Source organism: Pseudomonas sp. P4_C4, assembly GCF_056402055.1.
Genome location: NZ_JBFUID010000044.1, coordinates 1 through 52,814 on the forward strand (window position 1 = coordinate 1; position 52,814 = coordinate 52,814).

Consider the following 52,814-nt stretch of genomic DNA (forward strand, 5'->3'; position numbering starts at 1 on the left):
GCGCCGACGGCACCCTCACTTCGGTCACCGTGCATATCCTCGGCACCAACGATGCCGCCGTGCTGTCCGCCGRCATCGCCAACCTCACCGAGACCAATGCCGCCGTCGACATTTCCACCGCCGGCACCCTGACCATCAGCGACGTCGACAGCGCCGCAACCTTCGTCGCGCAAACCAACACCGTCGGCAGCTACGGCCAGTTCTCCATCGGCACCGGCGGTGCCTGGACCTACGTCGCCAACTCCGCCCACAACGAGTTCTCCGCTGGCACCACCTACACCGACGCCTTCGCGGTGAGCAGCGCCGACGGCACCCTCACCTCGGTCACCGTCCACATCGCCGGCAGCAACGACACGCCGGTAATGACGGCTGGTGGGTCGCTGTCATACACAGAAAACCAGGCAGCGACGACGATCAACTCGGCGCTAACGGTCACCGATGTCGACAGTAGCAACCTAACGGGCGCTACGGTATCGATCACCGGTAACTTCGCCACGGGTCAGGACGTACTCGCGTTCACCAACCAGAACGGCATTACCGGCAGCTACAACGCTGGCACTGGCGTGCTGACACTGACCGGAGCCGCTACGGTGGCGCAGTATCAGACCGCGCTGCGCTCGGTGACCTACTCCAACAGTAGCGACAACCCCTCAACAACGGCGCGCACGATTAGCTTCCAGGTGGATGATGGGGCTGCGGCCAACCATGCCAGTAATATCGCAACAACGACCGTCACGGTGTCGGCAGTCAACGACGCACCGACGACTTCCGGCCTGGCCATAACCGAGACGTCGATCAGCTTCGTCGCGACCGACCCGGACAATGCGACGCTGTCGCTGCAGAGTCCGTTTGCCGCAGCGTTCGGCAACCCCTCGATCACGAGCGGCGCCAGCACGAATCTGTCCCCCGCGGAACAGGGCTCCGTGGTGTCGGGTACCTTGCAGGTGAAAGATGGCAGTGTCTCGGCGAGCGTAGTGGAGCTCTATCTCGGTACAAGCGCGGGCAACAATTTCTCGGCGGGCAGCTCCGACACAGCGATCTACGGCTTCGGTGGCACGGACAATCTGTCCGGCGGTGCCGGTGCCGACTGGATTTTTGGCGGCGCGGGCAACGACGTGATCGTCGGCTCGGCGAATGACCGCCTGCTCGACGGCGGCACCGGAACCGATACCCTCAATGTCGGTAGTGTCTTCGTCAACACGAGCGACAGCCAGATCGCGAATATTGAAAACGTACAGATAACCACAGCTTCAGGAACGCTGATCCTGAACGTCCAAACCGAAAGTTTCACCATCTTTGGTACTTCGGGTGCCGATCAAATCGTCACGGGCAGCGGGAATGACACGATCTTTGGCACTGACAACGACACACTGCTCGATGGTGGCAGCGGTTCCGACACCCTGGGTACGGGTGCCCTCTTCACGAGCACAAGCGACGGGCAGATTACGGGTATCGAGAATGTATTGATCGGAACGGCAGCGACCCTGAACCTCTCCAACCAGACCGAAGGCTTCACCATTACCGGTTCTTCAGGCGCCGACACCATCACTGGTGGCGCTGGTGCAGACAGTATCAGCGCGGCGGGTGGCAACGACATCGTCAACGGTGCGCAGAACGACACGCTGCTCGACGGCGGAACCAACACCGATACGCTCAACGTCAGCGCGAACTTCACCAGCACCAGCAACGCCCAGATCGCCAATATCGAAAACGTGACGCTGACGACTTCCGGGCTGACGCTCAACCTTGGCAACCAGACCGAAGCCTTCAATATCAATGGTTCATCCGGCGTCGATAACATCAGCGGCGGCAGCGGGGCCGACACCATCAACGGCCAGGCGGGCAACGATACGCTGACCGGGAATGGTGGGGCTGACCAATTCCGGTTGCGCACCAACGGTGGCACGGACACGATCACCGACTACACGGACAACACCGACAAAATTGGCTTCCTGGGGGGGGCCGTGACGGGCGGTGTCGGCTTCACAACCGCTGGCAGTTCGGCCGGCACGACGCTTCTCGCCGGCGACTTTCAAACCCGGAACTCTATCAGCAACATCAATAACCCGGACGACAATAAAGTTGTTGTCATTCTAAGCGCGCAAACGACGAACGACATCACGACAACCAACCCTGCGGATGCAACGAACACATACGCAATCGTATTCAACTCGACGACCGGCAAGGGCGAAATCTGGTTTGACACAAACTGGAACGATGCGGGGGGCCGGGTACAAGTGGCGACGCTGAGCAATGTCACATCGTTGGCGGGGGTCACTGCAATCACGGCCTCTGACATCGTTGTCTACGACAGTACCCTCGGCCCCGCCGGTGTTGCTGGCAGCCCGATCAACCTGGGCCTGGCCGATGCGGTGACTCGCGCGGACGTTGCGACGGTGAGCATTTCCGGTTTTCCCGCAGGCTGGACCCTGAACCAGGGCGCCCACAATGACGACGGCAGCTGGACAGTGGACAAAAACAGCCTGGACACGCTGACGGTCACAACAGCAGCAGATTTCACGGGTGCCATGGTCTTGCCGGTCACGATGACCTGGACCAATGTCGATGGCACGGTGGATAGCGAAGTGATTCGCGACAACATCGAAGCCTACGCCCCCGGCTCGCCGATCTTCGCATTGTCGGCGGACGACAACCTGACCGGCTCCAGCGCCGCCGACCTGTTCGTGTTCGCCCAGCCGATCGGCAACAACGTGATTCACAGCTTCGACGCGGCGGCGGACAAAATTGACTTGATCGGCTTCACGGGCGTCAACGATTTTGCCGATGTGAGTGTCGCCAACGATGCGAACGGCAATGCCGTGCTCAGCATCAGCGCCGACCAGACGATCACGGTCAAAGGTGTGGATGCGGCGGCGTTGAGCGGGGCCAACCTGCTGTTCGATGTGGACCCGGTCACGACCAATACGGGCACCATCACCATTGCCGACGGCGCGATCATGCCGTTCGGTGGCAGCATCGACAACAGCGGCACCATAGCGCTCGGCTCCACCGGCAGCGGGACCGATCTCGAGATTCTGTTCCGTGGCGCGACGTTGACCGGTGGCGGGCAAGTGGTGCTGTCCGACAGCGCGCAGAACGTGATCTTTGGTGGCAGCGCGGACACGGTGCTCACCAATGCCGACAACACCATCTCGGGTGCCGGCCAGTTGGGAGCGGGGCAGATGACGCTGGTCAACTCGGGCCTGATCCTTGCCAGCGGCGTCAATGCGCTGGTGATCGATACCGGTAGCAGCGTCGTCGCCAACACGGGTGTGCTGCAAGCCAGCGGCAGCGGCGGATTGGTGATTGAAAGTGCGCTCGTCAACAGCGGCAGCCTGTGGGCGAACGATGGCAACATCACCGTCCACGCAGATGCCAGTGGCGCGGGAAGCGCGACTATCAGCGGTTCGGCGATCCTGGAATTCGGTGCAGCCTCCGATCAGCATGTGACGTTCGACAGCGGCGCGGCAGGCACGCTCAAGCTCGATGTGTCGGCGGCGTTCAGCGGCAGCGTCAGCGGTTTTGCCGCAGGTGACAAGCTGGACTTTGGCGATATTGCGTTCGGCGCCAATACGCAGATCACCTATGCAGCGAATGACGCAGGCACCGGCGGCCTGCTGATCGTGAACGACGGCGCGCACGCGACGCAGGTCGCGCTCAATGGCCAATACGCGGCGGCGGGATTGCAGGCGAACGCCGAGGGCAGCGGCAGCGAGCTGGCCTACGATGCAGCGGCGGCAAACCACACGATGCTGGGCGGCCAGGCCAACGACATTCTGATCGGCGGTGCAGGTGACGATTTGTTCTTCGGCGGGCTGGGCAACGACACGCTCAACGGCGGCCTCGGCAACGATACCTTCGTGTTTGCTGCGGCAGGTTTCGGCAACGACTCGATCCAGGGCTTCGATATCGATCCGGTCGGAGGGCAGGACTTGCTCAATATCGCGGGGCTGGGGATCAGCAGCGAGACGTTCGCTGCCAACGTGAGCATTGCGGCTGACGGGGCGGACACGGTGATCGGGATCGGAGTGGACACTATTCGCCTTGTCGGAGTTAACAGTGCAGGAATCGATCAGGCGGACTTTATCCTGACGGCATGATGCTTTTCCTGCTGGCCGCACGTTGCTTCGCGGTTTCAGCGGGAACTTCAGGGTACTGGCCAGGTCAATTGGGGCCCTGTATCGGAGATACCGAGCAGCGCTGAGGCCTGTTTTATGGCAGTGCCGTCCGAGATCAGTCGAGTCCGCCCCCCGATGCCAACCAAGAGTTTTCTACCGGGTCTCATCCTGGCGTTCTGCGCCGTCGCGTCGCTTTGTTCGGTTGCTGCCGAGCGAAGAGCGCCCGCGCAAAGTAACAGCGCATCGACCACCCTGATCGAAACCGCCTCGCGGCAGTATGAAAATGGCCAGTTGGACCAGGCCGCTGCCACGCTGGAGCGTGCCCTGCATATCCAGCCGAACAATCCCGCGACGTTGCATTACCTCGGTGTGTTGCGTCTTCAGCAGGGGCAGTACCAGCAGGCGGAAACCTTGGCGGCGCGCTCGAATATGCGGGTTGGTCGCAACGTCGAGTTACGCAACCGCAACTTCCAATTGATCCAGGCGGCGCAGCAGGCCCAGTCTTCGAATACCCCACCCACTGCCAAAGAGGACCTGGTTGCAGTACAGAAGGGGCTGGAAGCGGAAACCCAAAGGCACCGCGAAGCAGACATGGCCGTTGCTGAACAATCCACCGCGGACAATGGGCGCGACGCTGGCAACTTCGCTCGCGCAAAGGCAGATTGGACATCGGATTCACCGATGGCTGGCAGACCTCGACCCGAAGGAGAAGGGCAAGTGGCTTCCGTCCCGCCGGCGCCCGCGTACGAAGAGGTTGAGATTCCCCGCGGCCATTTGCCGCCTCCGGGTAAATGCCGGATCTGGTTCCCTGATCGCCCGCCGGGGCATCAGCCCCCACCCGGCAAATGCAAGAAGCTGCGATATCGGGTTCCGTCAGGGGCCTACCTGGTGCACGGTTGAGTTTCCGAGTGCCCACTTCTGGCCGTTATCGACCTGGTGCAAAAGCCGGTTATCCCTGGCAACGCAGCCGGCCCGATGCGCGCGGCTATCGGTTCAGCAGCGGCGCCAGCAATGCACACATGCCGCGCCAGTGTGAACCTTCCCAGTAAACCCGTTGGCAGGCGCCGCAGCGCAGGAAGTGCGAATAGAGGGCGCCAATGCGTGGCGGTACCAGCGGCCGAGCCAGTTCCGGGCTGATCTCGTGCAGCGGCAGGTTGCAATGCAGGCACAGGCTGAATGGCCGCGCGCTGCGCGCCAGGTCGAGGCGCTCGTACAATTCGCGCAGCTGCAGCGACGGTTTCAGGGCATGCACGTAACAGCCGTGGCTGATGATCCGCCGCTTGAGCAGTTCGCGGTCACGGGTTAGCACGATGCGTCCTTGCTGCGCAGCGATCTCGGCGATCTCGCCATCCTCGAAACCATTGTCGTAGAGAGTGTCGAAGCCACTCATGCGCAGCAGGCTGGCCAGCCCGCCAAGGTGCACATCAGCGACGAAGCGCAGCACCCGTAAAGGTTGCGCACGAACCTTGAGCAGCGGGCTGATGTCCAGTGCTTCGAACTTGGGATACACCGCCAGCCGGTCACTGTCGAGGATCACCCGCTCGAAGCCTGCCGACTCGCCGTTGAGCAGCACCAGCTCGACCTCGGTGTGCGGTACTCCGAGCGCCTCGATCATGTGCTTGACCGTCGCCCCTTGCGCGCACTCGCAGGTGAAGGATTGCCGCCGCCGTTCGGCCGGCAGGAAATCGTTGAGTTCATCAAAGAAGCGGAAAGTTGCACTGGTCATGCTCAACAGTATGGCAGGGCTGCGGGATGTGCGAGTCTGGTCCGGACACCACCCATCTCGCTTGGGAGTGATCGACTTACCTGCTTATCACGATTTAGCCACTACAAAGCTTGTAACAGGGCGCCCGAAATCATTCCCGAAAAAGTCGTCTCTACCGGACCGGTCAGGACGACAGATCCCACGCCATCCCATTGAACCGTTACAGTTCCGCCATCACATTCAACCTCAACGCAATTGTCTAACAAGCCGCGACGAATTCCGTTTACAGCAGCGCCACAAGAGCAGGAACCTGAACCAAGCGGAATCGCTCCCCAGCGCTCCCAAATGCGCAAACGAATGTGCTTTCGGTCAATGATCTGGACGAAATGCACGTTCGTCCTGAGGGGGAAAAGGGAGTTGGTTTCTATGATCGGTCCGATTGTCGCTATGTCCACAGCTGTAAGATCATCCACAAAATAGGTGCAGTGCGGATTTCCCATGCTGCAAGCTGTTGGGCTACCCGCAAGTGGCAAACCTACAGTATCCATTTCCACAACCAGAGGAATATCCGTCCAGTCGAAAAGTGGTACCCCCATGTCGACGGAAATTGCGCCGGTTGAGGTCCGTTCGCAAGTGAGCAGGCCCCGGTTGGTTCGAAGCGTTATCGACGCAGTATTTGATTCGCGCATCAACATATCCGCGGCACCCCGTGTCGCGCTGCCACAAACGTCCAGCGTGGAGCCATCTGCATTCCAAAACATCAAGCGCGCATCWGCATCATCGTCATCGAGCACCACCGCAAGTTGATTGAACCCGACTCCCCGGGTCCGGTCACCCATTCGCCGGGCCATGCTGTCTGTCATGGGATTGGACGAGTTGCGCGAATCCACGATAACGAAGTCATCGCCATTGGCGTGCATTTTATGAAACCTCAGCGGCATGAATTGACCCTGGCGATGAGAAAAGGGATGAGTTGATGTTTAAAGTCGATCTATCCCCATACGCATGGTTTTTGCAAGCTGTGTGGAAGCTCAAGACGGGGAGGTGCCTGGCAGACAATTGCGTTGCGCAGTCAATCTTTAGGAACAAGCAGTCCGCTCTTGGCCGTTATTTGCCTGTCACGACCGCAGCCGATTGCTGCGAGAGGTCGACGGGCTCACCGGCATTGCCCCACAAGCCCTCAAACCTGAAATGGCTCTTGGATTTCTGTGTCTGCCGCTCAACTCAAAAATTATCGATTTTTTGAAATCACACCACTCATGTATTGATTTAAATCGCGCAGATCTTCAATCCTCCATGAGTACGGCGATAGCTTTACACCATTCTCTCGCAAAGTTTTTGGAATCAAGTCTCCATTTGGACGAAGTATTATCGATGATACAATCACGCCCGGATAATCATTTAATCGTTTTTTGAAAACGGATGTTGTTAGATCAGGTGTAGGAGGATTGCTTTTGTTAGCCAATGGTCCTGTTGCTTTGAGATCTATTCCGTGGCACATGGTGCATCGCTGTAAATAGAGATTTTTTCCATTAACATTATCCGCGAAGGATAGTGATGTTTGAATTAGCGATAAAATTCCTAGCGAAGCGATGAATAATATTTTCATTGTTTTTATCTTCCTTGATGGATCAGCGTCGATTGGACGCGATTTGGTGCGCGGGAAAGATATCAGCCATCGTATCGGCACACACAGTCATTTCTGATGCCCATTGAATCAACTCGTTTTCCGATCGCGCCAGGTAGCCGGGTAGTTGCTTTGAATCAATACCTGCTGGTTGGGCGTACCAGGACCAGGCTTTACGCCCAACAGGACATTCGAGTAACCCAGTCTACACGTCAGTGTTTTCAGGTTCCTCCAGCCAGTCCTCGAAGCGCTCCGTCTTACCGGGTTGTACCGGATCATCCATTACCAGCATGGTCATTTCCTTCCATGGTCACACCGTTCGACGGTGCTTTCATCCTGAGATAGCACGAGGGAAATCGAGCCCTGCCATTAAAGTGGGGCGGCAAGGTAGTGACGGGGAGCGTTGAAGTCAATATGCCAGCAAAGGCCCCGTCAATCGCTCACTCAGTCGTCGGGGCCGGGGCTTTACTGCCCAAGCGGATCAGCTCATTGGAGAAACACAGCCCGACGATGATCAGTGCCGCCCCCGCGAACAGGCTTTCGCGCGGTACTTCATGGAGCACCACAAACGCCAGCAGCGCGGCGAACAGCGGCTCGGTCAGTTCCAGCGCCTGCACTTGGGATGGCTTGAGATATTCGATGGCCTTGGTGGTGCAAAAGAAGCCGAGGATGGTCGGCAGCGCGGCCAGCGCCAGCAGTGCGGCGATCGCCAATGGCGACAGCTCGCCGATCACAAAACCATCGGCCGCAGCCGGCATCAGCAGGTACAGGCTGCCAAAAAACAGCAATTGCCGGGTGAGGTGCAGCCCCCCGGACACGCCCATCTGCTTCATGGCAACCGAAAAGGCCCCATAACCGCAGCCGGCCATGGAGGCAAGCGCAGCGCCTTGCAGGGTAAAGCCCTGTTGCAGGTCGGCGCCAAAGATCACCGCGATCCCGGCGATGGCCAGTGCGGCGCCCACGGTCGCGTTCGCGGTGATGGCATCCTTGAGGAAAATGCGCCCCAGGATGATCGAGGAAATCGAGGCACTGGCCATCAGCACCACCACTACACCTGCCGCAGCGTAATGCCGATAGGCGGACGTTTCGAAGTGAAACAGCACGAAGATGCCAAGGAAGGCGCAGATTGCCGCCTGAGTCCATTTGGCCGTAGACGCCGGGCGCTTGAGGAAAAGCAATAGGATCGAAAGTAGCAGGCAACCCAGCAGGGTCTTGATGACGGCCACACTGCTGGCAGTGAAGCCATTACTCATGAGTACTTTGCTAAGCACACCGATCGTCGCGTTCAGTGCCGCGGCGCAGAGTGCAAACATGACGCCTTTGCTGAAACTGGATTGCATTGATGACGGTCCCTGTCGTTGCTTTGTCGTTAGATAGAATGCCAGCCCATATCGACGGCGCCAAGTTCGAGGATACAAAGATCCCGCCAAACTCCGCATGGCGCCTTTGCGACTGTCAGTCTTGTGACTCGTCCTGAACAAGGGGCAAGCCCAGGCACTTACAGTGGCAAGGTATTGCAGTGCTTGATCTCCTTGAGCGAAAACCCGGTGTACATTTCCTTGATATTGCCGAGCGTACGTATGCGATGCATGGCGAGTTCATGGAATGCCTCCATGTCTTTGACGACTACCTGCAAGAGGTAGTCGTATTTCCCCGACACTTTGTGACAGGCAATAATGTTGGGCAGCGCCAGAACGCCCGCTTCGAAATGCTCCATGGCGTCCTCGGAGTGACTATCGAGGGTGACGCTGATGAAAGCAAAAAGTCCCAGCCCCATGGTCTTTGGGTTCAAGTGCGCGTGATACCCGACAATCACCTCCTCTTCCAGGCGCTTCAGGCGCTTCCAGCAGGCTGGCGCTGACAGGTAGACACGAGCGGCGATCTCGGCGTTCGTCAGGCGACCATTCATTTGCAGAATTTCCAGAATTGAACGATCAACCTTATCCATTTCCGCCATGTGTTCTCTCCCTTTAACAATGAGTACGCGGTAGGGCGATTGGCCCCATCCCGCAGGTCCTTGATCAAGCATCCATTTCTAGAAACGACAAATATTAGAAAGAAAATTACCTAAAGAACATATTTTAGATAATTAACGTCTGAAAAATAATCAAATACAGATCCGTTTCGAAAGCTAATTTTCAAGGCGCTGAAATACAATTTCTTGTCATTTCCGACACCCAAGCCACTGGCTCTGACAATAAAAACAAGTAACAACGGAGGCAATATTGAGCATTTTCAGAACAAAAGACCTGGACGCAATGATTGCTGCTGCCCGAGCTCCTGCCGGGTTGAAAAAAGTGCTGGGGCCGATGGATCTGGTCCTGATTGGTATCGGTGCAATCGTGGGGACAGGCATCTTTGTATTGACCGGAACCGGCGCATTGACTGCGGGACCGGCCCTCATGGTTTCATTCCTGTTAGCGGCGTTGGCCTGTGCATTTGCAGCGCTCTGTTATGCTGAGTTCGCCTCATCTGTACCGGTAGCAGGCTCGATTTACACCTACAGCTACGCGACGCTGGGAGAGTTGGTGGCCTGGATGATCGGCTGGGATCTGATGCTCGAATACGGACTGGCCAGTTCGGCTGTGTCTGTTGGGTGGTCGGGTTACTTCCAGTCCCTGCTGAGCGGATTTGGGCTGAATCTTCCGGTTGTGCTTACGGCGGCTCCAGGCTCTTTGCCCGGTGTGGAAACCTGGTTCAACCTACCCGCGCTGGTGATTATGCTGGCAATTACCTGGATGCTTTCCATGGGCATCAAGGAATCTGCGCGCGTAAACAACGTGATGGTGATCATCAAGATCGCCGTGGTGCTGCTCTTCATCGCCGTTGGTGTGCGACATGTTCAACCGGCTAACTGGCAACCTTTCGCGCCCTTCGGTGGCCAAGGCATTTTGAGTGCTTCGGCCCTGGTTTTTTTTGCTTTTATTGGTTTCGATGCGGTTTCCTCTGCCGCCGAAGAAGTGAAAAACCCGGCGCGTGACCTCCCCATCGGCATTATCGGTTCCTTGGCCGTTTGTGCGGTGTTGTACGTTGCCGTTTCAATGATCATGACCGGTATCGTGCCCTATGCCCAATTCCTTGGCGTTGATCATCCGGTCTCATTGGCGTTGCAACATGCCGGTGAAAGCTGGGTTGCCGGGTTCGTTGATTTAGGCGCAATCATTGGCATGACGACGGTCATTCTGGTTATGGCGTACGGTCAAACCAGGATCATCTACGCGATGTCGCGCGACGGACTGCTTCCCCAGCGCCTTTCCAGGGTTCATCCACGATTCGGCACACCATTTTTCGCCACCTGGATGGTCGGAATAGTCTTCGGGCTGATCTCGGCTCTGATTCCGCTGAACGTCCTCGCCGAGCTGATCAATATCGGTACGTTGGCCGCATTCAGTCTGATCTCGGTGGCAGTGATCGTATTGCGCAAGACCCGACCCGATCTCCCTCGCGCATTCAGATGCCCGGGCGTGCCCGTTGTTCCGTTGCTCGCCATCGCGTTCTGCGTAACCTTGATGACCTTCCTCAAGCAGACGACCTGGCTGGTATTTGGGGCGTGGTTGGCAATTGGCCTGGTGATCTACTTCGCCTATGCGAGGCGCCGCTCGTTGTTGCATTAATCCGGCATTTCGTCAGGTCTCTCTGGAGTGTCAATCAACCTCCAATAGTTTTCAGGTGCGAAACTGCATTCCAGTTGCGCACCTGATTGCATTCGCCTGTCAATCCTCACCTCATTTATCCTGCTTTTTGTCAAAGCGAGCAGAACTTGCTATCAGGACCCGCTGTGAGGATTGCAACACTTCTTGAATGGGGCCTGTTTGCTCTATAACCGAAAAGGATAGTCACGATATTCTATTGCAGCTATACGTGATCCCGCTCTCGGCCAGGAATCGGAATACAAACTGTCCGCCATGGGGCCAGGCTGTGTGAAAACGTCTGAGATTGTCTAATCTTCTGAGCGTCTAGATCGTATCGGGGGCGATCATGAAGCGATTCATTGAAGGTGAGGCCCGGACGCAAGTCACGTTGCTGCCGGAGTGCCTGGACGATTACGTAGCCGAAGAAAATCCAGTGCGAGTGGTCGACGTTTTCGTCGATGAACTCGACCTGGGTGCACTTGGGTTTGAGGGTGTGCCCTGCAGATCCGATTGGACCATGATCCAGGGAAGATGAGGGTTCGCCGACAGACTGTTGAGCATTCTTTCGGAACGCTCAAATATTGGATGGGAGCTACCCACTTCCTGACTAAAACCCTACCGAGGGTAAGTACCGAGATGAGCCTTCATGTGCTCGCCTACAACCTCAAACGAATGATGAGCATCTTCGGCATCGCAGGGCTGCTTGAGGCGATCAGGGCGTAAATCCAACTGCTTGCTCACCCGTTAGTGGCCGCTGATTCCACAGGCAACCCTCGCGACTCTCAGCCTTCAATGCAGTCAGCGTGTTTTCACACAGCCTGGACCCAAAGCGGCCTGTCGTAGCTGGCACACAAACGCCACTGCCTCCTGAACAGCGACGTTGTCTTGAGTCGTTACTCGGCCTGGTAATCGGCAACGAGCTTGTCCAAAAATACGAATAGCTTCTGGTTCATCGCATCGTAATCGTTAGCCCGCAACGCGGCTGGTTGCTGAACAAAACGCCGGTCAGTGAGCGTTATCAGTTCCGCCTCCGATGCCTGGATCAGCAGTTCCACGACGTCTTTGGTGAGCTCCATATGGCATTGAAAGCCGTACACCAGTTGGTGGTATTCAACGATTTGACGCGGGCAACCCTTGCTGTACGCAATGATCTTGGCGTCCAGGGTGAGCCCTGGCATGTCATTGTGCCAATGGCCGACTTCCAGGGTTTCCCCGAAGTGCGAAAACTTCGGATTAGCCAAACCCTCTTGGGTTAAATAAATCGGGAATTTGCCAATTTCCTTTTCAGGGCTGTGGTTGAACGTGGCGCCGAGTGCTTCCCCGATCAATTGCGACCCCAGGCAGGATGGCCGCGCTGTTTCGTCGGCTCGATCAGATGTGACAAAACCCGGTCTGGCGCTGGGCTTTTCTACTTTGTGCAGGGCTCGGATGGAATGAGGACGACTAAATCCGTATCACCTATGTCGACACCCGCTTGTGAAAGCAAGGTAGTAACTTGTCCGCGGTGATGCGTCTGATGGTTGAAGAAATGCATGACCAAACCATAAAAGCTCCTGTCAGCGGGTACTCCCTTCATGTTTGTGTAATTGAGGGTGTGATCTAAATCCGAATCTGTAATGGAGCGAGCCCATGCGACAATTATCTGATCGAGCGACACTCTATGTGCCGAAAGCTCCCGGATATTTGAGTACAGTAACTGGTCGAGGCTTTCAGGGGCGGGAAGCTGCCGAATCGGCTCCAGAGCCAAGTGGTTAGCTGGGTGCCTGGCGAATCGCTTTAGCCAGATAGTGTCCCCGGCCACCAAGTGGTTCAACGTCCCGAGAATAGAACCAAAGAATGCTTTCCTATCCACTGAGAGCTCTTCATGTGGCAAGCTTCTGGATGCCTCATAAATCTTTGCGTTCATCCACTCGTTATAGGTCGCCATCAGGCAAATATGGTTGGGGCGGCTCATCGTGTTCATCCTTTGAGTGAATACTTGATAAGCGATCCACGCTCATCCTGAAACCCAGTCTAGTGCTGGGCTTTGTTGTTTCTGAGGTGATGCAACAGGGAAAGGGACCACTTTTGCTTGGTAAGCGCCCGGTAAAGTCATCTGACTTTCACCTGACAACCAACCTGATAGAGAAACAATCGAACGCGCTTATCGGGAAAGCTCACATACCATTACAGCCATCCCAATTTCAGCCAGGTCAGTTTTGAAAGGGATTTCACCGACCTTTTGGAAACCGAATCCCTCATAGAAGCGCCGGGCGCTTGAATTGGTCTTGAGTACGTCAAGCCAGAGCAAGCGTTCTCCGCGCTCTATCGCTCGGTTGCAAATGAAATGCAGAAGCTGTTTCCCATACCCTCGTCCTGCTTCAGATTTGAGGAAGTAAATCTTTTGAAGCTCCGCGCCCACTGTGCCAGTTAGAGGCGCAGGCGTTGACCAGTTAACTTTGGAAAAACCTACGACCCTACCGCTTTCGTCTGAGACTATAAGCCACAAATGGCGAGCGGATGATTCGAGTGATTTTCTGAGCGTGCAGTATGAGAAGTCTTGATTGAGGAAGCCCTGCATGCCGGCGAGAGACCAGATGGCCGAAAAATGCTCTCGGTAGGTCTCACAGCCGACTTCACGTAGAACATTGAGGTCGGCTTTAGTCGCTTCACGAATGTTGATCATATTCTTCCCCGGTCTATTCGCATGAAGAGTTTGATGGGAGCTCCCGGCGACGAAATTTGTCTTAGTTGCTAAGGGCCGGCCTGCGCTCGGGTTCTATCGTCATCAAAACAGAATGTAAGCACCAGACCAATCGTAGGCGAACGGTGAACGGCGCACCCACCTTGCATGATTATGCCGGCTGCCACTTATGCGACAGCAGACTGGATCAAACTCATGATCGCCGCCGCCCGTTTGCCGCTGCGTAGCGATCCGGCAAACATCCAGTTCGAGCGCCCAACCAGGTGGATCTCCTGGATCTCGTCCTGGGACATTATCCATTGGTCCAGGGATTTCTCGTCCTTGCCGATCGAGAGGATCTTTATCTGACATGACCTTCTCCTTAAGAATATTTGCCTTATCTTCGCGGCATGAGCACAACGCCACTACAGTGCTGCGTGTCTGGCCACCGTCCGCTTCTGGCCGTTCTCTGCCGATCATGGTTACAAAGCGTGCTGTTCAAATCCGATGCAATCGGTGGTCAGAACGAATGCAAATGACTGGTCAGGTCGAATGCAAGCGGGTGGTCAGGTGGAGTGCAATTTCGCAGTCATCTGACATGGTCGCTTCTCCAGTTCTTGTAGAAATCGTGGCAGCGACCAAAAAAATGGCCCGCATGCGGGCGGGCCAAATGGGAATTCTTCAAAGGAGCAGGGTTAATCTGCGCTCCACCATGTGAGCGATTGGTGAAAAGCATGTCGCAGAAACGAAAAAGCCCGGCACATTAGCCGGGCTCTCTGTAGATGGGCCAAATCCCTTTGGCTGACTGCATTGTGCTTGGTAGGTGTGACGAAGGCATGACAGGGGCAGATACGAGAAGCCCGGCTCTGGACCGGGCATTTGAGTTACATCGGTACGACCGCCAAGCCGCTACAACATCTCGCCGTCATACCACGCGCCTACTCCGCCTTCCCCCGCACACTTCTTCTCGCCTTCATAACCCGCCAGCTAGTTTGTGCCGTTCAATGGAGAACCCTGCGACTCTCTCCAATCCTGATCCGATCAAGCGCCCGGTTTAATGCGTCCAAGGCATCGAGGAGAGCTTTCGCCTCGGCTTCCCGGCCATCCCCCCATAGGCGTTCAGCCATTTTGTTCAGGGCTTGGATAGAACGCTCAATTTCAGCAGCAGTCACTGCTGCTTTACTGTCCGTCAGCTTCTTCTTCATTGAGTAACCGTTTACAGAGCATTGCTTGTATTTCAGATCTAATGCGAATACGTCTCGCCAGACGCATGGCTATTCAGCCTTCCGGACAATCCTTCCCGCCTTCACCTCATCTGTGTAAGCAGTCAGCCGATCAGCTTGCTCATGCAGCTTTTCGATCGTCTCCATTGCCTCCAGAAGCTCTGTATCCCCGCGCTGTTTTGCAAGCCTGAACATTTCCAGGGCAGCTTCTTCGAGGGAATATGCAGCGGCTTTCAAGTCGCGGCGTAACTCTTGATTGGGTTTGTTAAGTGCCATGACAACCTCCTGCCAATCCCTTCCGCGATCATTGGCAGTGGTCTGCCTTCGCCGGCCGGACTACCTGACCTGCACCGATTTCTTTAATCCAGCCATCTAACCGATTCTCACCTTGCTGGAAGATTGTGATCATCCTTCGAAGCGCCTCAGCGTCTGGTCCATTACCTGCGTGGCTTAGCCGCTCGGCAATCCGAACTAACTCCACGGCCGACCACTTCAGATCAGAGGCGACACCCTGCAGATCGCGCTTCAGGTCCTGCACTGGTTTGTTGAGCCCCATCATCACCCCTTACAAGTCCCCACAACACTAATCCGATATTCAGCTGCGAAATTGCACTCTACTTGATCACCCGCTTGCATTCGACCTGACCAGTCATTTGCATTCGTTCTGACCACCGATTGCATCGGATTTGACCAGCACGCTTTGTAACCATGATCGGCAGAGAACGGCCAGGAGCGGTCGCTGGGATAAAGCTGAAACAACCAAAATCTACTTCCCTTCAAGCTTTCGTTTCAGTCGCCCGAGATCACTATTGACGATCAACTTATGGGCTAGACCTACCGGCAACATGTAGATGCGCCCAAAGACGTTATGCGTTACGACAGATGATGTGATCGTGAACACTCGATCTGTTATCGAAAGGCAAATCATGACATCCAGATGCCGGTCACGTTCGGTCAGAACCAGTATGTCGGGGGCACTATGCTCCACCAGAAAGAAATCCAGCTGTTCGCCAGCGTGTACTGTCTCTCGCCTAGCGCCGGAGAACCCGCCGATCCGCTTCACGCCGAATAACGAGGAAATCGCGTCCCTCGTTCGGAAAGCTAGCCGCATGAACAGTCCCGGTTCGGCCGTCATGATGTTCCAAGCGTCAAGAGTGGTTATTTCAACAGGGAGTGGAACCGACCTGCTGTCATAGTAATCAAGATCGGACAGTGCACGCAGAGTGTGAGCAGGTGATGTGGTAGCCAAACATTATCTCCTTCAGTTGCCCGACTGCCATTCCTGATAAAATCGGAAGCTGATTATCATGTAGCCATGCTACGTCATGATTACCCCCAAATCTCCCTTAGCTGTTCGCTGGGTGAATATCTGACGGCTACAGGTCGGTATGGGTCGCGAGCTGCCCTTCACTACCGGCGGCTCTCGTTGCGAAGTGGTCATCGAACCTTGCGGCATCCATTTTGCCTTCCTGCTGACTCTTTCAATCCCACCTTCAAGGACTGAACCTTTGATCGCATCCCCCTCCAAACTCCTCTTCCTGCCCGGAGCCTCGGGTAACACCCGGTTTTGGCTTCCGGTTGCTGAGCGCCTGGCCCACCCGGCGCAGCAGGTCCATATCGGCTGGCCCGGCTTTGGAGACACTCCGCCCTTGCCTGGCGTGACCGGCATGGATGATCTGGTGGTTCGCGTGCTGGCCGAGATCGACCGACCCACAGCGCTGGTGGCGCAGTCTATGGGCGGTATAGTCGCTGTGCTTGCAGCGCTTGAACGCCCTGAACTGATCACGCACCTGACGCTGACCGTCACCTCTGGCGGGGTGGATATGTTTGCTCTGGGCGCGCATGACTGGCGCCCGGATTTTGCTGCCGCCAACCCGACACTGCCGAGTTGGTTTCTCGACGACCACACCGACCTCACGCTCCGGTTGGTCGAGTTGCGCATGCCAGTCCTGCTCCTCTGGGGAGATTCTGATCTGATCAGCCCCATTCGCGTCGGCCAGCGCCTTGCTCAACTGTTACCCCGCGCTGAACTACACGTTTTCCCTGGCGCCGATCACAATCTGGGTTTTACTCACGCAGCCGAAGTGGCAAGGTTGATCGAGAGACATCTGGTCTGCTGATGAGCGGAGCACTTGTTGCCACCGCTTCGGACTGATTGTGCGGCCCCGTGCGTTTCAAGACCTCTCGGATAACGGACAGACAACCGGTGGCATATCGCGCCTAACCTCGCCGGATACTCTGCGCAAACCGCATAGAGATGAAAAAAAGCGTCGTTAAAAGTGTACGAACCAGGATTGAGTCTATGACATGCGATTTTGCACCTGGTTAACCTGCTATGGGGCCATTTTCTGCCAACTGTGACAGGCAGAGAACGGCCAAAAGCAATGGGATGGACTCCTCCTCACTTCGGCATCCTGAGTGCCAGACTGAAGGTGCGAACCCTGGGCTCAGTGAAGAGGAGCGTAACAAGGGCACCGCTACGCTCATCGCTATTGCCGGTTTGATCGTCAACATCGTCAGTGCCCTGCTGCTGGGCCACGGGCACAGTCATGGGCACGATCATGTTGATCATGGCCATACCCATGCTCATCACGGGAACGACAACAACCTGAAATCGGCCTATGTCCACGTCATCGCAGACGCGCTGACGTCGGTTCTGGCCATCGCAGCGCTGCTCGCTGGTCGGTATCTGGGTTGGGTATGGCTGGACCCGGTCATGGGCATCGTCGGCGCCATCGTTATCGCGCGTTGGGCATGGACCTTGATGGGGGTCACCGCAGGTGTATTGCTGGATCAAACAGACGCGCACGTTGCCGAGGAAATCCGCGAACTGGTTGAGAAACCGGGGGATGCCACCATCACAGACTTGCACGTCTGGCGGGTTGGACCGCAAGCCCATGCGGCCATCGTCAGCGTCCTTGATGAGTCCAGTGCGAACGCCGACAGCATTCGTGAACGTCTCAAACCGGTTCACGAAGTCAACCATCTGACGGTCGAATTTCGACCGGCCTGATTCAGCGCCTCCCCTCCATTATCTCCAAAGGAACTTGCGATGCCTCCAGGGAAACGTGAACTGGCGCGGATCGAACACTGGTTGATAACCACGCTGACCGAAGCGTGCGAAACAGCAAAAGGTGAAATCAAAGGCTTTACCTGGCTCACCCACACTGCTGACCTGAACGCGTTGGCTGAAACCCTGAAGGTGATCTGGGTGTTCGAAACCTTGGCTGACAGAAAGCTCGCCCAGGTAGTCGCGAAGGCTCGCATCTTTGAGCTGACGGCCATCGCGTTGAATGAGGCCTACATCGATCTGAACCTTTCAGATCGCTCCCAGTAACGCGTTGGCGTCGCCCACACAAAAAACTGGCTTGCTGGCGCTCAGCAAGGTTGCAGTACTGCTTTCACTGCTTCCACCGAGCGTTCGACGTCCCTTGTTGTCATGGCATTGAACATCGGCAGCGAAACGATCAGACGGCCAACCCGTTCTGCAATCGGGAACATACCTTCCTTGAAGCCGCGCGCGCGGTACAAGCTCAATAAGTGGATCGAGGGGTAGTGACAGCCGATGCCGACACCGTGCTCTTGCATCTGCTCCATAAACGTGGCCCGGGCCGGCTTACCGTCCTGACGCTCTGGCAGCACTAGCTGAAACATGTGCCAGTTGCTGTTATCGAAATCGGCGACCGGTAGTTGAGCACCGTATTTCGCTTCGAAATCACTGCCGAGGCACTCGAAATAGTATTTAGCCAACTCTCGACGATGGGCAGTGATCGCTTCAATATGCGCGAACTGGTCCAGGCCGATGGTCGCGGCAATGTCGGTCATATTGTATTTGCCGCCCAGGACATCCACATCCAAACCATCGAAGCCGCTGCGAGTGACACCCTGCAACCGGTGTTTCTCGGCAAGACGTGCCTCTTCGAGATTATTCAGCACCAAGCAACCGCCTTCGGATGAGGTGATGTTCTTGTTGGCTTGGAAGCTGAAGGACACAAAATCACCAAAAGCCCCGATGCGCTCGCCTTTCCAGGACGAACCCAGCGCTTGTGCAGCATCCTCCACCACCCGCAGGTTGTGTTTTTTCGCCAGCGCATATAAACGATCCATATCCAGCGGCAGACCCGATAGATAGACCGGAATGATCGCCTTGGTCCGTGGTGTGATTGCCGCTTCGACTTGAGCCAGATCGATATTGCGAGTGACTGGATCAACGTCGACAAACACGGGGGTCGCACCCACTTCAATGATCACGTTGGCCGTTGCAACCCACGAGATCGGAGTGGTGATGACTTCGTCACCAGCACCGATACCCGCGATGCGCAAGGCGATCTCCATGGTGCAGGTTCCGGAATTGAACGTCCGTACCGGGCGTCCGCCGAAATAGTCCGAGAGCTGCGCTTCGAATAACTGGACCTTAGGCCCACTGGTAATCCAGCCGGAGCGCAAGACGTCGCCGACGGCTGCGATCGTGGCTTCGTCGATAGAGGGTTTGGCAAACGGCAGGAAGTCTGGATAGTTCATGATGGTCGTGAAGTCCTTATATATTTGTTGGAGTAATCGACAGCCTGTGAATAAGGAGTTGGCGGGAACACGTAGACGCTTTCGGTCGCAGCCACGTAGCCGAAGCACTGCAATGTCGGCCATCAGCATCCAGCTAGAGACTCAACAGATTGGTAGCGGGTGCGCCCGGTCGTCCAGGCGCCTTGCCGCGCGCCTGGTTTTTCACTCAACGATGACATCAGCCTGGCGGCGATAGCTCGGGGTATGAGCCCGCTCACCACAACCACCGACAATAAATCTCTCGCCCCTGTGCAGCTGACGAGAATACGGCGTTATACCACCGCGGCAGCCGTGGCGGGTTCACCGTCGACCACTACGTTGTACGGTGCCTGTTCGCGATCACGCAGGCCGTAATCACGAATCACCGATGTCACGCGCACGCGATAGTCATCGAAGATTTTGTCGCGCCCGGCGCGCTGGGCCGACAGGTGGGCTGTCACGTTGCGCCACTGCACCACGGCTTCCTCATCGCGCCAGGTGGTGACCGACATCACCTTCTTGGGGTTCAGCGTGCTTTGAAAGCACTCGACGGAGATAAACCCGCTCATGGGTTCAAGCAGCGGGGTCAGCTTGTTGACCAGGTCAACATAGGTCTCGCCCTGGCCTGGCAGTGCCTGCAACTCAAACAAAACTACGATCATTCTTGACTCCTCATCCTTGACGGTATTTTTCAGGTGGTTTTACATGGTGCAAATGCGGGGGGGAGGTTGCCCGACCGCCTTTAGTGTTTTATCGGGGTGCCCAGGTTGTTCAGCCAGGCCCGCATGACGTGGCCCGCGGCGCGGGTCAGGCGGTCGCCGAGGTTAATGGCCTCGCTCCGCAACGCAACAGGATCGATGCCGGTTTGTGCCAGTTCGCTGGCATGGCCAACCAGCCATTGCTCGATGTTGGCGGTATCGGCTTCGAGGTGAAATTGCAGGCCGAGAATCGTGTTGCCCACGGCGAACGCCTGATGAGCACCCACCTGGGTACTGGCCAGCAGCACAGCGCCTTCCGGCACATCGAACTGGTCGCCATGCCAGTGCAGCACGGGGGTGTCCATCAGCGCGGCGAGCGGCGAGTCCTGACCGGCCGCGGTCAGGGTCAGCGGTGAAAAACCGATCTCCTTGACCCCCATCGGGTAGACGTTGGCGTGCATGGCCCGGGCGATCAATTGCGCACCGAGACAGATACCCAGCAGGGGATTACCGGACGCAACGCGCTGGCGCACCAGCTTCAATTCGTCGTGCAAAAACGGATACAGCTGCTCGTCATGGGCCCCGATAGGGCCGCCGAGTACGATCAGCAAGTCGGCCTGCAACACCTGCTCGCTGTAGATGGCGTCGACCGTGGGGTCCAGGTAAATCAGCGTATAGCCTCCTTCGGCCAGAACGGCATCCAGGGTGCCAACGTCTTCGAAGTGAATGTGGCGCAATGCAATGGCAGTTTTCATGGAAAAACCCAGTTGTTGAAGTAAGGACGGTAACGGTTCATGCCGTGGTGGTGAGTTCGACCTTGATCGTCCCGGATTGCGGGAAGGTGCAGCAGGCGAGGGCGTAGCCTTCGTCCTTGTCCTTGTCCTTGTCCGTCAGGCAAAAGTCGGGCTCAAGGGTGTAGTGACCCTCCGACACTTTCAGCCGGCAGTGACCGCAGATGCCGGCGCGGCAAAGGCTGCGCACCGCAATACCGCTGGTTTCGAGCATCTCCAGCAAATTCTTGCCGGCGGGTGGCTCCAGCACCTGATCGTTGTGGTTCAAGTACAGGCGCAGCGTCGCGTCGGTCTGAGCCTCGGTCTGTGCGGCGGTGACCGGCGCGGCCGGTGGCGTGAATGACTCGATCAGCAAGCGGCTGGCGGGGAACATGGCCAGCGTGTGTTCGCGCATGCCCTGGGCGAAGCCATGGCTGCCGCAGATCACCACGCTCTCGGGGTTACCCAGCCGGCTCAGGTCCTGGGCTTGGGGACGACCGGCGCTGAAGTGCCCGTTGTTGTTGACCGCTTCGCGGGTGACGAACACCTGCAAGGAGAACCACGATGTGGTCAGCTCAAGCTCCAGCAACTCATGTAGAAACGGAATCTCGGCGATGGTCGGCACACACAGCAGCAGGCTCACATCGGGCACCGCCAGTCCGCGTCGCGCGCGCTCGACCAGGCCGCGCAGCAACGCAATCGGCAAGGTGATGCCGATGCCGCCGGCGAGCATGCCGACTTGTCGGCAACCCAGAACCGACTCCAGCGAAATATCACCCGCCACAAACTGCACCGAGGTGGTCGAGCCGGCTTGCAGCGTAGCGTGCAACTGGTCCGAAACCCCGCCATGGCCTTCGCGCTTGACCGCAATGTCGAACCGGTCGGCGCCGCGCTTGCGCGTGATCGAATACAGCCGCTGGTGATGGGTGCCCGCCATGTCAGCGGCGTGCAGGGCCACGTGTTTTCCTGCTTCCAGGCTGTCGAGGAATTCGGCGGTTGCGTCCACCGCGCGCAGGGTGAAGACTTTTACGTTGGCCGTTTCAATGGTCACGTGTTCGCACTGGGCCTGGAGGGACGTCATGGCGTTCATGCGCGGGCCTTCTCGCCTAAGGTTTCAATGGCATGCTCGGCACTGCTGAGGCCGTTGCCGGTCAAGCCGATCCGGTCTATCAGGGCTTCGAGCGAGTCGGTGTAGACGCTGATTTCGTTGTTGTCGCCTACGTCATGCAGGATCTCGCCGGCATGGGGGAAATCCAGCATCGAAAACACGGTGGACCATGCGCCCATTTCGTTATTGGCGAACATCTGCACCGTGCGCAGGATGATCGAGCGCAGGTACTCGCGTTCCTTGCGGCTCAGGCCATTGACGATGTCGGAAGCGACGAAGCTGAAGACGCTGGAATGGCTCCACTCGTCCATAGCATGGGTGCGCGTGACCTCATGGCACACCGCCTGAATGCTGGCGTCCTCGGCCATGGTCTTGAGGTAGTCGGTGATCAGCGTTTCGCTGGCGCACGCGACGCCGAAGCGGGTCAGGCGTCGCTCCCATTCGGCGGTGCAGTTTGCCAGAAGGGCTTCGCGCCAGGTCACCAGGTTGAAGGCGCTGAAATCCAGCGGGGTGAGTTTGCGCATGTCATAGATATAGTTGCAGGCCATGATGGACATGCGCGTGTGCAGGGCTTCGTCGAGCAGTGCCTGAGACATCACGTCCTGCAGCAGGGCGCGGTTGTTGCTCGGCGGCGGGGTCTTGATAATGTCCTCGCAGGCAGGCACGACCACATTGCATTCGATGTAGATGGTCTTGAGGTTGTAGATGCCCCACGCGTAAGACAGGCATTTGGATTGCAAGTCCTGGGGGGCTTCGAGCCAGGCCTGGTGATGACGAAACGGCAGCAGCGACAGACTGAAGTCGTGCTTGTCGGCATCAAAGGCGAGGCCCCAGTAGTTCGGTTGCGGGTTGTTGACGGCGGCGCGGGTTTTCCAGAGCGTGGATAGTTTGGCCAGCATGTTTTTTACCACGTCATCGGTACCACAATTCAAACGTTCCATGTTTTAACTCCAAGGAAATCGACTATTGGTGTTCGGGTTTACCGTGCAGTCCTTGCAAAAATAACGGGTCCGCACAAGCGGGGGGTGGGGGGGGCAGCGCAATCAATGYGGGACGGTGCCCTTCAAGTCTGCGGCAAAAACACACTGGGGCTATTGACCCAGGTCACTTGAATGCCACTTGGAGTGCCATCACTTTTCGGGTCCTGGCCATGGACCGCTCCTGCATTAGGGTCAGTACAACGGTCAGGCCCATGAAAGCGGCGCTGGCCCAGAAAATTGCGTCGGGGTGGCCTTGGTCGAGCAGCCAGCCGAACCCGATGGGGCCGATGGCGCCACCGATATTGAAACCGGTAGAGACGATGCCGAAGGTTTTGCCTTCGGCGCCCTTCGGGGCGGCCGCACGTACCAGCATGTCGCGGGACGGTGCGATCACCCCGGTCAGGAAACCCGCTGTCCCCAGCACGACCAGCAGCGCCGGCTCGCTCAAGCGTGCCGTGGCGACCAGCAGCATCAGCGCGGTGGCCAATGCAAACGCGCTGGCTGCCACTACGCCATGGCGGCGGGTCCGGTCGGCCAAGGCTCCCCCTGCCAGCACGCCGAAGGCGCTGGCAAAGAGGAAGGCGGTCAACGCCGAGTTGGCCCAGGTCAAGGCCACGCCCTGGCCTTGCATCAGGGCGGCGACCGAGAACTTCTCAATCGCGCCGGTGCTCAGGTTCAGCAGCACGAACAACAGGGCCAGGCTTAGCACCATAGGCGAGAGCAGTGACAGGCGACGGGCACCGAGGGGTGTCGGGTCGGCGGCGGGATGCAGGCGACTGACCCGGGCCAGTGCGGAGCCAGGGATCAACAACAGCGCCAGCGCGACAAACCCCACCAGTGCCGCCGCCGCGAAGGCCATGGCCGGGTTGCTCGCCACCGCGATACCCAGCAAAAACACAGGGGCCACGGCCGCGCCAAGGAAGCCGGCAAAGGTATGCACGGAGAACGCCTTACCGATGTGGGCGGGGTCAATGTGTCGGGACAGCAGGGCGTAGTCGGCCGGGTGATAAATGGCGTTGGCGACGCCGGCCAGCGCCATGCCGATCAACAAACAGGTGTAGCCGGGCAGGAGTGCAATCAGCAGGAAACTGCTGCTGCCCAGTGCTAGCGCGACCAACAGCAAGCGCCTGGCACCGTGGCGGTCCACGGCAAACCCCATGGGCGCCTGTACCAGCGCCGTGACGATATTGAACAGGCTCAAAGCCAGGCCCAGCTCAACATAATCCACGTTGAAAAAAGCCGGAAGCAGGGGGAACAGCGCCGCCAGCACCATGATGTGCAAATGACTGACAAAGTGCGCTGCGGCGACCTGAGGCAACAACCCGATACGAATCGTCATGGCGAAACCTGTGTGATGAGCATGGCAAAACCGGCGCAGAGCTTAATGAGGTGATGGTCTTGTGCGATAGTCCATTACCGATGAGTCCACCAGACCACTTTGAATGGCTGCGACTTCACGACGCCTGCCCCTGCGTAGACGTGTGGCAGCGGCATTGAGCGCGGTGGTCTGCAACGTCGGCACGAACTGGTATGGTTGGCCGGTCCGTGGGCGGCTAGGGTAGTGCGGCGTGTTATCGGGCGTTTACACAGGGAGTGACCATGCCGCATTTCGCTTATCGGGAGGGCCACGCGCTGCCAGGGGTCAGTGGCGTTGCGCTGCCCCAGGTGGACGGGGAGGTGTGGCGCGCCATCGACGCCGAGCGTCAGCGCCAGGTGCAGTCAATCGAGCTGATCGCCGCCGAAAACGTGGTCAGTCGTGCGGTGCTCGAGGCCCAAGGGTCGGTGCTGACCAACAAATATGCCGAGGGCTACCCAGGGCGTCGCTATTACGCCAGTTGCTGCAATGTCGATGCAATTGAAGAACTCGCCATCGAGCGGGCCAGGCAACTGTTCAGCTGTGCCTATGCCAACCTGCAACCCCATTCGGGCAGCCAAGCCAACCAGGCTGTGTTTCTGGCTCTGCTGGCGCCGGGGGACAAGATCCTGGGCCTGGACCTCAAGTCCGGTGGGCACCTGTCCCATGGTGCTGCGTTCAACTTGTCCGGGCTCTGGTTTCAGGCCCTCAGCTATGGCGTGCACCCGGTGACCCATAGGGTCGACATGGATCAGGTCGAGCAGATCGCCCGACAAGAACGCCCACGCCTGATCATCGCAGGGGCCTCGGCGTATTCACGGGCGCTGGATTTCGCCCGGTTTCGTGCGATTGCCGACGAGGTGGGTGCGTTCCTGATGGCCGACATCGCCCACGTCGCCGGGCTGGTCGCGGGTGGTGCGTATCCGTCTCCAGTGCCGTTCGCCCACGTCACCACCCTCAGCACCCACGCCACGTTGCGCGGTCCGCGTGGCGGGATGATCCTGTGCAATGAGCAGGCAATTGCGCAGAAGATCAATGCGGCTGTGTTCCCCGGCCTGCAGGGCGCGGCACTGATGCACACCGTAGCGGCCAAGGCCGTGGCGCTGGGCGAGGCATTGCAACCGGCCTTCGGCGCTTATGCCCACGCCGTGGTCGCCAATGCCCAGGCCTTGTGCGGCCGATTGGCTGAAGGTGGGCTGTTGGTCGTGTCGGGCGGCACCGACTGTCACTTGGGGGTGATTGACCTGCGGCCCTGGGGCCTGGTGGGGAATGTCGCCGAGCGTGCGTTGGAGGCAATCGGCATTACCGTGAACAAAAATGTCGTGCCCGGCGATGAGGTCAAGCCCACCGTGACGTCCGGCATTCGTCTCGGCAGTGCGGCGTGCACTTCGCGTGGCATGGGGGTCGATGAATTCAGGGAGATCGGCGACATGATTCTGGCCATGCTCGGTGGCGTGCGCAGCGGTGCCCTCGACGGCCGCACTGAACGCTCGATTCGTGAAGGCATAAGCGACCTGACCAAGCGTTTCAGGCTGCCGTATTAACCGCCTGCGTTTTTTTTGAAAAGGAATTCCAATGCCCGGCATCATCCCCACCGGCCGCCTGGCGGCAACCCGCACGTCACGGTTCAGACTGTTCACCACCGCCAAGCCTCAACCCGTCATCGCGGTTGAATGCCCCAAGCTGCCCAAGCGTGCGCGGATGGCCGCCCAGGCCCAGCAGTTGCTGATGAACTATGCGCTGGGCCATTAGATTTTCAGGGCGTTGGCCAGGCGCAACATGGCGGCTTCGATTTCATACGCGGTCAGGGAGGAGTATCCCAGCAGCCAGCCCTGTTGCTTCGGGTCGCCCGCGTACAAGCCGCTGAGGCCGGACAGTTGCACGCCGGCAGTGGCGGCTTGGCGGATGGTTTTTTCCTCGGACCATCCGGCTTTCAGCAAGCAGGGGATTTGCAACCCGCCCGGCGGCAGTTCGGCGGTGACCACCGTGCTCAAGTACTTGCCGATGGCATCGTGCATGATCGACCGGCGTCCGGCATACAGCTTGCGCATGGCCCGGACATGCGCGTTGTAATGGCCGTCTTCCATAAAGCGCGCCAGTGTCAGTTGCAGCGTTTGCGGAGTGTGGCCGTCCATCATGCTGCGCGCATAGGCAAAGGGCTTGACCAGCTCGGAGGGCAGCACCATATACCCCATGCGCAGGCCGGGGTAGAGGGTCTTGCTGAACGTGCCGATGTAGAGCGTGCGCTGATACTTGTCCAGGCCCTGCACGCACGCCGTGGGTTGCCCGTCGTAATGGAACTCGCTGTCGTAGTCATCCTCGATGATCCACTTGCGTTTTTGCGCCGCCCAATTGATCAACTCAAGACGCCGCTCCAGCGGCAACGTCGCGCCGGTGGGGTATTGGTGCGAGGGCGTGACATACACGCAATTGGCGCCGCTGCGGTCGGCGTACAGCAGGTCGGTGCGGATGCCCCGTTCATCGACATCAATGGGCAGCACCTTGGTTTCGGCGATTTCGAAGGCCTTGCGGGCGCCGTAATAGCCGGGGTTTTCCAGCAGAATCGGCTTGCCGGCGTCCACCAGCAACTGCGCGCTCAGATACAACGCCTGACGCGTACTGCTCAATACCAGCACCTGGTCGGGGGAGCATTTGGCGCCGCGTTCGAGGTTCAGGTAGGTGGCAATCGCTTTGCGCAGGGGCTCGGCCCCTTGTGGATCGCCATGCAGCAGCACATTCGCGCGATAGTCCTTCATGACCTGGCGCTGCAAACGCTCCCAGACATCCGTCGGGAAGTTGCGGGTTTCCGGCAGGCCGGTGGCGAATGCCTTGATGACTTGCTGATCGCGCACGCCGCCGGTGTCGAAGATCATCCGCCCGCGTTGGCTGAGTTCGGCGCCCGGTGCGGCGACGCTGCTCCTGACTTCCTGAGCCTTGAGGCGTCGGCGGCCGGCACCGCGCAATTCGACGCCCACCGTGTCGCAGACGTAACTGCCGGCGCCTTCGCGGCGCACGATAAACCCGTCCCGATGCAACTGCACATAGGCGTTCTCAACGGTGTCGCGGGCGCAGCCCAGTGACTTGGACAGCACCCGCGTGGCGGGCAGTTTCAAGCCGGGGCCGAGGGCCCCGTCGAGAATCAGCGCACGCAACGCACGTTGGATCCGCTGGTGCAAATCCAGCAGCTGAAACTCAGCGTCGTTGAGGCGCATCTTCAGGGTTTCCAGCTCGAAGGTCTTTGCCATGTGGTCTGCTCTCTTTCCATGAACTGGCAGGTAAAGGCAGGCCAGTTTATCCGTAGACTCTGGCCCTCGCCACCCTAGGCTTTACCTCGGTGATTACGCACAGGGCGAGCGTTCTTGAACAGGAGTTACTCAACCATGGCTCGGTCACACAACTTCAGCGCAGGCCCCACCGCGGTGCCGTTGGACGTCCTCACTCAGGCGCACGAGGAGTTTTTCGATTTTGCCGGCACCGGCATGTCCGTGATGGAAATCAGCCATCGTTCGCAGGTGTTCATGGCGGTGGCCCGCGAGGCCGAACGGGACCTGCGCGATATCCTCGGGGTGCCGCCCGCCTACAAAGTGTTGTTTCTGCAAGGGGGCGCCTCGTTGCAGTTTGCTCAAGTGCCGATGAACCTGATAGGCGATAAAGGCACGGCGGATTACCTGCACACCGGCCTCTGGTCGGGCAAGGCGATCGAGGCCGCACGGCGCTACTGCGATGTGCGCGTGGTTGCCAGTGCCCACGCGTCCGGTTTCGACCGCGTCCCCCACGCCTCGGACTGGCGCCTTAACGCCGACGCCGCCTACTTGCACTACACCGAGAATGAGACGGTGCACGGCGTGCAGTTCATCGACACGCCCGCGAGCGACGCGCCGCTGGTGTGCGATGCCTGTTCAAGCCTGCTGTCCAAGCCGATCGACATCGCCAGGCATGGGCTGGTGTATGCCGCCGCGCAGAAAAACATGGGCGTGGCCGGGTTGACGGTGGTCATCGTGGACCCGGCGTTGCTGGAGCGTTCCCATGCCTTTACCCCGGACATTCTCAACTACGCGCGCATCAGCGACGCGCAGTCGATGCCCAATACCCCGGCGACCTTCCCCTGGTACCTCACCGGCCTGACGCTCAAGTGGATCAAGCACAGTGGCGGCCTGCAGGCCCTACATCAGCGCAACCAGGCCAAGGCGCGAATGCTGTACCGCGCCATCGATGGGAGTGACGGGTTTTATCGCAACCCTGTGCAGTTACCGTATCGCTCCATCAACAACGTGCCCTTCCGGCTGGCCGAGGCGGCGCTGGAGAAGGCCTTTTTGCGGAGCGCCGAGCAGGCCGGCCTCAACGGCCTCAAAGGCCACGCCAGCGTCGGCGGCCTGCGCGCCAGCCTCTACAACGCCGTTTCAGTGCCGGCGGTCGAGGCGCTGTGCGATTTCATGAACGCGTTTGCGCGCGAGCATGGATGAGCCGGCCGCGCAAATTGGTCTGGTCTGCTGCGTTAAAGCGTAGGGGTAAAACCTGCCATTCAACGGCTATAAATGACCGCTTACCAGCGGCCGGATACATCGTCCAGCAAGGAGCCAAGACCTATGTCATCTACTCAATCCCTCTCGTCCCTGCGTCTGCGGGACCTGCTGCACCCGGTGGTTGCCGGGCTGATTTCGGTGATCGTCAATTACGGCGGCACCTTCATCCTGGTGTTTCAGGCCGCCAAGGTCGCAGGGCTCAGCCCTGAGTTGACGGCGTCGTGGGTTTGGTCAGTATCGATCGGGGTAGGGGTGACCGGGCTGTTCCTCAGTTGGGTGAGCCGCGAGCCGATCATCACCGCCTGGTCGACCCCGGCGGCGGCTTTTTTGATCGTCGCTTTGGCGACCACACCCTACGCCGAGGCCATCGGGGCGTACATGATTTCGGCTGCAGCGTTCGTGCTGCTGGGCGTGTCCGGCTACTTTGAAAAAGCCGTTCGTCTGATCCCGCCCGGTGTGGCAGCGGGCTTGTTGGGCGGCATCCTGCTGCAGTTCGGCATCGGTGCGTTCGCCAGCATGAGCGTCGACCCGTTATTGGTCGGGGTGTTGATCGGCGCCTACATCGTGTTCAAGCGCTTGAGTGCGCGCTATGCGGTGGTCGGCATTCTGGTGCTGGGGCTTGGCTTTCTGCTGATGCAGGGGCGCGTGGATTTCACGGGGCTGGCGCTGGAGTTTGCGACACCGGTGTTCACACGCCCTGAGTTCTCGGTCAATGCGTTGTTGAGCGTGGCGTTGCCGCTGTTTCTGATCACCCTCACGGGGCAGTACATGCCGGGCATGCTGGTGCTGCGCAATGACGGGTTCAACACCAGTGCCAACCCGATCCTCAGCGTGACCGGGCTGGGTTCTTTGCTGATGGCGCCGTTCGGTTCCCATGCCTTCAACATCGCGGCCATCACGGCCGCCATCTGCACTGGCAAGGAAGCGTCTGAAGATCCGTCCAGGCGCTGGATCGCAGGCGTGGCCGCGGGCATCTTCTACATCTTGGTGGGGATTTTCGGCGTAACCCTGGCGGCGGTGTTCATGGCCTTCCCGGCGACCTTCATCACCACCCTGGCCGGGCTGGCCCTGTTGGGCACTCTCGGCGCGAGCCTGGCCAATGCCATGGCGGACGTGAAATCGCGGGAAGCGTCGCTGATCACCTTTCTGGCCTGCGCGGCCAATATCACCCTGCTGGGCATCGGCGGCGCGTTCTGGGGCCTGGTCATCGGCCTGGCGGCCTACGCCGTGCTCAATGGGCAGTTGCCGCGTCGTGAAAAGACTGCTGTCCCACAGGCCGAACCGGTTGCAGTGCCCACCAAAGGAGCGGCCAACTGATGCCTGATCAAACCGAAGACCTCAACATCCTGCATGCGCGCCATGGCCGTTACCCACAGGCCGACAGTGTCGAAGACTTTCGCCGCAACCTGGCCGCCGTGCAGCAACGCATTGCCCGGGCGTGCCGTCGGGTAGGGCGGGACCCGGCCGGTGTGCGCTTGCTGCCGGTCAGCAAAACCTTTGATGAAGCTCATCTGCGTCTGGCCTATGCCGCCGGTTGCCGCCTGTTGGGCGAGAACAAGGTGCAGGAAGCACAGCGCAAGTGGGAAGCCATGACCGACCTGCAAGACCTGCAATGGTCGGTGATCGGCCACTTGCAGACCAACAAGGCCAAGCAGGTCGCACGCTTCGCCAGCGAGTTCCAGGCCCTGGACAGCCTGCGGGTGGCCGAGGCGCTGGACCGTCGCCTGCGCATTGAAGGTCGGCAGATGGACGTGTTCGTCCAGGTCAATACCTCCGGCGAAGCCAGCAAGTACGGGCTGGCGCCCGATGACGTGGCGGCTTTCCTGGAGACTATGCCAGCGTTCCCGACACTGCGGGTTCGCGGGTTGATGACGCTGGCGCTGTTCTCGGCCGACGCGGTGCGGGTGCGCCCTTGCTTCGTCCGGCTGCGTGAATTGCGCGACCGCTTGCGTCATTGCGCCCCTGATGGGGTGTCGCTGCAAGAGCTGTCGATGGGCATGTCGGGTGACTTTGAAATCGCCATTGAAGAGGGCGCGACCGTGGTGCGCGTCGGACAGGCGATCTTCGGTGCCCGAGCCATGCCGGATGCGTACTACTGGCCGACCGCCGATGCCCGCCCCCTCAGTGAAGACACGTTGTTGTCGATCACTCCCAGCCGTTGATCCCCCTCTACAGGAAGGCCCGCAATGTCCGCTGCACCCGCTTACCTCATGCACACCTCAGCCCGACAACCGGTTTCGTTCAGCCGAGGCCAGGGCGCCTCGTTGTGGGACACCGAGGGTGTTGAATACCTGGATGCCATCGCCGGTGTGGCGGTGACGAGCCTGGGGCATGCCAACCCCGAAATTGCCGCGGCCATCGCCGAACAGGCCACGGTGTTACTGCACACGACCAACCTGTTTCGCATCCCATGGCAGGAGCAATTGGGCGAACGACTGTGCCTGCTCTCGGGCATGCAACGGGCGTTTTTCTGCAACTCCGGAGCGGAGGCCAACGAAGCGGCGCTCAAACTGGCCCGCCTGCACGCCAACGCCCGGCAGGTGACCCAGCCGCAAGTGTTGGTGATGGACAACAGTTTTCATGGGCGCACCCTGGCCACCCTCGCCGCCACCGGCAACCCCGCCGTGCATCGCGGCTTCGAGCCCCTGATGCCGGGCTTTGTGCGAGTGCCTTTCGACAACATCGAGGCGATTCGCCAGGTCGCGGCGCAGTCAGCCGATATCGTCGCGGTGCTCGTCGAGCCGGTGCAGGGTGAGGGGGGCGTGCACGCCGCCTCTGCCGGCTACCTGCAGGCCCTGCGCCAACTGTGTGATGAACACGACTGGCTGATGATGATCGATGAAGTGCAGACCGGGCTGGGCCGCACCGGTACCTGGTTTGGCTTTGAGCATGCGGGCATCGAGCCGGACGTCATTACCCTGGCCAAAGCGCTGGGCAACGGTTTCCCCATCGGCGCGTGCCTGGCGCGGGGCAAGGCCGCCGAGCTGTTTTCCCCCGGCCACCATGCGTCCACGTTCGGCGGTAACCCGCTGGCGTGCCGCGTGGGCTGCACAGTGCTCGACATCATGCAGCGCGATCACATCCCGCAACGCGCTGCCGCCTCGGGCCGTCGCTTGTTGGCGGCCTTGAAGCTGGCGCTGGGCAACCATCCTGAGGTGGTGTCCGTTCGCGGCATCGGCTTGATGATCGGCATTGAACTCAATGGCCCGTGCGCCGAACTGGTCGGCCGGGCCCGTGAAGAACAACGTCTGCTGATCACCGTCACACGGGGCACCACCGTGCGCCTGTTGCCGCCGCTGATCTGCGATGACGCACAGATCGACGACATCGCCGCGCGCATCACGCGCCTGCTGTCACCCGCCGCTTGAATTCTTGACCAAGGACACTTTGCACATGTACGACTCGACGCTGACCCTCAACGCTTTCGACCCTGAGCTGTATGAATCGATTCACAACGAAGAGCATCGCCAGGAAGACCATATCGAGCTGATCGCCTCGGAAAACTATGCCAGCCCGCTGGTGATGAAAACCCAGAGCACGGTGCTCACCAACAAGTACGCCGAAGGCTACCCCGGCAAGCGCTATTACAGCGGCTGCGAATACGTCGATGTGGCCGAGCGGCTGGCCATCAAGCGGGTCAAGGCCCTGTTCGACTGCGACTACGCCAACGTGCAACCCCATGCGGGCGCCCAGGCCAACGCGGCGGTCTTCCTGGCACTGATCAACCCCGGTGATACGGTGATGGGCATGAACTTGGCCCAGGGCGGTCACCTGACCCACGGCAACCCGGCCAACTTTTCGGGGCGTCACTACACCATCGTGCCTTACGGACTGGACCCGAAAACCGGCTTTCTTGACTATGACGAGATGGAGCGAATCGCACTGCAGACACGCCCCAAAATGTTGATCGGTGGTTTTTCCGCGTATTCGCGGTACAAGGACTGGGCACGCATGCGCAGCATTGCCGACAAGGTAGGGGCTATCTTCTGGGTCGATATGGCCCACGTCGCCGGGCTGGTCGCCGCGGGCGAATACCCGGACCCGCTTCCCCATGCGCATGTGGTCACCAGCACCACGCACAAAACCCTGCGCGGGCCACGCGGCGGTTTGATTTTGTCCAAGGGACAGGATGATGCCTTCTACAAAAAGCTCGACTCCGCTGTGTTTCCCGGCGTGCAGGGCGGGCCGCTGATGCACCAGATCGCGGCCAAGGCCGTGGCGTTCAAGGAAGCGCTTGCGCCGGAGTTCAGCATCTACCAGACCCAAGTGGTCATCAACGCCCGGGCCATGGCCGGGGTGTTGCAAAAGCGCGGGTACAAGATCGTCTCGGGCGGCACCGACAACCACATGATGCTGATCGACCTGTCCGACAAGCCCTACACCGGCAAGGAGGCCGACGCGGCCCTGAGCAGTGCCTATATCACCGCCAACAAAAACTCGGTGCCGAATGACCCGCGCTCACCGTTTGTGACATCCGGCCTTCGTATCGGTACCCCGGCGGTGACCACCCGCGGGTTTGGTGTGGAGGCCTGCGAGCAAGTGGCCGGCTGGTTGTGCGACGTACTGGACGCCCTGGAAAACGGAGGCAGCGACAAGGTCGGGCACCACGTGCGCGAACAGGTTGTCGCGCTGTGCCGTCGTTTTCCGGTCTATCGCTGAGTCTGGCCCGGCCATTGCCTGATCGGGTGGTGGCCGGGTGTTCAGCTGTTTTATCAGGCGATCCCCTTGGCCACACCCACGCGCCATTGACCAGGTAATTGCCCACAATCCGCGACTTGTACACTCGCGGATTGGGGTTCGCCAACGTGCGCGCATTACGCCACAACCGATCCAGTGCCTTGTTGCTCGCCGTGGCACTCGCCCCCAGCGCATCGAACAATGCCGTCGTCGCTGCCAACGTGGCGTCCACCACCGGATTCACCGCCAGGCACACTTCCAGCTCCGCCAATACCACCTGCGGGTCGTCGTCCGCATGGTCGATCACGTATTGCGCGGTGCGCTCCAAGCGCTGCGCAGCCTGCTGGGCGATGGCCTGGGCGGCGTATGCCTGGCTGGCGACTTCGCCGATCACTTGCAGCAGTTGCACGCAGAAGAAAGAAAATCACGGTCGAATCACTGACGCGGTATCGATCCGCGAACGCCCAGCCGCGGCTAAGGATCGGGCGGTTCCAGGTCATTGGGAGGGTGACCTGCTGTGCGGAAGCAGGAACAGCCAAATTGCCACTCTTGTTGAGCGTCATACCCGCTACGTAATGCTGGTGAAGTTGGTCGGTAAGGATAGCGAGACGGTCATCAGCGCCCTGATAGAGAACGCCCGCAACTTACCCCAAGAACTCTACAAATCGCTGACGTGGGATCGCGGCAAAGAGATGGCTGACCATAAGCGCTTTACGGTGGCTACCGACATCAAGGTCTACTTCTGCGATCCTCATCGTCCTTGGCAACGGGGATCGAATGAGAACACCAACGGGTTGTTAAGGCAGTATTTCCCGAAAGGAACCGACCTTGCGGATCACTCGCAAGCCACGCTCAATGAAGTCGCAAGGCAGCTAAATAGCCGCCCTCGGAAAACACTAGACTACGAAACACCGGCAGAACGATTTAGCCAATCTGTTGCGTCGACCGGTTGAATCCACAGCCAAAAGCGGTCTTTCACGACGGCCATTTAAGACGTGCGGACGACCCATCAATGCCAGAGCTCACGATTGTTCCAGTAAGGCAAACCATCTATTGATAGTGCACCCAAAAATGTTTTGGTCACTTCAACATCACAAGTACCCGGAAATATCAGCTTACGCCTCCGCTTACATCCGGTGATGTTCCAGCAAGAAGTCCACGAACAATCGCACCCGCGCCGGCATTGTCGCCCCGCCGACGAACACCGCATGAATCGGTTCCTGGTCGCCGGGATTCCAGGCTTCGAGCAGCGGTATCAGTTGGCCGCGCTGCAGATCCTCGCTCACGCTGAATTCGCCAATGCGCGCAATGCCGGCACCTACTCTCGCGAGTTGTGCCAGTGCTTCACCACTGCTGCATTCGATGTTGCCGTTGACCTTCAGGGAGAACTCTCTTCCGTCGCGGATGAACGGCCAGTTCGGTTCGGCACGCCGGAAGTTGAAGCGTAGGCAGTTGTGCCTTAGCAAGTCTTCCGGTTCCTGGGGAGTGCCGTGCCGCTGCAGATACTCGGGAGATGCCACCACTACCTGGCCGGTGTCGCCGATCCTGCGCGCGGTCAGCGGGCTGTCTGGCAGATGACCAAAGCGCACCGCCACGTCCGCCTGGCCACCGAGAATGTCGACCACTTCGTCGCCGAGCGTGAGGTCGACGACGATGTTCGGGTAACGAGCGCTGAATGCTGCCACCAAAGGAACGATGGCCAGCCGTCCATGGCCAAGGGCGGCGCTAACCCGCAATCGGCCCTTCGGTACGCCCTGATCGGCAATGGCTTCTTCAACCTCGTCCATGTCGGCCAAGATACGCCGGGCACCCCGCAGGAAAGCTTCGCCCTCGGCGGTGAAGGTGATCGCTCGTGTGGTGCGCAACAGCAGGCGGGTGCCAAGACGTTGTTCGGCCCGTGCGATGATGCGACTGACCGCCGAGGGTGTCAGCCCCAATGCACGCGCGGCGGCCGACAGGCTGCCTTCCTGCGCCACGGTGGCGAACACGCTCATTTCACCTGACCTGCCATTGAAGTCCACTTGTGCCCCTTACGCAAAGGTGATTGCCGAAAATGCTATCTACCGCCTCATAAGGTTGGATCGTAGCATTGGCGGCATAGATAAGGAGCCTTCCATGCGTATCAATCCACCACTTGTCGCACTCGCCATCGGTGCCTTTGGCATCGGCGTTACTGAGTTTGCCCCCATGGGCATGTTGCCGGGAATCGCTGCGGATCTGGGCGTTTCCATTCCCGCCGCAGGTCTGTTGGTCAGTGCTTACGCCTTGGGCGTACTGCTCGGCGCGCCGCTGATGACCCTGACCACCGGCAAGATTCCCCGGCGATATCTGTTGATCGGACTCATGGCGATTTTCACCCTGGGTAACCTGATGTCAGCCCTGGCTACCGATTACTACAGCCTCATGTTCGCCAGGGTGGTGACCTCGCTCAACCACGGTGCGTTCTTTGGCGTCGGCTCCATCGTCGCCGCTAGCGTGGTCGCGCCGGAGAAACGTGCCGGGGCGGTTGCGGCAATGTTCATGGGCCTGACCCTGGCGACCATCGGCGGTGTGCCGCTGGCCGCCTGGTTTGGCGAACTGTTCGGCTGGCGTACCGCATTCGGGGGTATTACCGGTCTTGGCGTAGTAGCTATGGCCGCGTTGTGGTTCGCCCTGCCCAATCTGCCGGCGCCGCAGGGCGTGGGTGTACTTGCCGAGATACGGGTACTGGGCCGAGGCCCGGTGCTGGGAGCATTGGCCCTGACCGTAGTCGGCTCGGGTGCAATGTTTACCGTCTTCACCTACATCGCGCCGATCCTCAGCAGCGAGGCCCATGCGTCCACCGCCTACATCACCGCCATGCTGGTGCTGTTCGGTGTGGGGTTGACGCTGGGCAACATGTGGGGCGGCAAGGCCGCCGACCGCTCGATAGATCGCACCCTGATCGTTTCGCTGAGCGTGCTGATTCTCGTCTTGCTGGCGTTCACCGTACTGATGCGTTGGCCGCTGCCGGCCGCCGTTGCCATCCTGATATGGGGTATCGCCAGCTTCGCCCTGGTGCCGCCGCTACAGATGCGCGTCATGGAAGCAGCGAAGGACGCGCCCAATCTTGCCTCTGCGGTGAACATTGGCGCCTTCAATTTTGGCAACGCGATTGGCGCAGCGCTGGGCGGAGCGGTGATCAACGCTGGTCTGGGTTATCCGGCGATTTCCCTGGCCGGAGCGGCGATGGCTGCTCTGGGGCTGCTGATGGTGTTGGCTTATGCCTGGCGTTCCAGAACGATTGAAGCAGCAGTGGTGTGACGAAGATGGGGGGGAGTGGTTCGTTACCATCGATGAGTGGCGGCAAGTAGTAGAATTGCTGCCCTTGGCGAGGGGCGGCAATCGGTCAATTTTAGCCATTGCTGACCGGCAGCTTTGGGTCGGATAGCGACCACCAGCCATTGTGACTGATCCACCCTTGTCCTCCCCCTCAACGTGGAGGACGAGCCATGAACACTATTGCTAGATACAGCCATCAGCCTTGGAACAAGGGAAAGCTTGTCGGGCAGAAAGCTCCGCTTCGAGTCAGAGATATCTGGGCCATCCGCGTGAGACTTCAGCTTGCTGAGAAGACACGTGATTTGGCGCTTTTCAACTTGGCCATCGATAGCAAGCTGCGTGCCTGCGACTTAACCAAGTTGCGAGTCCGAGACATTGCCCATGGGGAGCATGTGTCGTCACGGGCCATCGTGATGCAGCAGAAAACTCAGCACCCAGTGCAATTTGAAATTACTGAGCAAACCCGAACGGTTCTGGAGGCGTGGATGCATCAGGCGCATCTCCGCAGCGAGGACTGCTTGTTCCCGAGCCGGTTGCACGCCTCAGAGCATCTATCCACCAGGCAATACGCTCGAATAGTCAAAGCGTGGGTGACAGCCATTGGCCTTGACCCAACCATGTACGGTACCCACACGCTACGGAGAACCAAGGCATCGTTGATCTATCGCAGGACGAAGAACCTGAGAGCTGTCCAACTCCTGCTTGGTCATACGAAGCTTGAAAGCACTGTCAGATACCTGGGAATCGAGGTCGATGATGCCCTGGAAATGGCAGAACAAACGGAGGTCTGATCATCCATAGTGACGGTCGATGCTAGACCGTCGCTATCCGACCCATAGCTGTCATAGGCCCATCACCTCAGTGATTCGTTATTTTCCATCCTTATCGCTCGAATTGAACCCTTGGGTACCTTCGATTATTTCGTCATCGTGAAACTAAACGCCTGTTCTTGCAGGCTCGTTTTGATCAAGGCGGCCAATTGTCGGGTGGCCGGTGTAATGTCGTCGCCTCCGCTGTGAAGCACATAGCCAAGGCTTGGAACGGAGGGTAAGCCAGAAACTACACTGAGATGGCCCGGCAGCCCAACGCGGGTACGCAGCGTCAGGCCCAATCCGGCGGCGACGGCTGCCCAGATACCACCGACGCTGGGGCTGGTCAGGGCGACTCGCCAAGGTATTTGCGCGGCATCCAACGCTTGAGTGGCGGTGCTGCGCAATACGCAAGGCGCGTCGAACAGGATCAATGGCAACGGGGAGCCATCAAGGGTAGTCAGTAATGGCGTATCGCGGGCTCCGATCCAGTGCATCTGTGTTTCGCCCAGACGCGTGGCATAGGGCGACACGTGTCCGGTGTCCCAGGTCAGGACCAAGTCAAGATCAGCGCTCTCGACCAGTGCAAGCAATTCGGCGTTACGGGCGATCCGGACTTCGAGATTCACCCTCGGGTATGTCTGGACGAAGCGTCGCAGAATATCGCTCAGGAAATGTTCCCCAAAGTCCTCCTGAAGCCCGAAGCGTATAGTCCCGGCGGTCTGGCTTTCATGCAGGGTCTGGAAAATGCCGTCGTTCAGCTCCAGCAGGCGGCGGGCATGGCTGAGCAACGTTTCTCCCGTGGGGGTCAAGATCAGTCCGCGACCGGACTTGGTCAGGACCGGCGCACCGACCTGCTCCTCGAGTTTTTTCAGTTGAGCGCTGACGGCAGACGTTGACCTACCGAGACGATCCGCCGCTTTGGCAAAACTGTTGAACTCCACGCCAGCGACGAAGGTGCGCAATACGTCGAGGTCGAAGGTTGGGCGGCGCATTCAATAGTCCACTAATTCAGGATGGTGACCGCCATTAAATCTGATATTCGGAAGTGTTGCGACTTGATAGTTTTCCCCCGTCAATTGGGACATCAGGGGAAAACATCATGAGTGCATCGAGAGGCGCGGGGCGGGAGCAGCAGGGAAAATACCCGCAGAAGTTTGCCGAACTGACCGATAGCGTCCTGTTTGGCGACATGTGGACGCGTCCACAATTGAAGCCCCGTGAGCGCAGTGTGGCGACAGTGGCCGCGTTAGTGGCGATGTACCGACTTGAGCAGCTGCCATTCCATTTGCAGCGCGCACTGGACAGCGGCTTGAGTGCCGACGAACTGACCGAAGTCATCACCCACCTGGCGTTTTATTCCGGTTGGCCAACCGCTGCCTCGGCGCTGAATTTGCTCAGTAAGCTTCAGGTTTGTCTTCCAGAACATCAGGAGTAATCGTTGATGCCGTTTGCACGAATTTCACTGCACCGTGGGAAGTCGGCCGCGTATCTACAGGCATTGTCAGAAGGTTTGCACGATGCCTTGGTCGAGAGCTTCGAAGTGCCCAAGGCAGATCGGTTCCAGGCCATTCACCAACATGAGGTTGGCGAGCTAATATTCGATCCTCACTACCTGGGAGGGCCACGCAGCCATGACTTTGTGCTCATCGCAATTACCGCAGGCCGTCCTCGAAGTGTCGAGACCAAACAGCGTTTTTACCGCGACCTGGTCGAGAAATTGGGGCGGGCGACGGGACTGAATGCGGAAGATGTCATGATGGTGATTACCACGACGGCCGGTGATGAGTGGTCGTTTGGAGGTGGGCGCGGTAACTAGCGGGCACAATCACGGGATCTGCGAGCGAAAGAGGGTCTTTGAATTCCCGGAGATTCCGTGATTCCAACAAATGGCGGAAAATTACCAGTCGTTGACTTGTCCGCCACTGTGGGTATTGGTGATCGGTTCCTAAAATGGGCCAATCTCAACCGTTGGATGCCTTCAACATGACTAGCCTGATTCGTAAAATACCTGCCGCCACTCCTTCAGAGGCCCTGGTGCATTTTAGCCGGCGCTTGGCCTTCGAGACCGATTGCTCCGACGTCCATTACAGCCAGCAGCAGAGTCAGGTTGATTACGTCCTGGTCGACGTGAGGGGGCAAGAAGCTTTCCGTGCCGGGCATGTACCGGGGGCGATCAATATTGCGACCCGTGACATGACTTCCCAACGCATGGGCGAGTTTGCCCACGATACTTTGTTCGTCGTCTATTGCGCCGGGCCACACTGCAACGGTGTACATCGCGCAGCAACACGTCTCGCGAGCCTCGGTTATGCGGTCAAGGAAATGATTGGCGGAGTGACTGGCTGGCTCGATGAAGGTCTGCCGCTTACCGGTGATGCAACCGCGTCACACTCGGCTACTTCCGCTATTTCGTGTGCATGTTGAGGCCGTCCTGCAAGGTACGTCCGGCCCTGCCGGCTGACGTCCCCGTGTTAATCGAGCTCATGTCCGCGTTGGCTGAATTCGAAGGCTATCTGGAGGAATTTCGTGTCACTGAAGCTGAACTGCTGGCTCGGGCATTTGGCGAAGCCGCGCAGTGTCAGGTATTCGTTGCCGAGCTGGAAGGGGGGCTGGCTGGCTACGCGGTGGTGATTGAAGTCGCCTTCACCTTCGACCTACGTCCGACTGCGTTACTCAAGGAGCTTTACATCGAGCCCGACTCGCGCAGTGATGGCATTGGCAAGGCGCTGATGACATGCATCGCACGCTGGGCGCTATTCAGGGGAATGGGGCGTCTTAAGTGGGACGTGTTGGCGGGTAACAAGAACGCTGAACGGTTTTACCAGAGACTTGGAGGCGAGCCGGATCGAAAATGGACGGCTTATCACATGGGCCATGAAAATCTTGAACGCTTGGCGATGAACGACGGCCACGACACCCTTGAAAATGAATCGGCCTGACAGGCCCGCTCCGACAACCCAACATTTGCAAGCGAGACATCATGGTCACTTGTTACCTGAAATACGTCCTCGATCCCTATAAAGTTAAAGAGTTCGAGCATTACGCCAAACTGTGGATTCCCTTAATGAACCGATTGGGTGGCGAGTATCACGGCTATTTTCTGCCGTCCGAAGGTGCCAATAATATTGCCTTGGCACTCTTCACTTTTCCTGACTTTGCCGCGTACGAGGCCTACCGGGAAACGTCCATGTCCGACCCGGACTGCCTCGCTGCCTTCCAGTTTGCGGAAGATACCCGATGCATCATTAGCTATGAGCGCTCGTTCTTCAGGCCTCTCTTTACTGGACTGACAAATTCATAGAGCACGAGCGACTCCTTTTGGCCGAGAGTCGCCTCTGGCCACGTGCAGAAATCAGTCAGAAGTGAACGCTTGGCGCCGGTACCTACGGCCAGATTCGACCCAAGACGTCCTGATGTATCAGACATAAAACCGTAGGGTCACCTCACAGCCGCAGCCGTAAGGTTTCAAACAGCGTGCGGTCTTCCTTTTTGGCCGAGCGCGCATGGCGCCGAATGACCTGCAACAGGCATTCGGTGAAGCAGACCGCCGGATTGCTCAGTGCGCCATTGCGGCGCGTCACGATGCTCAGCTGTCGGGGCTCGAACTGCTCGGTCAGCCCCAGGGATACCACACGCCCCAGAAATGGCGGGGCTGTGCTCACGATGGACGGCCCCCAGGTGCACATGTCGGCCCGCTCGACCATCATCTGCAAAATGGCCAGTGAATGAGCACGCACGATTCGATTCTCATCAATCTGCGCGCCGTGTTTCCAGAACAGTTCCTGCATCAGCCCGTCGTGCCCGTCCGGCGCGTAGTTCAGGGTCCAGTTTTCTTCCAGTAACTCGTGGATCGATCGCGCATGCTGTCGGGCGTGACCCTCGCGGACCAGCACCGAGGTCTGGTAATCGAGCAAGGTTTCGCAGGCGAATTCCTGGGTCGATTGTGTGGGATGGAGTTGGCCAATCGCGAAGTCCATGCTGCCGTCGCGCAGCAGCGGTTGGGCAACGGCCATCAGGCTTTCGAACAGTTCCAGCTTGATTTGTGGCATCCGTTCGCGAAAAGCCAACACGACTTCAGGCAGGAAGGTCAGGGCAACCCAAGGGGTGATCCCGACGCAGAGCCGGCCTTGAGCCTTGCCACGCATGTGATCAAGCTCGGTCTGTGCGTGCTCCAGTTGCTTGATCACCAGCCGGGCGTGAGTCAGCAGCACTTTGCCATATTCGGTGAAGTTCAGACCGCTGGCGGTTCGGGTAAACAGCGGTAGCTGCTGGCTGGTTTCCAACTCGCGCAGTGCTTTGGTCACAGCGGCCTGGGAAATCTCCAGCGAACGCGCGGCCGCGCGGATACTGCCGGTTTCGGCGCTGGCAATCAGCGCCTGTAATTGATGCAGTTTCATCTGCTCACCCTGGTGACAACTAATGGTTGTCATCATAACCAAACTGCGCCTCCCCAGCCCAGCGCCCGTTCCCTAAGATCGACCCCAACAGCGCTTTCGCTGCCGCACAGCCCCTGTCGAAGGAGAACACCCATGAATGCCGGCCTGGTCCTGCCTGGTATTGCCGCGATGCAAGATGAAATGATCGCGATACGTCACAGTATTCACGCGCACCCTGAACTGGGTTTTGAAGAATTCGCCACCAGTGAGCTGGTTGCAGCGTGTTTGACTCAGTGGGGCTTTGAGGTCAGCACTGGGGTGGGCAAGACCGGGGTCGTTGCCACTCTGAAAAATGGCGAGGGTCGGTCCATTGGCTTGCGCGCTGACATGGATGCGTTGCCGATACAGGAAACCTCCGGTTTGCCTTATGCCAGCCGGCTCGACGGAGTCATGCATGCCTGCGGTCACGACGGACATACAGCAGTCCTGCTGGCAGCCGGTCAGTACCTGGCCCGGACACGGGCGTTCAATGGCACCGTGCACCTGATTTTCCAACCGGCGGAAGAAGGGCTGGGCGGTGCCAGGAAAATGCTCGAGGAAGGGCTGCTCGAACGGTTTCCGTGCGACGCGATCTTCGCCATGCATAACGTGCCGGGTTATCCCGTCGGGCATTTGGGGTTTTACAGCGGACCGTTCATGGCGTCCGCCGACACGGTGAACATCAAAATCATCGGCAATGGTGGCCATGGCGCGGTGCCGCACAAAGCCGTCGACCCGGTGGTGGTCGGTGCCTCGATCGTGATGGCCCTGCAAAGTATCGTCTCGCGCAACGTCAACCCGCAGGAGATGGCGATTATCACGGTGGGCTCCCTGCATGCCGGGAGCGCCTCGAATGTCATCCCGTCCAGCGCCGACCTGAGCCTGAGCGTACGCGCCCTGACCCCCGAGATTCGCCACTTGCTGGAGGTCAGAATCACTGAGTTGGTCAAGGGCCAGGCCGAGAGTTTTGGCGCCCGGGTCCACATCGATTACCAGCATTGCCATCCGGTGTTGATCAACGATCCCGAACAGACAGCATTTGCCCATGAAGTCGCCCGCGACTGGTTGGGAGAGGAACACCTGATCGATGACTTGCGGCCGTTCACGGCCAGTGAGGACTTTGCTTTTGTCCTGGAAAAATGCCCCGGCAGCTATCTGGTGATCGGCAACGGTGAGGGAGAAGGCGGGTGCCTGCTACACAACCCCGGCTACGACTTTAATGACGGCTGCCTGCCGGTGGGCGCGAGCTATTGGGTCAAGCTGGTCGAACGTTTTCTGTGTTGAGACGGCGCATTTTCGCCCGTTGTGCCGGTAAAAAATCTGCGGCCTGAAGAGGAATAAAAATGAACAAGATGATTGCAGCCGTTTCCCTGGTGTTCCTGACGGTCTCGAGCCTGGCGGGGGCGGCCGACTGGTCTGGCAAAGTGTTGAAGCTGGGGGTGGACCCGACGTATCCACCGCTGGAATACAAGAACCAGGATGGCACGCTGACCGGCTTCGGGGTCGACATCGCCGAGGCGTTGTGCGCCGAACTGAAAGCCCGATGTGTCTGGGTGGAAAGCAGCTGGGACGGGATGATCCCGGGACTGCTGGCGCGCAAGTTCGATGCGGTGGCGTCTTCGATGACCATCACACCCAAACGCCTGGAGCAGATTGCGTTTACCGACAAGGTGTCCAATGCACCGGCACGGTTAGTGGTCAAACGTGGATCGGGATTACAGCCGACCCTCGAATCGCTCAAGGGCAAGCGCATTGGTGTGGAGCAGGGCTCGACCCAGGAGTCCTATGCCAAAGCGGTTTGGGGTTCCAAAGGCGTGGACGTTCTTTCCTATCAGAATCAGGACCAGGTGTACGCCGACCTGGTCGTGGGGCGACTTGATGCCTCGTTGCAGGGTTCCATTCAAGCCAGTTACGGCTTCTTGAAAACAGCGGCGGGTAAGGACTATGAATTTGCCGGTGCCACTCTGGATGACCCGGGCTTCTTCGGCGTCGGTGATGGCCTTGGTCTGCGCAAGGACGATGTCGCGTTGCGCGAAGATTTGAACAAAGCCCTGGCAACCATTCTCGCCAACGGTACTTACGCGCGGATCAACAACAAGTACTTCGATTTTGACGTCTACGGCGCCCAGTAACGCGTCGTCGTTAGCTTGAACAGGGCGCTCGTTCGAGCGCTCTATTGCCCCCCCCTTCACCTCACCCTGACAAGAACAAGGAGAGTGAGATGCTTCTGGAAGGTTTTGGCCCGCAGATTCTGCTGGGCACCCTGGCGACCATCAAACTGGCGCTTTGTTCATTGCTGATCGCCGTCCTGGCCGGGCTGATGGGCGCCAGTTCCAGGTTGTCGTCCAATCGTTTGTTGCGCACGCTGGCCACGGCTTACACGACCGTGATCCGCAGCATGCCGGACCTGGTGATCATGTTGCTGCTGTTCTTCAGCCTGCAGATGCTGCTCAACCGGATGACCGATTGGCTGGGCATCGCCCAAATAGATATCGACCCGTTTCTGGCCGGTGTCGTGACGCTGGCATTCATTTACGGGGCCTACTTTACCGAGACATTCCGCGGCGCCTTCCAGGCAGTCCCGACGGGGCAGATCGAAGCCGCGAGGGCCTACGGCATGACCCACGGGCAGACCTTTCGCAAAATCCTGTTCCCGCAAATGTTGCGCCATGCGCTACCCGGCATTGGCAACAACTTGCAGGTGTTGATCAAATCGACTGCGCTGGTATCGATCATCGGCCTGACAGATGTGGTCAAGGCCACGCAGGATGCGGGCAAGGGCTCGATGCAGTTCTTTTACTTCACCCTGGTCGGCGGCCTGATCTACCTCGCCATTACCACGGTAGCCAATGGTGTGTTGATGTGGCTGGAGCACCGCTACTCGGTCGGTGTCAGGAAGGCTGCGTTATGAACGGCATTCTTCAAGACTACTGGCAGGCTTACCTGTGGAGTGACGGGCCATACTTTTCCGGGTTGGCGGTGACGTTGTGGCTGCTCATACTTTCGGTGGTGATGGGTTTTGTGCTCGCGGTACCGTTGTCGATTGCCCGCGTCAGCCGCAACCCGCTGCTGCGCCTGCCGGTCTGGTGTTACACCTACGTGTTTCGTGGCACCCCGTTGTACATCCAGTTGCTGTTCTTTTACACCGGGGTGTACAGCTTGCATGTGGTGCGGTCCCAGGATTTTCTCAACGCTTTTTTCCGTGACGGCTTCAACTGCACGGTGCTGGCTTTCGGGCTCAATACCTGTGCCTACATGACCGAGATTTTTGCTGGCGCCATCAGGGCGACCGCCCACGGAGAAGTCGAGGCCGCCAGTGCCTACGGAATGAGCCGGTTCACGCTTTATCGGCGGATTATTCTGCCGTCGGCATTGCGCCGCGCGCTGCCGTTTTTCAGCAATGAAGTGATTCTGATGCTGCATTCCACCTCGGTGGCCTTTACCGCCACGGTGCCCGATTTGCTGAAGATCGCCCGGGATGTCAACTCGGCGACCTATGCATCCTTTACCGCCTTTGGCATTGCCGGGGTGTTGTACGCCACCAGTGCTTTTTTCCTGATCTGGCTGTTTCGACGCGGCGAGCTGCATTGGCTGGCCTACCTCAAACCGCGGACGCACTGACCCCTATCGGACTTGCTCGAATGTATAAATTGATCGTTGAAGATGTCCATAAAAACTACGGCAACCATGAAGTGTTGAAAGGGGTTTCGCTCAAGGCCAGGGCGGGTGATGTGATCAGCATCATCGGCTCCTCCGGGTCCGGGAAAAGTACCTTCTTGCGTTGTATCAACCATCTGGAACAACCGTCGGCCGGGCGCATTGTTGTCAATGACGAAGAGTTGCTCACCCGCAGAAACTCAAGGGGTGAGTTGTGTGTGGTTAACCCCGGGCAGTTACGGAGCCTGCGCAGCCGGTTGTCGATGGTGTTTCAGCACTTCAATTTGTGGAGCCACATGTCCGTGCTGGAAAACATCATCGAGTGCCCGATGAGCGTGCTCGGTATCAGTCGGGCGCAGGCACTGGAGCGGGCGCGTCATTACCTTGCCAAGGTGGGGCTGCCACAAAAAGTCGAGGGCCAGTACCCGGTGCATTTGTCCGGCGGCCAGCAACAGCGGGTGGCCATTGCACGTGCGTTGGCCATGGAGCCTGAGGTGATGCTGTTCGACGAACCGACTTCAGCCCTTGACCCTGAACTCGTGGGCGAGGTGCTCAAGGTCATGCAGCAACTGGCCGAAGAGGGCAGGACGATGGTGGTCGTCACCCACGAAATGGCGTTTGCCAGGCAGGTGTCGAACCACGTCATGTTTCTGCATCAGGGGCGGGTGGAGGAGTCGGGAGCGCCAGGCACGCTGCTGGAACAGCCTCAAAGCGAGCGGTTGCAGCAGTTCCTGGCCGGGAGTCTCAAGTAGTTAAATTTCGATTTTCCAGGCGTGAAGGATAATTTCGAATACTAACGCCAGCAGAGCAATCGACCGACCGCATCTGGCCGATCTGTGCCTATCGCCACTGTCAGCTTCACGCCCTGAGGAAGTCAGTCAACCTAAATCGAGGTTCTTCAGCAGCGGTGAACCGCGCTTCCTCTGCGCCGACCAATAAAGTCGCTGATAGCACCGGAAAATATCTTGACGAGCATGGCGGTCGATTCAGCAATACCCTCGATCACGCCGACGGCCAACGCACTCGCACCCAATGTAGTGACCAAAAACACAGGCAGTAAACTGTGCACCAGCTCGGATGATAGATCCATGAATAGGCTGACAAAGCCAAGAGCCCAAATCGTGCGCGGAATACGAAAAAGCTCAGCTTTGGTGTTTGAACTTCCGCTACTCATATTTTCATCCTGTACTCATCGGCATCAAGGAGAGACTGAGGAAACGGTTCAGTCGTGCATGCAGGCGAACCAAGTTTCCGCCAGAGCGGCAAAAATCAATGGAGCTGCCGTTGCCTCTGTAGTTCCCTCTTCAGCCAGGTGCGTGCCGGTTGTGCGCCCTCTGGACATCGCACCTCATAGGCGCGGCCAGTCATACTGCTTCTGGTGGCAGCAAGATCGATGAAGTCTTCTGCGCTGTTCACCATATTCTTGCCTTCGAGATAATTCAGCTTCTTCTCCAGATGCGCCCGAGCCCGGGGACCTGGGAATGCGTCCCCGTTACGCACGAACTGACATTCACTATGCTCGACAAAGTCCAGCAAGCCCTTTATCTCTTGTGTGGCTTGATGTGTGGCTTGAGCCTGCACATTGGTTACGATTGCGATAAGGCTGATACCAGCGGCCATCATCAATTGGCTGATGGGCCTGGCCGCTGCTCCTATCCACATCTGCATGCGCATCCGCATGATTCATCCTCGTCCTGAAAGTGGCTGGTTTCTGCCTGTCGCCAAGGGCCAGAACTGGCCAAAAGCATACACTTTTCAGCCCTGATGAAGTCGGTGCCTCACAATACCCTGTGACTTGATGGAGCGCAGATGTTGCGCAAATTGTCTATCCTGAACTCGCACGCTGAACACTTGCATTGAAGAATATGAAATACCCCTAGGCCGTAGCAATTAGCGTCCTTTAGCTCAACGTTAGGGTTCGGAGAGTCAGCAATGAGCAATCAAAACATGCCAAATCAGACTACTCCAGAGAAACCTACCCACACACCCAATGACGGAAACGTAATTGTTTCTGAATCCGCTTACACCCCGAACGCAGTTCATTTAAAGGTCCGCTTACGGAATATAGCGTTGTCAGTCACCCTCCTGATCTATGGAACATTTGGAGTGGTCACCGACAACTTTATGATTCCCACCAAGCGCGGGGTATTAACACTGTATGGCTACCCAGCATGGATCATGTATGGAGCGCTGCTGTGTCTGGTGGCTAACCTGACTGCGGTGATCATTGATCATTACGACACGCGAAACAATGAAGGAAGGTACAAAAAGTTTGAAGCGTTTGTGCGAAAATTTGGATGGATACTGTTTGGTCTTGCATTGATTCTAAGTCTCGTGAAACACGCCAAAGATTACGTATGTGAGGATAGAGTAATCCTACAAGCGACCAGCGAAAAAGTTGGACTTACTGCAATCGCATACAATCGCTACTGCGCCTTGCATGATCCACTCAATGCAATCGAACCGCTACTACAAATTTCTATTATTCCTGCAGCTTCTATTCTTCCGGAAAAGTTTAAAATTGCCGCAAGCATGAATTTGACAGATATTGTTCGCATGTACTGGAATGGCAATAAATTGACCCTTGAGTACCGCCCGCGTCAAGATAAAAAAGGCAAGAAAGCTCTTCCAGTAGTCTACAGTGACTCACCCGTTCCGGTTGAGCTTATTAACGTGAGCCCTAACCCGGTGGTGCAGGGGACGCGCCGCGATAAAGCTGCACAGAAACCCGGACCTTGAACGTTATTGAATGATCGTTTTTTTGCCGTTTTCTACCTGGTGCAACGGGCTTCTATGGGTTGGTTTCAGCCGGTCGTGGAAGACAGTAATCGGCCGATTCTGTTGAAAAAGTCGGCCATGGTTTGCGCATCAGAAAAGTACGCGTCCTAGATTGAAATCTTTACTTTTGGCAGTGGCTTCCGGACTCTGATTTCACCTGGCAGCGTGCAAAAAAGGCGTTTTCACCAGTCAATGATCAGGCAGTTTGGGCAAAGCGACTTTTTCAACAGAATCGGCCAGAAGGAGACATTCGTTTGCGTCGGGATGCCCCCTATCCAGTCGTCAGGCATTAAGCACTGTTGAGATGGTCGCATATGAGCTCGATGAACCGCTGGGTCTTCGCAGGAAGCAGCCGTGTTTCGGTCAGTGCGTAGACCGAGATGCGAGTGCGACTACGACGAGATGTGCCACATCGTCGAAGGCACCGTGCGCCTGACCGATGCGGACGGCGTGGCGAAGACCTTCGGGCCGGGGGATTCGTTCGTGGTGGCGGCGGAGTTCAGGGGAACCTGGGAAAACATCACGCCGGTGCGCAAGGTGAATTTCATTCTCGGATGAGTTCGGCCCGGGCGGATAACGATGACAACTTTGCCGTCGCCTACCTGGGCCTGTCCCGCACCGGCTCCGGGTCCGTCACCCGCGGATCGGACTTGCGCCCGGCCCTGGCAAGCCGGGACGACGCGTCGTGCGAGCAACCAGGCCTGCGCTTCGCCTGGGAACGCCGGCAGCCCGTACGTCAACGCAAGATCCAAGGCCGGTTACAAGGGGTATAACTATTAGAACAACAGGCGGGTCACCCAGAATAGGCCCTCCAAAGGCAGCGTCCGGGCCAGGCGCTCCAGGCCTGATCGACGCCTGCGGCGCGGAGCGATGTGATGAGTTCCAGAGCATGGCGATGGGCTCGCAAGAGCCTTATTGGCTGCATCGAGCTGGCCTTGCTGGTCGTTCCACTGTGCGCCAGCGCCATGTTCAAGTGCCAAGCCAGGGACGGAGCCATCAGCTACACCAGCCAAGCCATCGCCAGCGCCCGCTGCACTCGCCTGAATGGCATGGCGGGCGCTGGTGTCGGCGCCAAGGCAATGGCCCTGCCACGGCTTGTGCGGGACGACAACCCGGGCGCGGTGCGGATTCGGGTGTACACCTTTATCCACAAGGGTATTCGTCAATATGTGAGCCGGCGCCCCGTCGGGATCTCCGCACGGGTCGATGTCCTTGAGCTCTATTACATCAAGGGCTGCTATCTGTGCATGGCGCCGAAGGATTTCAAGGTCGCCTCACTGCGCCTGGACACCCATTCCTATCGGCGGGAGATCGAAGCCGCTTCGGGTCATTATGGTGTCGACAGGGCGCTGGTCCGCGCAGTGATACATGCCGAATCGGCGTTTCGCCCCAACGCCATTTCCGAAGCCGGCGCCCAGGGGCTGATGCAGTTGATGCCCGCCACCGCCGAGCGCTTCGCCGTGGACGATCCGTTCGACGCACGACAGAACATTCGTGGCGGCGTGCGCTACCTGGCCTGGCTGCTCAAGCGCTTCAACGGCAACCAGGTGCTGGCGTTGGCAGGTTACAACGCCGGCGAAGCGTCCGTGGTCGAGTACAACGGGGTGCCTCCCTACGCCGAGACGCAATCCTACGTCACCCTCGTGCGGTCCTTGACCGAACGCTATCGCAACCATCGCTAGTACCGTAGGGCGCATAACCCGGAATAGGTAATACGCCGGCCTCTCCACGGCGGATAACGCTGGCGCGTTATCCGCCCTACGAAAGCAATCAGGTTCCGCGCTCGATCAATACGCCGGGTGGGGAATGGCTCAACCGAACTTCCACTCTCACCGATAGCTATCGACCCATAACGGTCATTTGTCCGCCGACGATGGAAGCTCTAGCTCCGAGCTACAGCTTGAAATGCTGGCATTCTGGAAATTTTACAACCAGGTAAGTTGTCAATTTTTTTGTAGCAAGAGGGCCTCAATGAGGCCCTCATCGCCAAAACCTGGTTGTACTCAGTTCGCCTTTATTGGCACCGTCACGGTTTTGCCGAAGGCCGATTTGATGGTCGCTGTCGGGTTAGGCGACGGGCCACTGCCGACGGTCGTCACCGCTATCTGCCAACGTGCGCCTGTCGCCGTAGGCGTCAGGGTGGCGGTGCCAAGGTTCGCCGTACCGGTTGCGACCGTGGCAGTCGCCGTGATGGTATTGCCCGTGCCACGCGAGGTGGTGCCGGACAGGACCCAGTAGTAGCGGCTGTTGCTGCGGGCGGTGACGGTAGTGCTGGTGACGATCAGATTCTCGTTGACCGCTGCCGAGACCGCCACGGACACCGTCGCCGGTGCCGATTCCGCACCCTTGGCGTCGGCGGCCCTATAGGTAAAGGTCGCGGTGAACGGCGCGGGGACTGTGGCCGGTGGTGTGTAGGTCACGCGCGTACCATCGGTGCTGACCACGCCCTTGCCGGAGTCCGGTTGCTCCAGCCCCACCACTTTAAGTGGCACGTTACCGTCAGGGTCGCTGTCGTTGGCCAGGACGTTGATGATCACCGGTTGGCCGGTGTTGCTGATGGCGCTGTCGGCGTTGGCGATCGGTTTTTGGTTATCGCCGTCCTCGACATGTTTATCGCCAGTGCGGAAAGTCGGCAGCGCAGCAGAATTGACGTAGGTGACGCCATCCCAGCCAGGCAGGGGTGTTGGCATCAACTGAAACTGGCCGGGGTGCTCGACATCCCAACGCAGCAGCATGGACGTGTCCTCGTGCTGAGTGTTGTGGCAATGCTCCATGTAGGTCCCGGCAAATTCACGGAAGCGGATCGCAATGTCCACGTCCTTCGAACTGTCGATGCCTTCGCCGATGAGATAGACGTCCTTGCGGGCCCATTTTTCCCATTCCGGCGGCGCCTTGCCGTCACGGTTGAGGACGATGCCTTCTTCGAAATGCACGTGCACCGGGTGGCTCCAGCCGTTACCGCCGTTCCTTATTTTCCACACTTCCAGGGTGCCGTCGCCGGAGAACCCGGCAGGGGTCGGGCCGTTAGCCAGTTGCGGAGCGGCGCTGATGATTCGAGGGTCCATTTGGAAGCCGAAACCGCCGTCGGTCTTGATGGTCCAGGGTTGTTCGTCGGTACCGTCGGAGCGACCGAAAGTGAACTCGCGATGCCGCGCCGCCTTGAGCGTGGCCTGCACCGTCGGGTCGTCACGGTTGAGGGTCAGCGGGATCATGGTCTTGCCGGCCGGTTTGCCCGGTTTGGCGGGTTCGTAGTCGGCGGGGTTCATGCTCACGTCCTGGCCGGCATAAGACTGGACCACCAGCTGCATGAACTTGCCCACCACCGGGTCGCCGGCGTCCCATTCCAGCCCTTTGCTGCCCAGCTTGAGCAGCGCTTTGTACTTCCCGGACAGCACATCGGCCAGGCTCAGCGGTACAGGCTCTGGACCCTTGCCGTTCTGGTGTTCCATCAGGTTGACGAAGTACAGCTTGTCGCCGGTCTTGATCCCGTATTTTGAGAAGTTGACGATGATGTCGAAACGCTCGGCGATGCCCTGGGTGGGCAGGATGGCGTTGTGGTCCTGCAGGTCGCCGTCAGCGTCCAGGTCCATGCTGCCGTCGAACGGCACGGCGTGTTCCATGAGGTTGCCGTCGTTGGCAATCATGTGGAACGGCACGCGGGTATAGGACAGACCGGAACCTGCAGGTCCGGGGAATTCGCCGCCGGTGCCAACAACTTCACGCACCAGCGCGATCCTGAAGAAGCGCGACACCGAGCCATTGAGAATGCGGAAACGATAGCTGCGCGCCCGCACATTCAGGCGCGGCTGGTACTGCCAGTTGACCAGGATCTGATCGCCGAGAAAACCATCGGTGTTGAACGGGTTGAACCACAGTTGGCCGTTCTGATCCCAGGCCTTGTCGGCCACCAGCAGGTTGACGTCATAGTCGCGGTTGCCCCAAGGCAACGCCGAACCACTGGGCAGGCGCAGGTTGACGCCGTCTTCGAAGGCTTCGTTACCGCGATCCAGGGCGCTGTAGTAGTTCATCATCGTCGCGTTGCCCTTGTAGACGTTCTGCGCAGTGAAATCGAGCATGTGGTCGTGGAACCAGTGGGTGCTCATGGTTTCGCGCCAGTCGCCACGGATCTTGATGCTGCCGTTGTTGCAGGTCTTGAGGCCCGGCGTGGCATCGTTGACATACAGGGTTTCGCCCGGGGCGCAGGGGAACGCCGCGCGCGGATCCTGAGCGCTGGTG

The 52,814-nt window shown here is 58.6% G+C and carries 51 protein-coding genes and 8 pseudogenes; 31 read left to right on the forward strand and 28 right to left on the reverse strand.

Going from position 1 to position 52,814, the window contains the following annotated elements; all coding sequences use genetic code 11:
• Positions 1-4,100: beta strand repeat-containing protein (locus AC1DXW_RS21320; protein WP_477760419.1), on the forward strand; the 4,100-nt coding region annotated here is incomplete at its 5' end.
• A gap of 153 nt (positions 4,101-4,253) precedes the next feature.
• Entirely contained in the window at positions 4,254-5,018 is a 765-nt protein-coding gene (locus tag AC1DXW_RS21325) for a tetratricopeptide repeat protein (protein ID WP_477755577.1), read from the forward strand.
• Positions 5,019-5,103: 85 nt separating this feature from the next.
• Here the strand turns inward: AC1DXW_RS21325 and AC1DXW_RS21330 are convergent, their stop codons facing one another.
• From AC1DXW_RS21330 to AC1DXW_RS21350, 5 genes are all read right to left on the reverse strand, one after another.
• The gene (locus tag AC1DXW_RS21330; protein WP_477755576.1) at positions 5,104-5,844 is read right to left on the reverse strand and encodes a Mut7-C RNAse domain-containing protein; all 741 of its coding nucleotides are present in this window, start codon (positions 5,842-5,844) and stop codon (positions 5,104-5,106) included.
• Between the two features lie 101 nt (positions 5,845-5,945).
• Complete coding sequence (gene dapF / locus AC1DXW_RS21335) at positions 5,946-6,764, reverse strand: diaminopimelate epimerase (RefSeq protein WP_477760420.1); 819 nt, start codon at positions 6,762-6,764, stop codon at positions 5,946-5,948.
• A 290-nt stretch (positions 6,765-7,054) separates the two neighbouring features.
• A complete protein-coding gene (locus tag AC1DXW_RS21340) occupies positions 7,055-7,432 on the reverse strand; it encodes a c-type cytochrome (RefSeq protein ID WP_477755574.1) in 378 nt (125 codons plus the stop codon).
• A 458-nt stretch (positions 7,433-7,890) separates the two neighbouring features.
• Complete coding sequence (locus AC1DXW_RS21345) at positions 7,891-8,790, reverse strand: DMT family transporter (RefSeq protein WP_477760421.1); 900 nt, start codon at positions 8,788-8,790, stop codon at positions 7,891-7,893.
• Between the two features lie 158 nt (positions 8,791-8,948).
• A complete protein-coding gene (locus tag AC1DXW_RS21350; RefSeq protein WP_477756489.1) occupies positions 8,949-9,407 on the reverse strand; it encodes an Lrp/AsnC family transcriptional regulator in 459 nt (152 codons plus the stop codon).
• Positions 9,408-9,675: 268 nt separating this feature from the next.
• Here AC1DXW_RS21350 and AC1DXW_RS21355 point away from each other — a divergent pair, with 268 nt between their 5' ends.
• The 3 genes and pseudogenes from AC1DXW_RS21355 to AC1DXW_RS21365 form a co-directional block, all read left to right on the forward strand.
• A complete protein-coding gene (locus tag AC1DXW_RS21355; RefSeq protein WP_477756490.1) occupies positions 9,676-11,064 on the forward strand; it encodes an amino acid permease in 1,389 nt (462 codons plus the stop codon).
• Positions 11,065-11,428: 364 nt separating this feature from the next.
• Positions 11,429-11,578 (forward strand): annotated as a pseudogene (locus AC1DXW_RS21360) (IS5/IS1182 family transposase); the annotation flags it as partial.
• Between the two features lie 2 nt (positions 11,579-11,580).
• Positions 11,581-11,805 (forward strand): annotated as a pseudogene (locus AC1DXW_RS21365) (transposase); the annotation flags it as partial.
• 170 nt (positions 11,806-11,975) lie between these two features.
• Here AC1DXW_RS21365 and AC1DXW_RS21370 read toward each other — a convergent pair.
• The 8 genes from AC1DXW_RS21370 to AC1DXW_RS21405 form a co-directional block, all read right to left on the reverse strand.
• Positions 11,976-12,512, reverse strand: a complete 537-nt coding sequence (locus AC1DXW_RS21370; protein WP_477760432.1) for a glutamine amidotransferase-related protein — start codon at positions 12,510-12,512, stop codon at positions 11,976-11,978.
• A complete protein-coding gene (locus AC1DXW_RS21375) occupies positions 12,491-13,036 on the reverse strand; it encodes a DinB family protein (protein WP_477760422.1) in 546 nt (181 codons plus the stop codon). The genes AC1DXW_RS21370 and AC1DXW_RS21375 overlap by 22 nt, the downstream gene beginning before the upstream one ends.
• 189 nt (positions 13,037-13,225) lie before the next feature.
• The gene (locus AC1DXW_RS21380) at positions 13,226-13,747 is read right to left on the reverse strand and encodes an N-acetyltransferase family protein (protein ID WP_477754916.1); all 522 of its coding nucleotides are present in this window, start codon (positions 13,745-13,747) and stop codon (positions 13,226-13,228) included.
• A 185-nt stretch (positions 13,748-13,932) separates the two neighbouring features.
• Complete coding sequence (locus tag AC1DXW_RS21385) at positions 13,933-14,058, reverse strand: hypothetical protein (RefSeq protein WP_477754924.1); 126 nt, start codon at positions 14,056-14,058, stop codon at positions 13,933-13,935.
• 687 nt (positions 14,059-14,745) lie between these two features.
• Positions 14,746-14,949, reverse strand: coding sequence for a hypothetical protein (locus AC1DXW_RS21390; RefSeq protein ID WP_043302433.1), 204 nt, complete (start codon positions 14,947-14,949; stop codon positions 14,746-14,748).
• Positions 14,950-15,018: 69 nt separating this feature from the next.
• The gene (locus AC1DXW_RS21395) at positions 15,019-15,243 is read right to left on the reverse strand and encodes a hypothetical protein (protein ID WP_008019294.1); all 225 of its coding nucleotides are present in this window, start codon (positions 15,241-15,243) and stop codon (positions 15,019-15,021) included.
• Positions 15,244-15,271: 28 nt separating this feature from the next.
• Positions 15,272-15,523 (reverse strand): hypothetical protein, encoded by a 252-nt coding sequence (locus tag AC1DXW_RS21400; protein WP_043302427.1) that lies wholly within the window; start codon positions 15,521-15,523, stop codon positions 15,272-15,274.
• 210 nt (positions 15,524-15,733) lie between these two features.
• Entirely contained in the window at positions 15,734-16,216 is a 483-nt protein-coding gene (locus tag AC1DXW_RS21405; RefSeq protein WP_128605297.1) for a DUF2867 domain-containing protein, read from the reverse strand.
• 259 nt (positions 16,217-16,475) lie between these two features.
• Between AC1DXW_RS21405 and AC1DXW_RS21410 the strand changes: the two genes are divergently transcribed.
• The 3 genes and pseudogenes from AC1DXW_RS21410 to AC1DXW_RS21420 all read left to right on the forward strand — a co-directional run.
• Positions 16,476-17,087 carry an alpha/beta fold hydrolase gene (locus AC1DXW_RS21410; protein ID WP_477754923.1) on the forward strand — a complete coding sequence of 204 codons (612 nt, stop codon included), beginning with the start codon at positions 16,476-16,478 and terminating at the stop codon, positions 17,085-17,087.
• A gap of 344 nt (positions 17,088-17,431) precedes the next feature.
• Positions 17,432-17,980 (forward strand): annotated as a pseudogene (locus tag AC1DXW_RS21415) (cation diffusion facilitator family transporter); the annotation flags it as partial.
• A 39-nt stretch (positions 17,981-18,019) separates the two neighbouring features.
• A pseudogene (locus tag AC1DXW_RS21420) lies at positions 18,020-18,298 on the forward strand (hypothetical protein); the annotation flags it as partial.
• A 47-nt stretch (positions 18,299-18,345) separates the two neighbouring features.
• Here the strand turns inward: AC1DXW_RS21420 and AC1DXW_RS21425 are convergent.
• From AC1DXW_RS21425 to AC1DXW_RS21450, 6 genes are all read right to left on the reverse strand, one after another.
• The gene (locus AC1DXW_RS21425; RefSeq protein WP_477754917.1) at positions 18,346-19,488 is read right to left on the reverse strand and encodes a DegT/DnrJ/EryC1/StrS family aminotransferase; all 1,143 of its coding nucleotides are present in this window, start codon (positions 19,486-19,488) and stop codon (positions 18,346-18,348) included.
• Between the two features lie 311 nt (positions 19,489-19,799).
• Complete coding sequence (locus AC1DXW_RS21430) at positions 19,800-20,168, reverse strand: antibiotic biosynthesis monooxygenase family protein (RefSeq protein WP_007985036.1); 369 nt, start codon at positions 20,166-20,168, stop codon at positions 19,800-19,802.
• Positions 20,169-20,248: 80 nt separating this feature from the next.
• The gene (locus AC1DXW_RS21435; RefSeq protein ID WP_448093385.1) at positions 20,249-20,959 is read right to left on the reverse strand and encodes a glutamine amidotransferase; all 711 of its coding nucleotides are present in this window, start codon (positions 20,957-20,959) and stop codon (positions 20,249-20,251) included.
• A 37-nt stretch (positions 20,960-20,996) separates the two neighbouring features.
• Positions 20,997-22,064: a 2Fe-2S iron-sulfur cluster-binding protein gene (locus tag AC1DXW_RS21440; protein ID WP_477754918.1), complete on the reverse strand. Its 1,068-nt coding sequence runs from the start codon at positions 22,062-22,064 to the stop codon at positions 20,997-20,999.
• Positions 22,061-23,023: an AurF N-oxygenase family protein gene (locus AC1DXW_RS21445; protein ID WP_477754919.1), complete on the reverse strand. Its 963-nt coding sequence runs from the start codon at positions 23,021-23,023 to the stop codon at positions 22,061-22,063. Before AC1DXW_RS21445 ends, AC1DXW_RS21440 begins: the two co-directional genes overlap by 4 nt.
• Positions 23,024-23,186: 163 nt before the next feature.
• Entirely contained in the window at positions 23,187-24,401 is a 1,215-nt protein-coding gene (locus tag AC1DXW_RS21450; protein WP_477754920.1) for an MFS transporter, read from the reverse strand.
• Positions 24,402-24,661: 260 nt separating this feature from the next.
• On the opposite strand from AC1DXW_RS21450, the gene AC1DXW_RS21455 reads away from it, so the two are divergent.
• Together AC1DXW_RS21455 and AC1DXW_RS21460 are read left to right on the forward strand one after the other, a co-directional pair.
• Positions 24,662-25,960 carry a serine hydroxymethyltransferase gene (locus AC1DXW_RS21455; RefSeq protein WP_452627786.1) on the forward strand — a complete coding sequence of 433 codons (1,299 nt, stop codon included), beginning with the start codon at positions 24,662-24,664 and terminating at the stop codon, positions 25,958-25,960.
• Positions 25,961-25,991: 31 nt separating this feature from the next.
• Positions 25,992-26,168, forward strand: a complete 177-nt coding sequence (locus tag AC1DXW_RS21460; protein WP_452627785.1) for a hypothetical protein — start codon at positions 25,992-25,994, stop codon at positions 26,166-26,168.
• Here AC1DXW_RS21460 and pdxR read toward each other — a convergent pair.
• Entirely contained in the window at positions 26,165-27,661 is a 1,497-nt protein-coding gene (gene pdxR, locus AC1DXW_RS21465; protein WP_477754921.1) for a MocR-like pyridoxine biosynthesis transcription factor PdxR, read from the reverse strand. The genes AC1DXW_RS21460 and pdxR overlap by 4 nt on opposite strands.
• A gap of 135 nt (positions 27,662-27,796) precedes the next feature.
• Between pdxR and serC the strand changes: the two genes are divergently transcribed.
• The 5 genes from serC to glyA all read left to right on the forward strand — a co-directional run bounded on the left by serC (position 27,797) and on the right by glyA (position 33,598).
• Complete coding sequence (gene serC, locus AC1DXW_RS21470) at positions 27,797-28,879, forward strand: 3-phosphoserine/phosphohydroxythreonine transaminase (RefSeq protein ID WP_477760423.1); 1,083 nt, start codon at positions 27,797-27,799, stop codon at positions 28,877-28,879.
• Between the two features lie 123 nt (positions 28,880-29,002).
• Positions 29,003-30,256 carry a benzoate/H(+) symporter BenE family transporter gene (locus AC1DXW_RS21475; RefSeq protein ID WP_448093377.1) on the forward strand — a complete coding sequence of 418 codons (1,254 nt, stop codon included), beginning with the start codon at positions 29,003-29,005 and terminating at the stop codon, positions 30,254-30,256.
• Positions 30,256-31,101 carry a YggS family pyridoxal phosphate-dependent enzyme gene (locus tag AC1DXW_RS21480; RefSeq protein WP_477755182.1) on the forward strand — a complete coding sequence of 282 codons (846 nt, stop codon included), beginning with the start codon at positions 30,256-30,258 and terminating at the stop codon, positions 31,099-31,101. Before AC1DXW_RS21475 ends, AC1DXW_RS21480 begins: the two co-directional genes overlap by 1 nt.
• Positions 31,102-31,125: 24 nt before the next feature.
• Positions 31,126-32,307 (forward strand): acetylornithine/succinylornithine family transaminase, encoded by a 1,182-nt coding sequence (locus AC1DXW_RS21485; protein WP_477760424.1) that lies wholly within the window; start codon positions 31,126-31,128, stop codon positions 32,305-32,307.
• Positions 32,308-32,332: 25 nt separating this feature from the next.
• Positions 32,333-33,598, forward strand: coding sequence for a serine hydroxymethyltransferase (gene glyA, locus AC1DXW_RS21490; protein ID WP_477755184.1), 1,266 nt, complete (start codon positions 32,333-32,335; stop codon positions 33,596-33,598).
• Between the two features lie 82 nt (positions 33,599-33,680).
• Here glyA and AC1DXW_RS21495 read toward each other — a convergent pair.
• Positions 33,681-34,025 (reverse strand): annotated as a pseudogene (locus AC1DXW_RS21495) (acyl-CoA dehydrogenase family protein); the annotation flags it as partial.
• Here AC1DXW_RS21495 and AC1DXW_RS21500 point away from each other — a divergent pair.
• Positions 34,024-34,569 (forward strand): annotated as a pseudogene (locus AC1DXW_RS21500) (IS30 family transposase); the annotation flags it as partial. The pseudogenes AC1DXW_RS21495 and AC1DXW_RS21500 overlap by 2 nt on opposite strands.
• Positions 34,570-34,743: 174 nt before the next feature.
• Here the strand turns inward: AC1DXW_RS21500 and AC1DXW_RS21505 are convergent.
• Positions 34,744-35,637, reverse strand: a complete 894-nt coding sequence (locus tag AC1DXW_RS21505) for a LysR family transcriptional regulator (protein ID WP_477760425.1) — start codon at positions 35,635-35,637, stop codon at positions 34,744-34,746.
• A gap of 94 nt (positions 35,638-35,731) precedes the next feature.
• On the opposite strand from AC1DXW_RS21505, the gene AC1DXW_RS21510 reads away from it, so the two are divergent.
• Both AC1DXW_RS21510 and AC1DXW_RS21515 read left to right on the forward strand, forming a co-directional pair.
• Entirely contained in the window at positions 35,732-36,898 is a 1,167-nt protein-coding gene (locus AC1DXW_RS21510; RefSeq protein ID WP_477755186.1) for an MFS transporter, read from the forward strand.
• A gap of 188 nt (positions 36,899-37,086) precedes the next feature.
• Positions 37,087-37,707, forward strand: coding sequence for a tyrosine-type recombinase/integrase (locus AC1DXW_RS21515; RefSeq protein WP_477755187.1), 621 nt, complete (start codon positions 37,087-37,089; stop codon positions 37,705-37,707).
• Between the two features lie 125 nt (positions 37,708-37,832).
• On the opposite strand, the gene AC1DXW_RS21520 is transcribed toward AC1DXW_RS21515, so the two are convergent.
• Entirely contained in the window at positions 37,833-38,720 is an 888-nt protein-coding gene (locus tag AC1DXW_RS21520; RefSeq protein WP_477755188.1) for a LysR substrate-binding domain-containing protein, read from the reverse strand.
• Between the two features lie 107 nt (positions 38,721-38,827).
• Here AC1DXW_RS21520 and AC1DXW_RS21525 point away from each other — a divergent pair, with 107 nt between their 5' ends.
• The 5 genes from AC1DXW_RS21525 (at position 38,828) to AC1DXW_RS21545 (ending at position 41,029) form a co-directional block, all read left to right on the forward strand.
• Positions 38,828-39,163 carry a carboxymuconolactone decarboxylase family protein gene (locus tag AC1DXW_RS21525; RefSeq protein ID WP_477755189.1) on the forward strand — a complete coding sequence of 112 codons (336 nt, stop codon included), beginning with the start codon at positions 38,828-38,830 and terminating at the stop codon, positions 39,161-39,163.
• A 6-nt stretch (positions 39,164-39,169) separates the two neighbouring features.
• Positions 39,170-39,544 (forward strand): tautomerase family protein, encoded by a 375-nt coding sequence (locus tag AC1DXW_RS21530; protein WP_477755190.1) that lies wholly within the window; start codon positions 39,170-39,172, stop codon positions 39,542-39,544.
• Positions 39,545-39,711: 167 nt separating this feature from the next.
• The gene (locus tag AC1DXW_RS21535) at positions 39,712-40,152 is read left to right on the forward strand and encodes a rhodanese-like domain-containing protein (protein ID WP_477755191.1); all 441 of its coding nucleotides are present in this window, start codon (positions 39,712-39,714) and stop codon (positions 40,150-40,152) included.
• Between the two features lie 59 nt (positions 40,153-40,211).
• Positions 40,212-40,667 carry an N-acetyltransferase family protein gene (locus AC1DXW_RS21540; RefSeq protein WP_477760426.1) on the forward strand — a complete coding sequence of 152 codons (456 nt, stop codon included), beginning with the start codon at positions 40,212-40,214 and terminating at the stop codon, positions 40,665-40,667.
• 41 nt (positions 40,668-40,708) lie between these two features.
• Positions 40,709-41,029, forward strand: a complete 321-nt coding sequence (locus AC1DXW_RS21545; protein WP_477755193.1) for an NIPSNAP family protein — start codon at positions 40,709-40,711, stop codon at positions 41,027-41,029.
• A gap of 142 nt (positions 41,030-41,171) precedes the next feature.
• Here the strand turns inward: AC1DXW_RS21545 and AC1DXW_RS21550 are convergent, their stop codons facing one another.
• Positions 41,172-42,161, reverse strand: a complete 990-nt coding sequence (locus AC1DXW_RS21550) for a LysR substrate-binding domain-containing protein (protein WP_477760427.1) — start codon at positions 42,159-42,161, stop codon at positions 41,172-41,174.
• Positions 42,162-42,257: 96 nt separating this feature from the next.
• Between AC1DXW_RS21550 and AC1DXW_RS21555 the strand changes: the two genes are divergently transcribed.
• The 5 genes from AC1DXW_RS21555 (at position 42,258) to AC1DXW_RS21575 (ending at position 46,552) form a co-directional block, all read left to right on the forward strand.
• Positions 42,258-43,427 carry a M20 aminoacylase family protein gene (locus AC1DXW_RS21555; RefSeq protein WP_458369537.1) on the forward strand — a complete coding sequence of 390 codons (1,170 nt, stop codon included), beginning with the start codon at positions 42,258-42,260 and terminating at the stop codon, positions 43,425-43,427.
• A gap of 68 nt (positions 43,428-43,495) precedes the next feature.
• Positions 43,496-44,275: an ABC transporter substrate-binding protein gene (locus AC1DXW_RS21560; RefSeq protein ID WP_477760433.1), complete on the forward strand. Its 780-nt coding sequence runs from the start codon at positions 43,496-43,498 to the stop codon at positions 44,273-44,275.
• Positions 44,276-44,364: 89 nt separating this feature from the next.
• Positions 44,365-45,054 carry an ABC transporter permease gene (locus AC1DXW_RS21565; protein ID WP_477760428.1) on the forward strand — a complete coding sequence of 230 codons (690 nt, stop codon included), beginning with the start codon at positions 44,365-44,367 and terminating at the stop codon, positions 45,052-45,054.
• Complete coding sequence (locus AC1DXW_RS21570) at positions 45,051-45,764, forward strand: ABC transporter permease (protein WP_477756246.1); 714 nt, start codon at positions 45,051-45,053, stop codon at positions 45,762-45,764. The genes AC1DXW_RS21565 and AC1DXW_RS21570 overlap by 4 nt, the downstream gene beginning before the upstream one ends.
• Positions 45,765-45,784: 20 nt before the next feature.
• Complete coding sequence (locus AC1DXW_RS21575) at positions 45,785-46,552, forward strand: ABC transporter ATP-binding protein (protein WP_477760429.1); 768 nt, start codon at positions 45,785-45,787, stop codon at positions 46,550-46,552.
• Positions 46,553-46,719: 167 nt separating this feature from the next.
• On the opposite strand, the pseudogene AC1DXW_RS21580 reads toward AC1DXW_RS21575, so the two are convergent.
• Positions 46,720-46,974, reverse strand: a pseudogene (locus AC1DXW_RS21580) (MFS transporter); the annotation flags it as partial.
• Positions 46,975-47,069: 95 nt separating this feature from the next.
• On the reverse strand, positions 47,070-47,480 hold the full coding sequence (locus tag AC1DXW_RS21585; RefSeq protein ID WP_477756244.1) for a YfeK family protein: 411 nt from the start codon (positions 47,478-47,480) through the stop codon (positions 47,070-47,072).
• 252 nt (positions 47,481-47,732) lie between these two features.
• Here AC1DXW_RS21585 and AC1DXW_RS21590 point away from each other — a divergent pair, with 252 nt between their 5' ends.
• Positions 47,733-48,539: a hypothetical protein gene (locus tag AC1DXW_RS21590; RefSeq protein WP_477760430.1), complete on the forward strand. Its 807-nt coding sequence runs from the start codon at positions 47,733-47,735 to the stop codon at positions 48,537-48,539.
• A 328-nt stretch (positions 48,540-48,867) separates the two neighbouring features.
• On the opposite strand, the pseudogene AC1DXW_RS21595 reads toward AC1DXW_RS21590, so the two are convergent.
• Positions 48,868-48,960: pseudogene (locus AC1DXW_RS21595) on the reverse strand (LysR family transcriptional regulator); the annotation flags it as partial.
• Between AC1DXW_RS21595 and AC1DXW_RS21600 the strand changes: the two are divergent.
• Together AC1DXW_RS21600 and AC1DXW_RS21605 are read left to right on the forward strand one after the other, a co-directional pair.
• On the forward strand, positions 48,945-49,136 hold the full coding sequence (locus tag AC1DXW_RS21600; protein ID WP_477756470.1) for a cupin domain-containing protein: 192 nt from the start codon (positions 48,945-48,947) through the stop codon (positions 49,134-49,136). The pseudogene AC1DXW_RS21595 and the gene AC1DXW_RS21600 sit on opposite strands and share 16 nt — an antisense overlap.
• Before the next feature lie 317 nt (positions 49,137-49,453).
• Entirely contained in the window at positions 49,454-50,260 is an 807-nt protein-coding gene (locus AC1DXW_RS21605) for a lytic transglycosylase domain-containing protein (RefSeq protein WP_477756471.1), read from the forward strand.
• A 321-nt stretch (positions 50,261-50,581) separates the two neighbouring features.
• Here AC1DXW_RS21605 and AC1DXW_RS21610 read toward each other — a convergent pair.
• Positions 50,582-52,814 (reverse strand): Ig-like domain-containing protein (locus AC1DXW_RS21610; protein ID WP_477760431.1); only part of this gene is annotated, 2,233 nt, incomplete at its 5' end.

What these genes read in the sequence shown, in the direction of transcription:
- AC1DXW_RS21325 (WP_477755577.1), top strand. Translation starts at nt 4,254, where the DNA reads ATGCCAACCAAGAGTTTTCTACCGGGTCTCATCCTGGCGTTCTGCGCC.
- AC1DXW_RS21330 (WP_477755576.1), bottom strand. Translation starts at nt 5,844, where the DNA reads ATGACCAGTGCAACTTTCCGCTTCTTTGATGAACTCAACGATTTCCTG.
- AC1DXW_RS21340 (WP_477755574.1), bottom strand. Translation starts at nt 7,432, where the DNA reads ATGAAAATATTATTCATCGCTTCGCTAGGAATTTTATCGCTAATTCAA.
- AC1DXW_RS21345 (WP_477760421.1), bottom strand. Translation starts at nt 8,790, where the DNA reads ATGCAATCCAGTTTCAGCAAAGGCGTCATGTTTGCACTCTGCGCCGCG.
- AC1DXW_RS21350 (WP_477756489.1), bottom strand. Translation starts at nt 9,407, where the DNA reads ATGGCGGAAATGGATAAGGTTGATCGTTCAATTCTGGAAATTCTGCAA.
- AC1DXW_RS21375 (WP_477760422.1), bottom strand. Translation starts at nt 13,036, where the DNA reads ATGAGCCGCCCCAACCATATTTGCCTGATGGCGACCTATAACGAGTGG.
- AC1DXW_RS21380 (WP_477754916.1), bottom strand. Translation starts at nt 13,747, where the DNA reads ATGATCAACATTCGTGAAGCGACTAAAGCCGACCTCAATGTTCTACGT.
- AC1DXW_RS21385 (WP_477754924.1), bottom strand. Translation starts at nt 14,058, where the DNA reads ATGTCCCAGGACGAGATCCAGGAGATCCACCTGGTTGGGCGCTCGAAC.
- AC1DXW_RS21390 (WP_043302433.1), bottom strand. Translation starts at nt 14,949, where the DNA reads ATGAAGAAGAAGCTGACGGACAGTAAAGCAGCAGTGACTGCTGCTGAA.
- AC1DXW_RS21395 (WP_008019294.1), bottom strand. Translation starts at nt 15,243, where the DNA reads ATGGCACTTAACAAACCCAATCAAGAGTTACGCCGCGACTTGAAAGCC.
- AC1DXW_RS21400 (WP_043302427.1), bottom strand. Translation starts at nt 15,523, where the DNA reads ATGGGGCTCAACAAACCAGTGCAGGACCTGAAGCGCGATCTGCAGGGT.
- AC1DXW_RS21425 (WP_477754917.1), bottom strand. Translation starts at nt 19,488, where the DNA reads ATGAACTATCCAGACTTCCTGCCGTTTGCCAAACCCTCTATCGACGAA.
- AC1DXW_RS21430 (WP_007985036.1), bottom strand. Translation starts at nt 20,168, where the DNA reads ATGATCGTAGTTTTGTTTGAGTTGCAGGCACTGCCAGGCCAGGGCGAG.
- AC1DXW_RS21435 (WP_448093385.1), bottom strand. Translation starts at nt 20,959, where the DNA reads ATGAAAACTGCCATTGCATTGCGCCACATTCACTTCGAAGACGTTGGC.
- AC1DXW_RS21440 (WP_477754918.1), bottom strand. Translation starts at nt 22,064, where the DNA reads ATGAACGCCATGACGTCCCTCCAGGCCCAGTGCGAACACGTGACCATT.
- AC1DXW_RS21445 (WP_477754919.1), bottom strand. Translation starts at nt 23,023, where the DNA reads ATGGAACGTTTGAATTGTGGTACCGATGACGTGGTAAAAAACATGCTG.
- AC1DXW_RS21450 (WP_477754920.1), bottom strand. Translation starts at nt 24,401, where the DNA reads ATGACGATTCGTATCGGGTTGTTGCCTCAGGTCGCCGCAGCGCACTTT.
- AC1DXW_RS21455 (WP_452627786.1), top strand. Translation starts at nt 24,662, where the DNA reads ATGCCGCATTTCGCTTATCGGGAGGGCCACGCGCTGCCAGGGGTCAGT.
- AC1DXW_RS21460 (WP_452627785.1), top strand. Translation starts at nt 25,992, where the DNA reads ATGCCCGGCATCATCCCCACCGGCCGCCTGGCGGCAACCCGCACGTCA.
- pdxR (WP_477754921.1), bottom strand. Translation starts at nt 27,661, where the DNA reads ATGGCAAAGACCTTCGAGCTGGAAACCCTGAAGATGCGCCTCAACGAC.
- serC (WP_477760423.1), top strand. Translation starts at nt 27,797, where the DNA reads ATGGCTCGGTCACACAACTTCAGCGCAGGCCCCACCGCGGTGCCGTTG.
- AC1DXW_RS21475 (WP_448093377.1), top strand. Translation starts at nt 29,003, where the DNA reads ATGTCATCTACTCAATCCCTCTCGTCCCTGCGTCTGCGGGACCTGCTG.
- AC1DXW_RS21480 (WP_477755182.1), top strand. Translation starts at nt 30,256, where the DNA reads ATGCCTGATCAAACCGAAGACCTCAACATCCTGCATGCGCGCCATGGC.
- AC1DXW_RS21485 (WP_477760424.1), top strand. Translation starts at nt 31,126, where the DNA reads ATGTCCGCTGCACCCGCTTACCTCATGCACACCTCAGCCCGACAACCG.
- glyA (WP_477755184.1), top strand. Translation starts at nt 32,333, where the DNA reads ATGTACGACTCGACGCTGACCCTCAACGCTTTCGACCCTGAGCTGTAT.
- AC1DXW_RS21510 (WP_477755186.1), top strand. Translation starts at nt 35,732, where the DNA reads ATGCGTATCAATCCACCACTTGTCGCACTCGCCATCGGTGCCTTTGGC.
- AC1DXW_RS21515 (WP_477755187.1), top strand. Translation starts at nt 37,087, where the DNA reads ATGAACACTATTGCTAGATACAGCCATCAGCCTTGGAACAAGGGAAAG.
- AC1DXW_RS21520 (WP_477755188.1), bottom strand. Translation starts at nt 38,720, where the DNA reads ATGCGCCGCCCAACCTTCGACCTCGACGTATTGCGCACCTTCGTCGCT.
- AC1DXW_RS21525 (WP_477755189.1), top strand. Translation starts at nt 38,828, where the DNA reads ATGAGTGCATCGAGAGGCGCGGGGCGGGAGCAGCAGGGAAAATACCCG.
- AC1DXW_RS21530 (WP_477755190.1), top strand. Translation starts at nt 39,170, where the DNA reads ATGCCGTTTGCACGAATTTCACTGCACCGTGGGAAGTCGGCCGCGTAT.
- AC1DXW_RS21535 (WP_477755191.1), top strand. Translation starts at nt 39,712, where the DNA reads ATGACTAGCCTGATTCGTAAAATACCTGCCGCCACTCCTTCAGAGGCC.
- AC1DXW_RS21540 (WP_477760426.1), top strand. Translation starts at nt 40,212, where the DNA reads ATGTCCGCGTTGGCTGAATTCGAAGGCTATCTGGAGGAATTTCGTGTC.
- AC1DXW_RS21545 (WP_477755193.1), top strand. Translation starts at nt 40,709, where the DNA reads ATGGTCACTTGTTACCTGAAATACGTCCTCGATCCCTATAAAGTTAAA.
- AC1DXW_RS21550 (WP_477760427.1), bottom strand. Translation starts at nt 42,161, where the DNA reads ATGATGACAACCATTAGTTGTCACCAGGGTGAGCAGATGAAACTGCAT.
- AC1DXW_RS21555 (WP_458369537.1), top strand. Translation starts at nt 42,258, where the DNA reads ATGAATGCCGGCCTGGTCCTGCCTGGTATTGCCGCGATGCAAGATGAA.
- AC1DXW_RS21560 (WP_477760433.1), top strand. Translation starts at nt 43,496, where the DNA reads ATGATTGCAGCCGTTTCCCTGGTGTTCCTGACGGTCTCGAGCCTGGCG.
- AC1DXW_RS21565 (WP_477760428.1), top strand. Translation starts at nt 44,365, where the DNA reads ATGCTTCTGGAAGGTTTTGGCCCGCAGATTCTGCTGGGCACCCTGGCG.
- AC1DXW_RS21570 (WP_477756246.1), top strand. Translation starts at nt 45,051, where the DNA reads ATGAACGGCATTCTTCAAGACTACTGGCAGGCTTACCTGTGGAGTGAC.
- AC1DXW_RS21575 (WP_477760429.1), top strand. Translation starts at nt 45,785, where the DNA reads ATGTATAAATTGATCGTTGAAGATGTCCATAAAAACTACGGCAACCAT.
- AC1DXW_RS21585 (WP_477756244.1), bottom strand. Translation starts at nt 47,480, where the DNA reads ATGCGGATGCGCATGCAGATGTGGATAGGAGCAGCGGCCAGGCCCATC.
- AC1DXW_RS21590 (WP_477760430.1), top strand. Translation starts at nt 47,733, where the DNA reads ATGAGCAATCAAAACATGCCAAATCAGACTACTCCAGAGAAACCTACC.
- AC1DXW_RS21605 (WP_477756471.1), top strand. Translation starts at nt 49,454, where the DNA reads ATGAGTTCCAGAGCATGGCGATGGGCTCGCAAGAGCCTTATTGGCTGC.